At 37.0% G+C, this 56,302-nt stretch carries 67 protein-coding genes; 15 read left to right on the forward strand and 52 right to left on the reverse strand.

The window, feature by feature from the left end; all coding sequences use genetic code 11:
• Positions 1-73: 73 nt before the first annotated feature.
• The 4 genes from J1905_RS18420 to J1905_RS18435 form a co-directional block, all read right to left on the reverse strand.
• Entirely contained in the window at positions 74-406 is a 333-nt protein-coding gene (locus J1905_RS18420) for a hypothetical protein (RefSeq protein ID WP_173091067.1), read from the reverse strand.
• 45 nt (positions 407-451) lie between these two features.
• Positions 452-1,450: an NAD(P)H-dependent glycerol-3-phosphate dehydrogenase gene (locus tag J1905_RS18425; protein WP_214228723.1), complete on the reverse strand. Its 999-nt coding sequence runs from the start codon at positions 1,448-1,450 to the stop codon at positions 452-454.
• Between the two features lie 82 nt (positions 1,451-1,532).
• Positions 1,533-2,873: an efflux RND transporter periplasmic adaptor subunit gene (locus J1905_RS18430; protein ID WP_214228724.1), complete on the reverse strand. Its 1,341-nt coding sequence runs from the start codon at positions 2,871-2,873 to the stop codon at positions 1,533-1,535.
• Between the two features lie 69 nt (positions 2,874-2,942).
• Positions 2,943-4,394 carry a TolC family protein gene (locus tag J1905_RS18435; protein ID WP_214228725.1) on the reverse strand — a complete coding sequence of 484 codons (1,452 nt, stop codon included), beginning with the start codon at positions 4,392-4,394 and terminating at the stop codon, positions 2,943-2,945.
• 202 nt (positions 4,395-4,596) lie between these two features.
• On the opposite strand from J1905_RS18435, the gene J1905_RS18440 reads away from it, so the two are divergent.
• The 3 genes from J1905_RS18440 (at position 4,597) to J1905_RS18450 (ending at position 8,466) form a co-directional block, all read left to right on the forward strand.
• Positions 4,597-5,214: a polysaccharide deacetylase family protein gene (locus J1905_RS18440; protein WP_214228726.1), complete on the forward strand. Its 618-nt coding sequence runs from the start codon at positions 4,597-4,599 to the stop codon at positions 5,212-5,214.
• A 289-nt stretch (positions 5,215-5,503) separates the two neighbouring features.
• The gene (locus J1905_RS18445) at positions 5,504-7,780 is read left to right on the forward strand and encodes an aconitate hydratase (protein WP_214228727.1); all 2,277 of its coding nucleotides are present in this window, start codon (positions 5,504-5,506) and stop codon (positions 7,778-7,780) included.
• A gap of 248 nt (positions 7,781-8,028) precedes the next feature.
• Positions 8,029-8,466: a DoxX family membrane protein gene (locus tag J1905_RS18450; RefSeq protein ID WP_214228728.1), complete on the forward strand. Its 438-nt coding sequence runs from the start codon at positions 8,029-8,031 to the stop codon at positions 8,464-8,466.
• A 23-nt stretch (positions 8,467-8,489) separates the two neighbouring features.
• On the opposite strand, the gene J1905_RS18455 is transcribed toward J1905_RS18450, so the two are convergent.
• Positions 8,490-8,897, reverse strand: coding sequence for a putative signal transducing protein (locus J1905_RS18455; RefSeq protein ID WP_214228729.1), 408 nt, complete (start codon positions 8,895-8,897; stop codon positions 8,490-8,492).
• A gap of 142 nt (positions 8,898-9,039) precedes the next feature.
• Between J1905_RS18455 and J1905_RS18460 the strand changes: the two genes are divergently transcribed.
• Positions 9,040-9,720, forward strand: a complete 681-nt coding sequence (locus J1905_RS18460; protein ID WP_214228730.1) for a tetratricopeptide repeat protein — start codon at positions 9,040-9,042, stop codon at positions 9,718-9,720.
• A gap of 137 nt (positions 9,721-9,857) precedes the next feature.
• On the opposite strand, the gene J1905_RS18465 is transcribed toward J1905_RS18460, so the two are convergent.
• A complete protein-coding gene (locus J1905_RS18465; protein WP_214228731.1) occupies positions 9,858-11,198 on the reverse strand; it encodes a GH1 family beta-glucosidase in 1,341 nt (446 codons plus the stop codon).
• A 36-nt stretch (positions 11,199-11,234) separates the two neighbouring features.
• Positions 11,235-13,076 (reverse strand): MutS-related protein, encoded by a 1,842-nt coding sequence (locus tag J1905_RS18470; protein ID WP_250318139.1) that lies wholly within the window; start codon positions 13,074-13,076, stop codon positions 11,235-11,237.
• Positions 13,077-13,140: 64 nt separating this feature from the next.
• Here J1905_RS18470 and rlmH point away from each other — a divergent pair, with 64 nt between their 5' ends.
• Both rlmH and J1905_RS23755 read left to right on the forward strand, forming a co-directional pair.
• Positions 13,141-13,614, forward strand: coding sequence for a 23S rRNA (pseudouridine(1915)-N(3))-methyltransferase RlmH (gene rlmH / locus J1905_RS18475; RefSeq protein WP_214228732.1), 474 nt, complete (start codon positions 13,141-13,143; stop codon positions 13,612-13,614).
• A 61-nt stretch (positions 13,615-13,675) separates the two neighbouring features.
• Positions 13,676-13,804, forward strand: a complete 129-nt coding sequence (locus tag J1905_RS23755; protein WP_284445127.1) for a hypothetical protein — start codon at positions 13,676-13,678, stop codon at positions 13,802-13,804.
• 56 nt (positions 13,805-13,860) lie between these two features.
• Here the strand turns inward: J1905_RS23755 and J1905_RS18480 are convergent, their stop codons facing one another.
• Both J1905_RS18480 and J1905_RS18485 read right to left on the reverse strand, forming a co-directional pair.
• Positions 13,861-14,400, reverse strand: coding sequence for a DUF5606 family protein (locus J1905_RS18480; protein WP_214228733.1), 540 nt, complete (start codon positions 14,398-14,400; stop codon positions 13,861-13,863).
• 1 nt (position 14,401) lies between these two features.
• The gene (locus J1905_RS18485) at positions 14,402-14,863 is read right to left on the reverse strand and encodes a peptidylprolyl isomerase (protein ID WP_173091081.1); all 462 of its coding nucleotides are present in this window, start codon (positions 14,861-14,863) and stop codon (positions 14,402-14,404) included.
• Between the two features lie 219 nt (positions 14,864-15,082).
• On the opposite strand from J1905_RS18485, the gene J1905_RS18490 reads away from it, so the two are divergent.
• The gene (locus J1905_RS18490) at positions 15,083-16,264 is read left to right on the forward strand and encodes an asparagine synthetase B (protein ID WP_214228774.1); all 1,182 of its coding nucleotides are present in this window, start codon (positions 15,083-15,085) and stop codon (positions 16,262-16,264) included.
• Positions 16,265-16,327: 63 nt separating this feature from the next.
• On the opposite strand, the gene J1905_RS18495 is transcribed toward J1905_RS18490, so the two are convergent.
• Genes J1905_RS18495 through lpxK form a run of 3 tightly spaced genes read right to left on the reverse strand, consistent with a single transcriptional unit; the run spans position 16,328 to position 20,197 of the window.
• The gene (locus J1905_RS18495; RefSeq protein WP_214228734.1) at positions 16,328-18,349 is read right to left on the reverse strand and encodes a putative porin; all 2,022 of its coding nucleotides are present in this window, start codon (positions 18,347-18,349) and stop codon (positions 16,328-16,330) included.
• Positions 18,349-19,164, reverse strand: a complete 816-nt coding sequence (locus tag J1905_RS18500) for a purine-nucleoside phosphorylase (RefSeq protein ID WP_214228735.1) — start codon at positions 19,162-19,164, stop codon at positions 18,349-18,351. The genes J1905_RS18495 and J1905_RS18500 overlap by 1 nt, the downstream gene beginning before the upstream one ends.
• Positions 19,136-20,197, reverse strand: a complete 1,062-nt coding sequence (lpxK, locus tag J1905_RS18505) for a tetraacyldisaccharide 4'-kinase (protein ID WP_214228736.1) — start codon at positions 20,195-20,197, stop codon at positions 19,136-19,138. Before lpxK ends, J1905_RS18500 begins: the two co-directional genes overlap by 29 nt.
• A 113-nt stretch (positions 20,198-20,310) precedes the next feature.
• Here lpxK and pruA point away from each other — a divergent pair, with 113 nt between their 5' ends.
• The gene (pruA, locus tag J1905_RS18510) at positions 20,311-21,939 is read left to right on the forward strand and encodes an L-glutamate gamma-semialdehyde dehydrogenase (protein ID WP_214228737.1); all 1,629 of its coding nucleotides are present in this window, start codon (positions 20,311-20,313) and stop codon (positions 21,937-21,939) included.
• Positions 21,940-22,033: 94 nt separating this feature from the next.
• Here pruA and J1905_RS18515 read toward each other — a convergent pair whose 3' ends face one another.
• The 3 genes from J1905_RS18515 to J1905_RS18525 all read right to left on the reverse strand — a co-directional run bounded on the left by J1905_RS18515 (position 22,034) and on the right by J1905_RS18525 (position 24,731).
• Complete coding sequence (locus J1905_RS18515) at positions 22,034-22,705, reverse strand: carbonic anhydrase (RefSeq protein ID WP_214228738.1); 672 nt, start codon at positions 22,703-22,705, stop codon at positions 22,034-22,036.
• A gap of 6 nt (positions 22,706-22,711) precedes the next feature.
• The gene (locus J1905_RS18520) at positions 22,712-24,316 is read right to left on the reverse strand and encodes a SulP family inorganic anion transporter (protein ID WP_214228739.1); all 1,605 of its coding nucleotides are present in this window, start codon (positions 24,314-24,316) and stop codon (positions 22,712-22,714) included.
• 76 nt (positions 24,317-24,392) lie between these two features.
• On the reverse strand, positions 24,393-24,731 hold the full coding sequence (locus J1905_RS18525) for a hypothetical protein (RefSeq protein WP_214228740.1): 339 nt from the start codon (positions 24,729-24,731) through the stop codon (positions 24,393-24,395).
• 197 nt (positions 24,732-24,928) lie between these two features.
• Between J1905_RS18525 and J1905_RS18530 the strand changes: the two genes are divergently transcribed.
• From J1905_RS18530 to J1905_RS18555, 6 genes are all read left to right on the forward strand, one after another.
• Positions 24,929-26,164 (forward strand): porin, encoded by a 1,236-nt coding sequence (locus J1905_RS18530; protein ID WP_214228741.1) that lies wholly within the window; start codon positions 24,929-24,931, stop codon positions 26,162-26,164.
• 24 nt (positions 26,165-26,188) lie between these two features.
• Positions 26,189-27,730 (forward strand): acyl-CoA carboxylase subunit beta, encoded by a 1,542-nt coding sequence (locus J1905_RS18535; RefSeq protein ID WP_214228742.1) that lies wholly within the window; start codon positions 26,189-26,191, stop codon positions 27,728-27,730.
• Positions 27,731-27,749: 19 nt separating this feature from the next.
• Positions 27,750-28,169 carry a GNAT family N-acetyltransferase gene (locus tag J1905_RS18540; RefSeq protein WP_214228743.1) on the forward strand — a complete coding sequence of 140 codons (420 nt, stop codon included), beginning with the start codon at positions 27,750-27,752 and terminating at the stop codon, positions 28,167-28,169.
• Positions 28,170-28,220: 51 nt separating this feature from the next.
• Positions 28,221-29,336, forward strand: a complete 1,116-nt coding sequence (locus J1905_RS18545; RefSeq protein WP_173091094.1) for a M42 family metallopeptidase — start codon at positions 28,221-28,223, stop codon at positions 29,334-29,336.
• Positions 29,337-29,503: 167 nt separating this feature from the next.
• Complete coding sequence (locus J1905_RS18550) at positions 29,504-31,048, forward strand: helicase HerA-like domain-containing protein (protein WP_214228744.1); 1,545 nt, start codon at positions 29,504-29,506, stop codon at positions 31,046-31,048.
• A gap of 103 nt (positions 31,049-31,151) precedes the next feature.
• Entirely contained in the window at positions 31,152-32,054 is a 903-nt protein-coding gene (locus J1905_RS18555; RefSeq protein ID WP_214228745.1) for a nucleotidyltransferase family protein, read from the forward strand.
• A gap of 69 nt (positions 32,055-32,123) precedes the next feature.
• On the opposite strand, the gene dnaK is transcribed toward J1905_RS18555, so the two are convergent.
• From dnaK to J1905_RS18720, 33 genes are all read right to left on the reverse strand, one after another.
• Positions 32,124-34,031: a molecular chaperone DnaK gene (gene dnaK, locus J1905_RS18560; RefSeq protein WP_173091097.1), complete on the reverse strand. Its 1,908-nt coding sequence runs from the start codon at positions 34,029-34,031 to the stop codon at positions 32,124-32,126.
• Between the two features lie 166 nt (positions 34,032-34,197).
• Complete coding sequence (locus tag J1905_RS18565; protein ID WP_214228746.1) at positions 34,198-35,388, reverse strand: class I SAM-dependent methyltransferase; 1,191 nt, start codon at positions 35,386-35,388, stop codon at positions 34,198-34,200.
• 122 nt (positions 35,389-35,510) lie between these two features.
• A complete protein-coding gene (rplQ, locus tag J1905_RS18570) occupies positions 35,511-36,038 on the reverse strand; it encodes a 50S ribosomal protein L17 (RefSeq protein WP_214228747.1) in 528 nt (175 codons plus the stop codon).
• A gap of 91 nt (positions 36,039-36,129) precedes the next feature.
• Entirely contained in the window at positions 36,130-37,122 is a 993-nt protein-coding gene (locus J1905_RS18575) for a DNA-directed RNA polymerase subunit alpha (RefSeq protein WP_048907425.1), read from the reverse strand.
• Between the two features lie 76 nt (positions 37,123-37,198).
• Positions 37,199-37,807, reverse strand: a complete 609-nt coding sequence (rpsD, locus tag J1905_RS18580) for a 30S ribosomal protein S4 (protein ID WP_069379645.1) — start codon at positions 37,805-37,807, stop codon at positions 37,199-37,201.
• Positions 37,808-37,873: 66 nt separating this feature from the next.
• The gene (rpsK, locus tag J1905_RS18585; RefSeq protein ID WP_048907426.1) at positions 37,874-38,263 is read right to left on the reverse strand and encodes a 30S ribosomal protein S11; all 390 of its coding nucleotides are present in this window, start codon (positions 38,261-38,263) and stop codon (positions 37,874-37,876) included.
• 22 nt (positions 38,264-38,285) lie between these two features.
• Positions 38,286-38,663 carry a 30S ribosomal protein S13 gene (gene rpsM / locus J1905_RS18590; protein WP_048907427.1) on the reverse strand — a complete coding sequence of 126 codons (378 nt, stop codon included), beginning with the start codon at positions 38,661-38,663 and terminating at the stop codon, positions 38,286-38,288.
• 83 nt (positions 38,664-38,746) lie between these two features.
• Entirely contained in the window at positions 38,747-38,863 is a 117-nt protein-coding gene (gene ykgO / locus J1905_RS18595; protein ID WP_008244551.1) for a type B 50S ribosomal protein L36, read from the reverse strand.
• A 1-nt stretch (position 38,864) separates the two neighbouring features.
• Positions 38,865-39,083: a translation initiation factor IF-1 gene (gene infA, locus J1905_RS18600; protein WP_048907428.1), complete on the reverse strand. Its 219-nt coding sequence runs from the start codon at positions 39,081-39,083 to the stop codon at positions 38,865-38,867.
• A 71-nt stretch (positions 39,084-39,154) separates the two neighbouring features.
• Positions 39,155-39,940 (reverse strand): type I methionyl aminopeptidase, encoded by a 786-nt coding sequence (gene map / locus J1905_RS18605; RefSeq protein ID WP_173091100.1) that lies wholly within the window; start codon positions 39,938-39,940, stop codon positions 39,155-39,157.
• A gap of 9 nt (positions 39,941-39,949) precedes the next feature.
• Positions 39,950-41,284, reverse strand: a complete 1,335-nt coding sequence (secY, locus tag J1905_RS18610) for a preprotein translocase subunit SecY (protein ID WP_214228748.1) — start codon at positions 41,282-41,284, stop codon at positions 39,950-39,952.
• 3 nt (positions 41,285-41,287) lie between these two features.
• On the reverse strand, positions 41,288-41,734 hold the full coding sequence (gene rplO, locus J1905_RS18615; RefSeq protein WP_108205147.1) for a 50S ribosomal protein L15: 447 nt from the start codon (positions 41,732-41,734) through the stop codon (positions 41,288-41,290).
• Between the two features lie 111 nt (positions 41,735-41,845).
• Positions 41,846-42,025: a 50S ribosomal protein L30 gene (gene rpmD / locus J1905_RS18620; protein ID WP_173091103.1), complete on the reverse strand. Its 180-nt coding sequence runs from the start codon at positions 42,023-42,025 to the stop codon at positions 41,846-41,848.
• Positions 42,026-42,029: 4 nt separating this feature from the next.
• Entirely contained in the window at positions 42,030-42,548 is a 519-nt protein-coding gene (gene rpsE / locus J1905_RS18625; protein ID WP_008244566.1) for a 30S ribosomal protein S5, read from the reverse strand.
• Between the two features lie 18 nt (positions 42,549-42,566).
• On the reverse strand, positions 42,567-42,920 hold the full coding sequence (gene rplR / locus J1905_RS18630; protein WP_068892467.1) for a 50S ribosomal protein L18: 354 nt from the start codon (positions 42,918-42,920) through the stop codon (positions 42,567-42,569).
• A gap of 5 nt (positions 42,921-42,925) precedes the next feature.
• Positions 42,926-43,483: a 50S ribosomal protein L6 gene (gene rplF, locus J1905_RS18635; protein ID WP_108205145.1), complete on the reverse strand. Its 558-nt coding sequence runs from the start codon at positions 43,481-43,483 to the stop codon at positions 42,926-42,928.
• An 18-nt stretch (positions 43,484-43,501) separates the two neighbouring features.
• Positions 43,502-43,900 (reverse strand): 30S ribosomal protein S8, encoded by a 399-nt coding sequence (gene rpsH / locus J1905_RS18640; protein WP_108205144.1) that lies wholly within the window; start codon positions 43,898-43,900, stop codon positions 43,502-43,504.
• 113 nt (positions 43,901-44,013) lie between these two features.
• Positions 44,014-44,283, reverse strand: a complete 270-nt coding sequence (gene rpsN, locus J1905_RS18645; protein ID WP_055130472.1) for a 30S ribosomal protein S14 — start codon at positions 44,281-44,283, stop codon at positions 44,014-44,016.
• Positions 44,283-44,852, reverse strand: coding sequence for a 50S ribosomal protein L5 (gene rplE / locus J1905_RS18650; RefSeq protein ID WP_108205143.1), 570 nt, complete (start codon positions 44,850-44,852; stop codon positions 44,283-44,285). Before rplE ends, rpsN begins: the two co-directional genes overlap by 1 nt.
• On the reverse strand, positions 44,852-45,190 hold the full coding sequence (gene rplX / locus J1905_RS18655) for a 50S ribosomal protein L24 (protein WP_068892465.1): 339 nt from the start codon (positions 45,188-45,190) through the stop codon (positions 44,852-44,854). The genes rplE and rplX overlap by 1 nt, the downstream gene beginning before the upstream one ends.
• Position 45,191: 1 nt before the next feature.
• A complete protein-coding gene (gene rplN / locus J1905_RS18660) occupies positions 45,192-45,560 on the reverse strand; it encodes a 50S ribosomal protein L14 (RefSeq protein ID WP_008244575.1) in 369 nt (122 codons plus the stop codon).
• Between the two features lies 1 nt (position 45,561).
• The gene (gene rpsQ / locus J1905_RS18665) at positions 45,562-45,816 is read right to left on the reverse strand and encodes a 30S ribosomal protein S17 (RefSeq protein WP_048907439.1); all 255 of its coding nucleotides are present in this window, start codon (positions 45,814-45,816) and stop codon (positions 45,562-45,564) included.
• A 13-nt stretch (positions 45,817-45,829) separates the two neighbouring features.
• Complete coding sequence (rpmC, locus tag J1905_RS18670; RefSeq protein ID WP_048907440.1) at positions 45,830-46,039, reverse strand: 50S ribosomal protein L29; 210 nt, start codon at positions 46,037-46,039, stop codon at positions 45,830-45,832.
• A gap of 75 nt (positions 46,040-46,114) precedes the next feature.
• Entirely contained in the window at positions 46,115-46,537 is a 423-nt protein-coding gene (gene rplP, locus J1905_RS18675; RefSeq protein WP_008244578.1) for a 50S ribosomal protein L16, read from the reverse strand.
• A 38-nt stretch (positions 46,538-46,575) separates the two neighbouring features.
• Positions 46,576-47,424, reverse strand: coding sequence for a 30S ribosomal protein S3 (gene rpsC / locus J1905_RS18680; RefSeq protein WP_108205142.1), 849 nt, complete (start codon positions 47,422-47,424; stop codon positions 46,576-46,578).
• A 5-nt stretch (positions 47,425-47,429) separates the two neighbouring features.
• On the reverse strand, positions 47,430-47,792 hold the full coding sequence (gene rplV, locus J1905_RS18685) for a 50S ribosomal protein L22 (RefSeq protein ID WP_037442604.1): 363 nt from the start codon (positions 47,790-47,792) through the stop codon (positions 47,430-47,432).
• A gap of 7 nt (positions 47,793-47,799) precedes the next feature.
• On the reverse strand, positions 47,800-48,066 hold the full coding sequence (gene rpsS / locus J1905_RS18690) for a 30S ribosomal protein S19 (protein ID WP_008244581.1): 267 nt from the start codon (positions 48,064-48,066) through the stop codon (positions 47,800-47,802).
• Positions 48,066-48,890, reverse strand: a complete 825-nt coding sequence (gene rplB, locus J1905_RS18695; protein ID WP_173091106.1) for a 50S ribosomal protein L2 — start codon at positions 48,888-48,890, stop codon at positions 48,066-48,068. Before rplB ends, rpsS begins: the two co-directional genes overlap by 1 nt.
• Before the next feature lie 23 nt (positions 48,891-48,913).
• A complete protein-coding gene (gene rplW / locus J1905_RS18700) occupies positions 48,914-49,204 on the reverse strand; it encodes a 50S ribosomal protein L23 (protein ID WP_173091107.1) in 291 nt (96 codons plus the stop codon).
• Between the two features lies 1 nt (position 49,205).
• Positions 49,206-49,835, reverse strand: coding sequence for a 50S ribosomal protein L4 (rplD, locus tag J1905_RS18705; protein WP_173091108.1), 630 nt, complete (start codon positions 49,833-49,835; stop codon positions 49,206-49,208).
• 4 nt (positions 49,836-49,839) lie between these two features.
• Entirely contained in the window at positions 49,840-50,457 is a 618-nt protein-coding gene (gene rplC / locus J1905_RS18710; RefSeq protein ID WP_048907446.1) for a 50S ribosomal protein L3, read from the reverse strand.
• A gap of 180 nt (positions 50,458-50,637) precedes the next feature.
• A complete protein-coding gene (locus tag J1905_RS18715) occupies positions 50,638-51,033 on the reverse strand; it encodes a DUF1634 domain-containing protein (protein WP_214228749.1) in 396 nt (131 codons plus the stop codon).
• Entirely contained in the window at positions 51,030-51,866 is an 837-nt protein-coding gene (locus J1905_RS18720) for a sulfite exporter TauE/SafE family protein (RefSeq protein ID WP_214228750.1), read from the reverse strand. The genes J1905_RS18715 and J1905_RS18720 overlap by 4 nt, the downstream gene beginning before the upstream one ends.
• Before the next feature lie 129 nt (positions 51,867-51,995).
• Between J1905_RS18720 and J1905_RS18725 the strand changes: the two genes are divergently transcribed.
• Positions 51,996-52,604 (forward strand): hypothetical protein, encoded by a 609-nt coding sequence (locus J1905_RS18725; RefSeq protein ID WP_214228751.1) that lies wholly within the window; start codon positions 51,996-51,998, stop codon positions 52,602-52,604.
• Positions 52,605-52,689: 85 nt separating this feature from the next.
• Here J1905_RS18725 and rpsJ read toward each other — a convergent pair whose 3' ends face one another.
• The 4 genes from rpsJ to rpsL are packed head-to-tail and all read right to left on the reverse strand — an operon-like array spanning position 52,690 to position 56,084.
• Positions 52,690-52,995: a 30S ribosomal protein S10 gene (gene rpsJ, locus J1905_RS18730; RefSeq protein ID WP_008244591.1), complete on the reverse strand. Its 306-nt coding sequence runs from the start codon at positions 52,993-52,995 to the stop codon at positions 52,690-52,692.
• Between the two features lie 59 nt (positions 52,996-53,054).
• Positions 53,055-55,169 carry an elongation factor G gene (gene fusA, locus J1905_RS18735; RefSeq protein WP_214228752.1) on the reverse strand — a complete coding sequence of 705 codons (2,115 nt, stop codon included), beginning with the start codon at positions 55,167-55,169 and terminating at the stop codon, positions 53,055-53,057.
• Between the two features lie 17 nt (positions 55,170-55,186).
• The gene (gene rpsG, locus J1905_RS18740) at positions 55,187-55,654 is read right to left on the reverse strand and encodes a 30S ribosomal protein S7 (RefSeq protein ID WP_108205134.1); all 468 of its coding nucleotides are present in this window, start codon (positions 55,652-55,654) and stop codon (positions 55,187-55,189) included.
• Between the two features lie 16 nt (positions 55,655-55,670).
• On the reverse strand, positions 55,671-56,084 hold the full coding sequence (gene rpsL, locus J1905_RS18745) for a 30S ribosomal protein S12 (protein ID WP_008244597.1): 414 nt from the start codon (positions 56,082-56,084) through the stop codon (positions 55,671-55,673).
• Positions 56,085-56,302 lie beyond the last annotated feature (218 nt).

A 56,302-nucleotide genomic window follows, 5' to 3' on the forward strand; every position in this document is an offset into this window, starting at 1 on the left:
TTACAGATCTTCTTAATATAAAAATGCCCTTCAGAAATTCTGAAGGGCATTTTTATTGCTTTAATATCTTTTCTTATGGTTTTACAGGTCTTTCTTTAATCTGAGAAGCTTTAAGATAAATCTTAGCCCCTTTTTTATTGATATAGTATTTTTTGTTTTTACCGTCAATATATACATCTGTTCCATCCGGAGCCATTTTTCCTTTATAAACCTTATCAACCACTTTAGAACTACCCTTTACAGCAACCTCTGCAGTTTTATTACCAACTTTAGTCGCTGTTTTACCAATGGCTTTGCCTGTTTTATCAAGCACCGATTCCTTCTTCTTATCTTGTGCGTTACTACTAAAAGAAACTGCTGCACATAGAGCGAGTGCTAATAAGCCTGTTGCAAATTTTGTTTTCATAATTACATGTTTCTATAAAAACAACTACAGCCACAATTTGTTTTTCTAGTTCAACTGCTCAGTAAGCAAACGCATTTCAATATGAGGAGAATGCTTTTCGTACAAAATAGCATAAACTGCCCTGCAAATAGGCATATCAACCTTATACTTTTTATTTACATGGTGCATAGAATTTACCGCATAATAACCCTCAGCAACCATATTCATCTCTAATTGTGCAGATTTCACGGTATACCCTTTGCCTATCATATTTCCAAAGGTACGGTTACGACTAAATTGAGAATACGCCGTTACCAGCAGATCTCCTAGATAGGCTGATTCTTTAATATCTCTCGAAATAGGATGAACAGCATCTACAAATCTCTTAATCTCTCTAATCGCATTCGATATTAAAACAGCCTGAAAATTATCCCCATAGCCTATACCATGGCAGATTCCGCTGGCTACAGCATAAATATTTTTCAGAACAGCAGCATACTCAGTACCAAAAATATCATCTGAGATATTAGTTTTAATATATCTTGTGCTTAAAAGTCTTGCAAAAGTTACTGCAAGATCCAGATTAGTAGAGGCTATTGTTAGATAAGACAATTTCTCTAAAGCCACCTCTTCAGCGTGACAAGGTCCGCTTATTACTACGATATCCTCATAGGAGACATTATATTTCTGATTTAGGAATTCGCCAATAATTAGATTCTCATCAGGCACTATCCCCTTAATGGCAGAAATGATCTTTTTGTCCTTTAATTGCTCAGGGGTTATCCCATCTAAAGTTGCTTTTAAAAAAGCTGCAGGCACATTTAAAATGATGTATTCGGCCTTTTCAATAATATCCGCAATATTATCTGAGATATTATCTTCAGGAATCCTGATTTCAACAGAACTCAGATAATTTGGATTATGCTTATATTTCTGTAAGTGAACTATTGAATCCTGATTCCTCATCCACCAATAAATTTCCTTTGCAGTGAAATTATCTGAAAGCATTTTTATGATTGCAGTAGCCCAACTACCGCCACCAATCATTGCAACTTTAGGTATCATAATTTATAAATAAAAAGCCCCGGCTTATTGTTTTAAACCGGGGGCAATTTACTTATTTTAAATGACTGATATTGCTTACTTTCTATTTAGGAGCGGCAAACAATTGATCCTTAGTGGTTTTTTCTACTTTCATACCATCCTTTAATCTGTTTTGAATTGCAGAGTATGGACCTGTTACCACTTCCTGATTCGCTTTAAGTCCAGATTTGATAATGATATATTGATCATTTTGAATCCCTGTAGTAACCTCAGTACGTTTTACTGTGCCATTATTAAACACATAAACATATTGTTTAACGGTTTTATCAGAAAGTTTAGATTTCTGCTTATCTGCATTTTCATCATTGTCAGCAGGCTTATCAGATTTAGTCTTATCTTCTGTGAATACAGATTGAATTGGAATAGCCAAGCCCTTTACCGACTCACTTTCGATATCAACAGTTGCCGACATACCTGGTCTGAATGGAGAAGGAAGATCTTTGGCTCCAGTTTTAATATTACTGTACGATTCGGCCAGAATGCGAACCTTAACATTAAAATTTGTTACCTGATCAACAGAACTTGTTGCAGCACCAACATCTTTAGATGAGCTTGCTATTTCAGTTACAATACCTTTAAATTTAGTATCTCCAAATGCATCTACCTCTATAATCGAGCTATCTCCAACATTAACCCTATTAATATCATTCTCATTCACATCAACGTTTACTTCCATTGATGACAAATTAGAAATACGCATAATCTCAGTACCGGCCATTTGAGCTGTACCAAGAATACGATCTCCCAATTCAACAGATAATTTAGAGATTACCCCATCAACAGGGGCATAGATAGTCGCTTTAGCAAGATTTGCGCCTGCTTCTTTAACATTAGCACCACCTTCAGCTAAACTATATTTAGCACCAGTAACCATAGCTTTCAATCTTGCAATATCAGCTAAGGCAGAGAAATATTGTGCTTTAGCAGCATCAAATTCCGAGGCCGAGATCACTTTTCTGGTATAGAGCTCCTGACTTCTTTTATAAGAAGCCTCAGTATTATCAAAGTTCGCATTCGCTTGTTTCAATTGTTGCTCTGCAGCCACAACCTGAGCTTTTTGAGTGTTGTTTGAAGCAACAGCTCTTTCAAATCCAGATTGAAGTACATCTGGTCTAACTTTGATCAACAATTGGCCTTTTTTAACCACATCGCCTTCTTTAACCAAAAGCTCAGTAACCTCACCCGACACTTCAGAGCTTAGTTTCACTTCGGTTTCAGGCTGTACCTTACCACTGGCAGTAACAGTTTCAATAACTTTCCTATCAGCAGCCTTTTCAATCGTCACCTTCTCGGTCTTATCACCTCCTATTAAGCCGGTAAATTTTGCTCCAGCCAGCAGGACAATGATTACGCCTATTACAATTAGTATCGGTTTTAGTTTCATTTCAATTTATTTATTTTTCATTATTTATGGTCCAGACTCAGTAAATCGTGCGAATTTATGATGCTGCTTCTAGAAAACTATTTGCTGACCTAAGTAATAATCAATAACTTTTGCTTTGAAAAGTAAATCATACTTAGCCCTAATCATATCTATTTCTGCTTTATTCTTATTTGTTAATGAGGTGTTGTAATCTAAAGAGTTAACTAAACCAACATTATAGCGTTGCTCTATTACTGAAAATGCCTCTTTTCTGGCAGTAAAAGTATTGGTTGTCGATTCGAACGTACCACTTGCAGCTTTCAAATCAGCAACGGCCTGATAAATAATTTTATTCAAATTATTCTTAACCAACTGTTCTTCAGTCTGATTCTGCATATAAGCTATTTTCGCTTTTCTTACTGTTGATCTTGCAGAGAAACCATTAAAAATCGGAATCTGTAAGCTCAACCCAACATACTGACCAAAGTTATCTTGAATCTGATTCTTAAATTTGTAATTTTCTGTAAGGGTAGTAAAGTCTGGAGCTACTACTCTTGTTGTAGTGCCCTCTACTACTCCAATCACTTTGTCTTCCTTAGGTATAACACCAACTATTGATTTTCTACCGCTTGAATAATTAGTACTCAATCCGGCTCCAAATGATAAACTCGGGTAATAATTACCTTTTGCTATGTCCATTCCTCTTTTGGAAGCTTCAGTTTTTAAAGCCGCCAATTTAATATCAGGAAAAACACTTAGTGCCGAGCTATATACTTCATCGGGATTAACACTAGTTAATGGCTTGCTAAAACTTTCCAATAGAGGAGCCTTAACATCATACTTTGTCGCCGAAGGAATATCCATTAACTGAGCCAACGTAAGGTAAGAAATTGACAAAGAATTTTCAGCAGTAACCACATCAAGATCAGCGGTAGCGACCTGCGCCTTAGCCTCAGCAAGATCAGCAAGGGTCTTATTACCTACATCCAAAAGCTCTTGCTGTTGCTTAAGCTGCTGTTGAGCAACCGACAACTGTTGTTTTGCAGCTACCAAAAAATCCTTATTGTATAGAATGTCTAAATAAGAGGTAATCACCTTTAAAATCAAGTCATTCTTAACTTTAGCGGTATTGGTTTTATCAGCATCCAATAAAATTTTGTTTTGTTTTATTTGATTTAACTTTTGAAACCCTTGAAAAACATTAATACTGGTTGACACCCCTCCATTAAAAGAAGAAAACTGCTGACTGTTGAACTGATTTGTTGAAGGATCGACACTTCGTCCGTAATTTATATTATAGCTCCCATTACTATTTAACGTTGGTAAAAGAGCATTTTTTGATTGCTTAAAATTCTCATCAGACAAACTTTCGCTTAATTGAGATTGTTTAACCTGAAGGTTATTATGTAAAGTTTCATCTATTGCTTGTTGTATCGTAATGATTTCCTGAGCGTTAGTTTTTTGCACAAAACCCGTAATAAACATAAAGGATAGTGCCAATGTAACTTTAGGTAATGTACTATAAGGGATAATTTTTTTCATAATTTAATTTTCACTGAGATTCGATTCTCTTTTTAGTTGTGAAACTAATTGAGCATTCTCAAACGGTTTCACAATATTAATATAAACAACTTATTCATTTTGTAAATTTTCGGGTACAACAACCTTATTTTCTCATCCTCCATTTTTCTTCTATTTGACTTAAAAGAAGCCAATAAAATTAAAATTTTCTCTAAGTTTGGGCATGTACCTGATAAAATCCCCGCTTTTATTAAAATGGTATTACCCATCATTAACCTGGCACAAGAGCCGGGATCAAAAAGTTATTTATTTAACCTTTGACGATGGACCTATACCAGATGTTACAGACTTTGCATTAAAAACTTTAAAAAGCTTTAATGCAAAAGCAACATTCTTTTGCATCGGAGATAATATTCACAAACATCCTGATATTTTTGAGAAGATAAAGAACGACGGCCACCGCATCGGCAACCATACTTTTAACCATTTAAAAGGATGGAAAACGCCGGATGAAATATACACCAAAAACTTCCAAAAGTGTCAGGAAATAACTAACACAAATTTATTTCGTCCGCCTTACGGCAGAATTAAAAAATCTCAGGTCACCAGCATCAGAGCACTAAACCCTGAAACCCAGATCATCATGTGGGATGTACTAAGCGGTGATTTTGACATCAACCTTGCCCCTCACAAGTGCTACAACAATGTGATAAAACATACTGCCAACGGATCAATTGTAGTTTTTCATGACAGTCTGAAAGCCTACGACCGAATGAAATATGCATTACCCAGAGTGTTGAAACATTTTTCTGATCTTGGTTATCGTTTCGATTCTCTTTAATTTTTCATGATCGGAACAGCTAAGCTTAGGCCAAAACGCAAATCCACCACAACACACTAAAAAACAACACATTATAGCAAACACAAAACACAAAGGTGTTCAAAAACGAACAACACTGTTCAAAAATGACCGCCTCTATTTTGTAAAGATTTAAACGAATAATCAGCCAACATTATTTAGAATAGGTATAAATAATATAATGATAAGCAGATGATGTCCTACCCCTATTTTTTTTTGTAAATTCGCTACAAATAATAAGAATAACTTACCCTTTTAACACATATTATCAATGGCTTTTGATATAGAAATGATCAAAAAGGTGTATGCAAACTTTGGCCCCCGCGTTGAGGCGGCTCGTAAATTAGTAGGCAGACCTTTAACACTCTCAGAAAAAATTCTTTACACCCACCTTTGGGATGGAAATACAAATACCGCTTACACAAGAGGTACTGATTACGTAGACTTTGCTCCTGACCGTGTGGCCATGCAAGATGCTACTGCACAAATGGCTTTATTGCAATTTATGCAGGCAGGCAGACCAAGGGTTGCTGTTCCTTCTACCGTTCATTGCGATCACTTGATCACGGCAAAGAATGGTGCTGAAATTGACTTACCAGCTGCAAACACTGAAAGCAAGGAAGTATTTGACTTTTTAGCTTCAGTTTCTAACAAATATGGTATTGGTTTCTGGAAACCAGGTGCAGGTATTATTCACCAGGTTGTTTTAGAAAACTATGCTTTCCCAGGTGGAATGATGATAGGTACCGACTCTCACACTGTAAACGCAGGTGGTTTAGGTATGGTTGCAATAGGTGTTGGTGGTGCTGATGCTTGCGATGTAATGGCAGGATTACCATGGGAACTAAAATTCCCTAAACTAATTGGTATTAAACTTACCGGAAAATTAAGTGGATGGGTATCTGCAAAAGATGTTATTCTTAAAGTTGCAGGCATTCTTACCGTAAAAGGTGGAACAGGTGCAATTGTTGAATATTTCGGCGAAGGCGCAACAAGCATGAGCTGTACTGGTAAAGGAACCATTTGTAATATGGGTGCTGAAATTGGTGCAACTACTTCAACATTTGGTTACGACGAGAGCATGGAGCGTTACTTACGTGCTACCGACAGAGCTGAAGTTGCCGATGCTGCAAATGCAATTAAAGAACACTTAACCGGCGATGCTGAAGTATATGCAGAGCCTGAAAAATACTTCGATCAAATCATCGAAATTAACTTATCTGAACTTGAGCCTTATTTGAATGGTCCATTCACTCCAGATTTAGCAACTCCTATCTCTAAAATGAAAGAAGTTGCTGCTGCTAACGGATGGCCAATGAAAATCGATGTAGGATTGATCGGTTCATGTACCAACTCATCGTACGAAGATATTTCTCGTGCAATCAGTATTGCAAAACAAGTGTCAGAAAAAGGTTTAACTGCTAAATCTGAATACTGTATCAATCCTGGTTCTGAGCAAATCCGTTACACGATTCAACGTGATGGATTCTTAGACGTATTCAAAAGCATCGGAGCTAAAGTATTTACAAACGCTTGTGGACCATGTATTGGTATGTGGGACAGAGTTGGTGCTGAAAAGCAAGAGAAAAACACTATCGTACACTCGTTTAACCGCAACTTCGCAAAACGTGCTGACGGTAACCCTAATACTTTTGCTTTTGTTGGTTCTCCGGAATTAGTAACAGCATTAGCTATCGCAGGTGATTTAAGCTTTAACCCATTAACAGATACTTTAACTAACGATAAAGGCGAACAAGTAAAACTTGATGCTCCAACTGGATTTGAATTACCTACTCAAGGTTTTGCAGTTGAGGATGCAGGTTATCAGAAACCAGCTGAAGACGGAAGTAAAGTAGAAGTACTTGTTTCTCCAACCTCACACAGGTTACAATTACTTGATCCATTTACCCCATGGGAAGGCACAGACCTTAAAGGCCTTAAGTTGTTAATTAAAGCAAAAGGAAAATGTACTACTGACCATATCTCAATGGCTGGTCCATGGTTAAAATTCCGCGGTCACTTAGATAACATTTCGAACAACATGTTAATCGGTGCTGTAAACTACTTTAACGAGAAAACTGACTCAGTTAAAAATGAACTTACTGGTGAGTATGGTCCTGTACCGGCAACCCAAAGAGATTATAAAGCTGCAGGTTTAGGTTCTATCGTTGTTGGTGATGAAAACTATGGTGAAGGATCAAGCCGCGAGCATGCAGCTATGGAGCCTCGTCACTTAGGTGTACGTGCTGTATTGGTAAAATCATTTGCCCGTATCCACGAAACAAACCTTAAGAAACAAGGTATGCTTGGCTTAACCTTTGTTAACAAAGAAGATTACGATAAAATATTAGAAGGTGATGTTATCGATATCATTGGATTAACAACATTCACTCCTGATGTTCCGCTTACTTTAGTATTAAACCACGCTGATGGAACTAAAGAAGAAATATCTGTTAATCACAGTTATAACGAACAACAAATCGAATGGTTCAAAGCAGGTGGTGCATTGAATATCATTCGTAGAGAAGCAGCAGCAAAAAACACTTAGTATTTTAATACTAAGTAGCCGAAATACTACGTTGCTGATATCTCAGTAAAATATACCAAATACAGAAAAGGCCTGAATTAGGATTCAGGCCTTTTCTGTATTTGGTTCAGTTTTGTACTACTAAGGTAATGATTCTACTAGCTAAAACCATTTACTCAACTCCGTTTGATGGTAAAGTCTTTGTTTCAGCATTAAAGGTGGAAATGATTAATTTTTTTAGTAAATTCATTTAACTAAATACTAAGATTATGAATGTACTCACTAAAGTTCAAAACTGGGGTAATCATCATCACCCAAAATGGCTCGACTATTTTAGGATTCTTTTAGGCCTTGTACTTATCTGGAAAGGCATTGCATTTGCATCAAATTTACAAGCCTTTACCAACATGATGAAAGACGCCATGCTAGGGGTAGCAGTATCAATTAGCCTAATGGCGCACATCATTATTGTGCTCCACATCATCGGCGGAATACTGATTGCAATAGGCTCGCAAACGCGCTTATTTTGTGCACTCAACTTACCTATACTTATCGTGGCTGTTTTCTTTGTTAACCTAAGAGCAGACATATTTAGACCATATGCTGAGTTTTGGGTATCATGTGTTGTCCTAATCGGCTTAGTTTGCTTTTTAATTGAAGGAAACGGAGTATTGTCTGTAGAACGCGAAAAAAAGACGGTTGTTTAATTGATATTGGCTTTTAATTGAAGCTAAAACTCATGTCCGCAATCAAAGCAATGATAAGTTTTCTTAACATGAAAAGGATAAACCATCAGTGCAAAGGAAACTATCATTGTTAGCAGGCCAAATCTCTTTTTAGTAGCCTGTACAAAGCCTACATGATTTGAACCACAGTTAGGACAAACCTCAACTCCTGGCTCAGTTTCCTCCTGTGGTAACTGAACATTTTCGTCTTGCAGAATGCATTTTGCCATAGGGATGTCCTTTTCAAAAACATGCAACCTAACCCCTCCATAAGCCTGAGTATACAAAGGATTTAATGTGATTGAATTCTCATCAGATAAAAAACATTGAACACCACTATCCAACAATCGTGCTTTCACAATATTGGCCTCAATTGGATTGTAAAAAGTTGTTAATACTATAATTTTATCCACTTAATCTCCTTTGGCAATAAATATACTGAAAAGTAGCTAAATTGGACTATTTTGGACAAACCGACAAGAAAACTAGCTGTAATAATTTAGTGATTTCCTATATTAGCTCAGCTTTTAAAAGCAAAGCCAAATATATCCAATCATGAACACAACCATTAAACCTTACCTGTTAGCAGCTTTATTTCTTACCAGTGCATTCGTATCCTGCAATCAATCAGAAAAAACAGGAGATCAGCGATTCGACCAAAAAGCGGTTGTACTTAATGATAGCGCAGTTAAGATACAGATGAATTTTATTAGCCGAAACATATCTAAAGATTCAGTTTTAAAAGTAGCTAGCCTCTGGAAACAGGCCATAAAAATTGATCCTACTTATCAAATTGCATACTTGAACCTGTGGAATTTCAATAACTCCATGCAACTGTTTAATGAAAATATCCCCCTATCTTCTGATTGGTTAAAAAACCAGCCAAACAATCCGGATATTTTAATAAAACGAGGATTAATATACGAACAGCTAGGCAAAACCGACCTATCAAATAAGGATTATGAGGCAGCACTACAGATTATTTCGGCCAAACCTGCACCTGCAATAAACAAAGACATGACCCAGGAACAAATTGCTGAAGCAATTTCAAGAGCCTTCAATATTTTTATAATTAAAAAAGATAGTAAAGAACCATTGGAAGTGCTAAGTAAATTACAAGCACTCTTCCCAAAAGACACTAAAGTTGAATCGGGATATGAAGCGCTTAAAAGTAGCACAAGAGCGGAGTATATAAATACGGTTTTAGGTCAGGATGGCTTACTTGCTCATACGTAAAATAGTTCGTAGTAAGTCCATGTTGAGTCCATGGTAAGTCCATGTCTAGTCCATGTTTTCCCTGAAAAAAGGTGGACTTACCATGGATCCAACCTTTGATCAATCTGGAGCAACACAAACTCTCATCTAGCACTTGGTTAAGTTGTTTTTAAAAATTGTTGAAACCAATAACCGGAATCTTTAATGGTTCTGTGTTGAGTTTTAAAATCTGTATGAACCAGTCCAAAACGTGCATTGAAACCCTCTGCCCATTCAAAATTATCCATCAATGTCCAGGCCATGTATCCTGAAATATTTAACCCTTCATTTTTAGCCTTTAGCAAGGCAGCTAAATAAAGCTCAAAATAAGCTATCCGTTCCGGATCGTGAACATGACCACCGGAAAGCTTATCATGATATGCTGCCCCATTTTCGGTAATCATTAACTTCTTAATACCTGGATAGGAAGCAAATTGTTTGATTATATTATAAAAACTATCGGCGTTTATTTCCCATCCCATTGCGGTATGAGGTTTCTTTCGGCTTTTTGCCTTTACTTCCCATGCTTGTAAAACAGGAATAAACGCATTGTATTTTATAGTTAGCGGGAAATAGTTTTGCAAACCAATAAAATCGAAGTCAAAAGTTAGGCGTTCGGTATGTCGCCAGGTAGAATGCTGAATAGAAAACTTCTCCATCAAATCCCAATCCGCTCCTGGATAGCCCATTCCGAGTGTTGGTTCAATAAACAACCTGTTCATTAAACAGTCTATCCTTTTAGCGGCTGTTACATCGGCATCGCTTTGCGTATAAGGCATAACCTCTGAGCAAGAGAAGCTGGTACCAAGATTAGCATTCTGAACTTCAGCCCTTAATATTCGTCCGCCATCGGCTTGTGCTATTGCGGTATGATGAACGGCTGAAAAGAAATTGGTTAAACCTGTTTTTCCGGGGGCATGTATGCCCAGCATGTAGCCAAGCGAGGTAAACCCGAAAGGTTCATTTAAAACTATCCAGTTCTTAACCTTATCACCATATTCCTTGGCGCAGATAGATACAAAGTTATTAAAGGAATCGTTGACGCTGTAAGCGGTCCACCCTCCTTCTTCTTCCAATGCATCTGGTAAATCCCAATGGTAAAGAGTTACATAAGGGATTATGCCATTAACGAGGCACTCATCAATCACATTGTGATAAAATAAGATACCTTCTTTATTTATTTCGCCTTTACCGTAAGGAAGGATTCTGGGCCAGGAGATTGAAAACCTAAAAACGGAGAAACCAAGTGTTTTAACAAGCGCAATATCCTCTTTGTACTTATGATAAAAATCGCAAGTCTGTGTAGGCTGATGTCCTCTTTTTATTTTGCCTGATCTTTTAGAGAAGGTATCCCATATTGATGGGCCTTTACCATAACCGTCTGCAGCACCTTCAATTTGCGCCGCAGCCGCTGCTACACCCCATAAAAAATCGGCTCCAAAATCAGACGCTTTAATCATACTTATAGTTATTAAAGGCAATATGGCATTATGGTATTAACTTAATGTTAAGCCTATCTGTTTGAGTAACAGGGCGGCATTAAATGTTTTGCAAGGGCCATGCTTCAATTTATAATCAAACTTCATTTCGTCTTCTGCAATCTGAATATCAAAATGATAGTTTCTAACTTCGTGGCTATGGTCGGCTTCCATTTCTGAAAGCTGTAGGTCGTGAGTGGCAAACAGCGCAGGTGTTTTTTGTGCAATTAGCCTTTCAATGAACACTTTTGAACCCAGGTATTTATCCTTGCTATTGGTTCCTCTAAGCATTTCATCAATCAGCACAAATGAATTTTCGGAAATACTGATCGCATCGAGGATCATTTTAAGTCTGTTTAGCTCTGCTTTAAAAGTTGATGTTTGATCGTTCAGCGAATCCTTGATACGCATATATGAAAGCACTTTAAATATGGAAAGCGACATTTCTTTAGCGCAAACCGGAGCGCCTGAAAAGGCAAGCACCATGTTAATACCTACTGTACGTAGGAATGTGCTTTTTCCGGCCATATTAGAGCCCGTAACGATGTCAACCGTCGGATGTCCCTCCAAACCAAAATCGTTCGCTACGCGCGCGCTTTCGTGAATTAGCGGATGTCCTAATTCAGTACCATGTAAGGTAAAGGTATCTGCAATTGTTGGAAAGTTCCAATCAGGCTGATTATGATTAAGTGTTGCAAAGGAAATGAGCTCTTCGAACTGGCTGATCCTATACAGGCCTCCTACCAAATTAGCTGAAGATTTTGCATACCATTTAATTAAATCGAAAGAGCATTTTAAATCTAAGAGTAAAAACAGGTTTAAAAGAAAACCTAAAAATGGGTTAAGTCTCACATCAAATGCCTTTATGATGGAAGCTAGTTGTTTGATTTGTTTACTTACGGGATCGTTTGTTTTATTTTTCTCGTCATTACCCTTAAAAAAGTCCTTAATATAAGGGCTCCGCCACGCTATATCTTCTGTCCACTTTACTGTGCCAGAAAAGGAGTCTAGTAAATTTGAGCTTCCTGTAAACCCATAATAAATCTGATTAATGTATTTAAGGTTGAAAAAGATGATCCCCATATTAAATATGGCTACAAAGCCAAATATTTTCCATACATAGCCGCCAAATATAGCACCAAGTATAAGCAGACCTATGGTAATATAAGGCCCTATTTTTACGTATAACTGAAGTACTTTACTTTTAGTAAATGTTAGGTGATTGGGTAGCTGATGCTCCAGCTTATCCTTAATAACATCAAGTTGGCCTGGTTTATGGTTTTGTAATTCGGCCCTGAAGTGAAAGGTTTTATCTATATGCTCAGTTAATTCGGCAATAGCTTCTTGTCGCTTTAAAATAACTTCCTTTTCATTTGGCCTCCCAAGATTTTCTGCAAGGATATTTAAGCCATTATTGGTATTGCATCTATTGATGTGAGCAAACAAAGTCCCTTGTCCGTAAATATCCAAATCAGATGAATATGGATGGTATTCGTCGGCATAGTTTTCGCCATTGCTATATCCATTAATGTTTGAAGTAATGTGATTTACTTCATTTTGGTAAACCCACAAAAGCTGTTCTGCATAGGTTAGCTCCTGTTGCACCTCACTTTGCTTTTTAACCAAAATCATAAAAAGGATTACCGGGATAGCGGTTAGTGCTATTAATATCCAAGAAAACCCCATATTTATGATGAGGGTAACTATTAATATCTCGGCAATAAAAAGACCTAAGCGGGAGAATGATATTTTATTGAGTTTACTTTTGAGGCCATCAATTTGGGCTTGCTGACTCTCTACATTATTTCTGTAATCGTTTAAAATGCTATCTTTTGTTCTTATCATTGTATTTTTCTCCATTGAACTGTTTTGCTTCGGCTCGGTTTGTTAAATATAGGGAATTGATTATTACTCCGCTAATTAGATGAAAATTACACTACTTGTTACAGGAAAAACTGAAGAAAAATACCTTATTGAGGGTATTGAAAAGTATTTAAATCGATTAAAACATTACATCGTCTTTAATATGATTGTTATTCCTGATGTGAAAAACACTAAAAACTTAAGTGAAGCACAGCAAAAAAGCAAAGAGGCTGAGATGATGTTAAAGCATATCAGTAATCCGGATACTGTGATTTTACTTGATGAGAAAGGCAAAAAGTATACTTCTGTTCTTTTTTCTAATTATTTAAACAAACAGATGATTGGAAGTGTTCAGCATTTGGTATTTGTAATAGGCGGGCCTTATGGCTTTGATGAGTCTGTTTATAAACGGGCTAACGGAAGCATATCGCTTTCTGATATGACTTTCTCTCACCAAATGGTACGTTTATTCTTTGTAGAACAGCTATACAGAGCTTTTAGCATTTTAAAAGGTGAGCCATATCACCACGAATAATCTGTGTTAATTTTATGGAAATTTAAAACGGCTTTCATCATTATATAAAAGGAGATTTACTATGCGCTTACCATCAGATTATAAAAGAAATTATAGGTTTAAAAGCGACAAGAGAAAGGATCGTTTAAGCTATATTATTGCTATTGTTGTTTCGGCAATAGCATTTTTGCTGATCTGGTATCTGGCTTAAAACAACGAAGCCGAATTATAAATAACCCGGCTTCGTTTAATATTGTAATTAGCTAACTACACGCCTTTTTTACTGGTCATGCTTGCTTTTTTAGCTGGTTGTGATGTTTTAGCCGGCGCTTTTGCATTTGATGGCTTTGGCGTACCTTTTGGCTTTTTATCGCTTTTCTCTTCTGCTTTTAAAGCTTCTTGCTCTGGCGTTACTGAAGGTGCTTCCTCTGAAAACAAAGGCAACTCTTTTAGTAAATGATACCAGGTAATGATCTTTTTCATGTCAGAGGTATATACTTTCTCTTCATCATGAGCTGGAGCTACTTCTTTAAAGAATGCTTTTAAAGCCGTTATGTCTGATTTTGCATCAGGAACGTTTCCTTTAGCGGCAGCAATGTTAGCCAAAACATCTACAAGTTTCAGATCTTCATCTTCACCGTAAATGGTAATGTCTTCTAATGATGCAAGTTTGGTTGTAGTAATATTGGCTACAATTTTAACTTTCTGAGCATCAAGGCTCTCAAGAACATATCCGCCTTTATTTTGCCCTACTAGTTTAAATAGGCCTGGTCTCCCAGATACTGCTACTATTCCTCTTAAATTCATATTAATCCTCTATTACTTCTATTCCTAAAATCTTGTCACCTTGTTTAATATCATCAACAATATCGACATTTTCTACTACTTTACCGAATACAGTATGATTTCTATCTAAGTGAGCAGTATTGTCTCTGCTGTGGCAGATAAAAAACTGTGATCCTCCAGTGTTTCTTCCGGCGTGTGCCATCGATAAAACACCACGGTCATGATATTGGTTCTCACCAGAAAGCTCACAATCAATTTTATAACCTGGGCCACCAGTACCTGCTAAGTGTGCTTTTGCAGGATCTTTAGAGTTTGGACATCCAGCCTGAACCACAAAGTTTGGTATTACTCTGTGAAATGTAATCCCATCATAAAATCCTTCGTTAGCTAATTTTTTAAAGTTAGCAACTGTATTTGGTGCATCCTGATCATAAAACTGAACAGTCATGTTCCCTTTCTCTGTTTTAATTATTGCTTTACTCATGTTATTTTTTGTAAACGCCAAACTTAGATAAAATAGTTTTTATATGCAATTTATACTAAAAGCGTTATATGTACATTATAATTTTATATTGGTATACAAAAAATATACATTCGTACTCATTGATACAAACGCATGATTTTAAGCTTTAAAAAATTTGGCATTCTATTTTTCTTACTTGTAGTTACAATAGCTGCCAAGGCATCGTCTATTCTTATCTACATGGATGAGGATCAAAAGAATCATTTAAAGGCTTATGGCATTGCCTATTGGAGCATAAAGCAGAAAGCGGATGTTAGCTGGCTTTTGAATTATAGAGGTGGCAGCTTTTTAATCGGCTACAATAAAGCCATTGAAGATGAATGCAAAACAAGAGGCGTTTCTTATCAGATACTTGCAGATGGAAAGGTAACGGGTATTTTAAATGAGATCAGCGATCCGCAGGTAAATATGGAAATGGTGAAGCTCGAAAAAGCTCCCAAAATAGCTGTTTACTCGCCCAAAAGTAAATTACCATGGGATGATGCCGTGACAATGGTACTTACCTATGCTGAAATCCCTTACGACGTAGTATATGATGATGACGTTTTGAAGGATAAGCTGTCGGCCTATGACTGGCTACACCTTCATCATGAGGATTTTACCGGTCAGTACGGTCGTTTTTGGAGTTCATTTAGAAATGCGACATGGTATCGTGAGGACGTTAAAAATCAAGAAGCTACAGCTAAAAGAAATGGCTTTACTAAGGTATCTCAATTAAAACTTGCCGTGGCAAAACGAATAAAGGAATTCTGTACAGGTGGAGGCTTCCTTTTTGCCATGTGCTCAGGTACTGATAGTTTTGACATTGCATTGAGCGCTGAAGGCGTCGATATTTGCGAAAGTATGTTTGATGGTGATGCTGCTGATCCGCAGGCTCAGAGTAAACTTAATTACAATAACACCTTTGCTTTTAAAGATTTTAAGCTTGATGAAAACCCTAATAATTACGAGTTTTCTGATATTGATGCTACCCAGACAAGAACACTGGTACAGTCGAATGATTTTTTCACTTTGTTTGATTTCTCTGCAAAATGGGATCTTGTGCCAACTATGCTAACTCAAAATCATGATAAGGTTATTAAAGGGTTTATGGGGCAAACTACCGCATTTAAAAAACGTGTTGTAAAACCAAGTGTAACTGTTCTTGGAGAAAACAAAGGTGCTGAAGAAGTGCGCTATTTAAATGGGGAGATTGGCAAAGGTCAGTTTACTTTCTATGGTGGTCATGATCCTGAAGATTATCAGCATGCTGTAGGAGATCCTCCAACAGACTTAAACCTGCACCCTAATTCGCCAGGCTACAGGTTGATATTGAACAATGTTTTGTTTCCCGCTGCTAAAAAAAAGCCTCAAAAGACTTAGCAATGAAAATATGTTCGCTCACTTCGTCATCTCGACGATAGCTTTAATCTGCTCATTCGTAGTTTAATCGTAGAAATTCCAGCTTACACCAAATTTGAACAGTAATCGATCCGGCATTGGATAACGGTTAACAGAATAGTACCCTTTGTAAATTAAACCTTGGTTTACGTAATCGCATTTCACAAAAAGATTAGCTCTTCTTAAGCTTGCTTTAACCCATACATCGACAATTGGTGTCGTATCAAAGGTTACATCTTTACCAACATAAAACTGACCTGTGGCTGTTGAATAAGAGTATGCCTTATATGGAGTGTTATAGCGCACGTCAAAACCGACATTTGTTTTTAACACCTTAAAGAAGGTTTGATCCAGATAAAAACTATTGAAAGTATAAATTTCCGGAGTACGCAACTTATCAGGATTATCTGTTTTTTGGTAAACCACATAACTTTCCAGATTAAACTTACCAAACCTGAACTTTTTACCTGCAGTTATTTTAAGGAGATTTATAGAAGAACCTAATTGAAACGGCTTAATACCCCCTAAATCATCCTGACCAAAATACAGGTAATTGTCTATTAAATAATATTGTGCACCCGCATCAAAACCGAACTTGTCGTTAATAAAATTAAAAGATAGATTGATGGTTTTAGTACGATCGAAATTATTTTCCCAACGGTAATGGTTCCCAAAATAATTGACATAAGTTTCATCAGGCGACTTGTTTTGGAAATAAGCACCAAGCGCAATACGCCCCACAGATTTACTTAACTTAACATTACTTTTGGCTTCGTATAGAAAATCACCGATGTTACGTCCCTGAAAGATTTGTTGCAAATCAACATTAAAATCTATTTTATCACTTAAACGATAACCGGCGTTACCCAACAAGGTAATGTTTTGGAAGGTTGATGAGTAATCATAAAATCTTGTCCTGTCCCTGTACAGCACCATTTGATTATACTTATAAAAGTCGTGCTTTATACCTACGTCTAATTTCAGTTCATTTTTGATAATTGAACTTCCTTTTGACCTTAAGAAAAAGCTGTATATAAATTCATTTTGTATATGGCTGTATCTGGTACTGTCATTAGTAAAAGTACTATCTGCAATACCAATCCCATGTGGAAAGACAGCATTCCTAACACTTGTGTCAGGAATATCTTCATCCTTTTGAAATGCATAAGAGTTTGCATCGTACTTTAAGGTATAGGATATCTTATTTGTAGGTAGAATTTTTTTTGTTATTTCCTGGGCAACGCTGTCTATCCGGCCTACAAAATAAGTTTGCTTAAGCATAAATCCGGTTTGACGATAGATTCGCTTTCCTGTTTGTAACCTAACTGGCTCCGTAAGCTTATCTACAGATGTTTGTGCAGCACCTGTAACAAAAATGGAATCGTTAGTAATTGAACCATTTTCCTGAGTTTTAAGGGTATTAAATACAACACTCGTCCACAGGTTATACCTTTTGTTTGGCGACTGGTACCAACTAAAGAGAGCTCCATTGAGGTCATCTCCCCTTTGCCTTCTATAATATCCGTTTGCCCCTATTCTATTAAAATTAAGCCCAATATTAAAATTTGGCTTAATATTTTGGGAGTGTACAACTTTAAAAACCTGTTCCGCTTCGCCAGCACTAACGTAATAAAGACTGGTAAATGGTGTTCTGGCCTGATAATACTTAATATCGTCATGCGTCATCGCATAATAATCCAAATTGTGTATTCCTATATCAAAACCTATGGTTTTTACGGGTTCAAAAAGCATTGGTCTGGCTGATAGACCTAAGTTACCAACTCCAACAGTTGGTGTTCTTGGTTGTACTAACACATTAAAATTCTGAAAACCGGTTAGGGTTGTATCCAGAGCTATAGTTTGTATGCTATCTTTTGTTAGCCTCAGCGTAGTATACCTAATGTATTTTGAGGTAAATATTACAGAGTCTCGCCCTTCCTCTTCCTTTTTCCTTAAGGAATCCATCTCTTTATTCTCTCTAACGGAAGTTTTTAAATCCTGCGCAAACAATTGTGCACCACCGAAGATGACAAAGCAAAAAACAAGAAAGGCAATGTTTTTATACATTATAAAGTTGAAATTAACTGGCTCAATATTTTTGTCATTTTAGGCTCGGCTATCTTTGCTGTCTCTATTATTTCTTCGAGACTTACGGGTTCTAACACTTCGGTAAATCCTTCATCTGTTAATACAGAAATTGCAAACACCGGAACACCCATATGATTGGCAACAATAACCTCCGGCACAGTACTCATCCCTACGGCATCACCTCCAATAATTCTTAAATAGTTGTACTCTGCTTTTGTTTCTAAATTAGGCCCCGTTACGGCAATGTAAACGCCTTGGTGGCAAGTAATGTTGTTGTCGTTAGCAATATTAATTGCTTGCTTTATTAACGATCTGTTATAAGGCTGGCTCATATCAGGGAAACGAGGGCCCATATCTGAATCATTACTGCCACGTAAAGGACTCTCAGGTTGCAAATTGATGTGATCATTGATCACCATTAAGTCGCCTTTTTTAAATTCCGGATTTAATGACCCCGCAGCATTTGAAACAAATAGATGAGCAATTCCTAAAACTTTCATCACCCTTATTGGGAATGTGATTTGCTGCATGGAGTAGCCTTCGTAATAATGAAGACGGCCTTGCATTGCTACTACTTTCTTACCATTAAGTTTCCCGAATATTAGCTTTCCGGTATGAAACTCTAACGTTGAGATTGGGAAATTAGGAATATTGGAATACATTAACTGGTACTCTACCTCAATATCATTAACAAGACCACCTAGTCCAGTTCCTAAAACAATGCCAATTTCCGGAAGGAAATTATCAGTTTTTCGCTTTATATATTCAACGGTTTCGTGTAGTGCTTGAAACATAATCTAAAATCTTTTGATCAAATGTAGCTTTATCTTCTTCTTGCAATGTAATTTTAACTGGCAAATAAAAGACAGGCAAATTTAAAAGTAATTCTTTTAATACACCATCTAATAAACGCTGTGCATCTTTTTCTGTTGTTATTATTATTTTTTCTTCAGAAGGATTGTTATTAAAGGCATTTACCAGCTGTTGAATGTTTTGGGTGGCAAACCGATAATGGTCGGGATAATCATGATGATCTATCTGTGAGGTATATTTCTGCAACTCAGTTAACAAAGGTAAAGGATTGGCTATACCTGTTATCAAAAACACAGCTGTAGTATTTGAAATTGAAGTCAAAGGCTTTTGCTCTTTACTAATAAGATGTGTAAGGTTACCATAAGTTAGAAACGAGAATGATAGGTTTTCTTTTGCTTTAGCATCAAATTTATTTAAACAGGCTTGCTTTTGGTGGATATCTATTTTAACTGGCCCTTTGGTAACCAATAATGCCTGTGCACGATGATAGCCTGTAAATGGTTCTCTTAAATTCCCCGCAGGAAGCAAAAATTGTGGTCTTAATAGCTTTTGATATTCAAAAAGAAGAATGCTAAAACCTGGCTTTACACTTCTATGCTGAAAGGCATCGTCGAGTATTATAATGTCGTGATTGCTTTTTAAATGGTTAATACCTGTTACCCTATCTTCGCAAACAGCCACGGTTACATTAGAAAACTTATTATAAAACTGCATAGGCTCATCGCCTATTGTCTCGGCGGTAGCGGTTTTATCTGCGAGGATATATCCCTTGGTTTTGCGGCCGTACCCCCTACTTAAAATGGCAATCCGCTTCTCAGAAAGAAGATTTACCAGGTATTCTGTTACTGGGCTCTTACCTGAACCGCCAACAACAAGATTACCTACACAGATAATCGGTAGGTTGAAGCTCGTTTGCTTAAACATACCTGTATCAAATAGCTTGTTCCTGATAAGAATCACTAAGCCATACAGGGCAGAAAACGGAAGTAACAACAGTCGGAGGTATTTAATCATTTGAGCTTTCAAAAATAAGAATTATTACCGCTCATTTTATCACGTTTATGAGGATTACCCTTTACCAGTGTAATAAATAAAAGTTTACCTTTGTAAAAATAACTTATTATAACATGCTTAAAGGATTTTTTAACGTACCAGCTCCTGTAAATGAACCCATTTTGGGTTATGCACCAGGAAGTAAAGAACGTGAACTTTTGATGGCTGCTTTAGCCGATGCCCGTTCCAAACAGATTGAAATACCTATGTATATTGGTGTTGAGGAAGTGCATACAGAAGTTAAAGGAAAGGTTACCCCTCCGCACGATCACCAACATGTATTGGGCAAATATAGTATTGGAAATAAACACCATGTAAAGCAAGCTATTGATGCTGCTTTGGCAGCTAAGGCTGACTGGGAGAATTTAGCATGGGAACATCGTGCTGCAATTTTCCTGAAGGCTGCTGACCTAATTGCTGGCCCTTATCGTTATAAATTAAATGCGGCTACAATGCTTGGGCAGTCAAAAAATGCTTACCAGGCAGAGATTGATGCAGCATGTGAGTTGATCGATTTTCTTCGTTTCAACGTTAGCTATATGGCTGAAATCTATAAGCAACAACCTCCTGTTTCTCCTAAAGGATCGTGGAACAGAGTGGAACAACGCCCATTAGAAGGTTTTGTGTTTGCTTTAACTCCTTTTAACTTTACTGCCATTGCTGGAAATCTTCCTACATCAGCTGCCATGATGGGTAATGTTGTAGTATGGAAGCCGGCAGATACTCAAATTTTTGCTGCCAATGTTTTAATGCAGATTTTTAGAGAAGCCGGATTACCAGATGGAGTTATCAACCTTGTTTATGTTGATGGACCTGAGGCTGGCGAAGTGATCTTTAGTCACCCTGATTTTGCAGGAATTCACTTTACAGGTTCTACCGCTGTTTTCCAAAACATCTGGAAAACTATTGGTAATAACATTCATAAATTTAAAACTTATCCTCGTATTGTTGGAGAAACCGGCGGTAAGGATTTTATCCTTGTTCATGGTTCTGCAGAGCCTGAAATTTCGAGCACGGCAATTATTCGTGGTGCTTTTGAATACCAAGGTCAGAAATGTTCTGCTGCTTCACGTGTGTATATTTCAAAAACAGTATGGCCAGAGATTAAGCAACTAATGCTTCGCGATCTGGCTACCTTTAAAATGGGTGGAACTGAAGATTTCAGCAATTTTATTAACGCGGTTATCGACGAAAAGTCTTTTAATAAATTAGCTAAATATATTGATGCAGCTAAAGCAGATAAATCTGTAGAGATTATTGCCGGTGGAAATTACGATAAGTCTAAAGGTTACTTTATTGAACCGACAGTGCTTGTTGTTAAAGATCCGAAATATACTACAATGTGTGAAGAGCTTTTCGGTCCTGTTTTAACTATTTATGTTTACGAGGATAAAGATTTCGATAAGGTTTTAGACATCATAGATACCACTTCTATTTATGCTTTAACAGGAGCTATTATTGCTCAGGATCGTTACGCTATAGAAAAAGCTACTCATCGTTTAAGAAATGCTGCAGGTAATTTCTATATCAATGATAAATGTACTGGTGCAGTTGTTGGTCAACAACCTTTTGGCGGCGCCAGAGGATCAGGCACAAATGATAAAGCCGGATCAATGATCAACTTGTTACGTTGGGTTTCTCCACGTACTATTAAGGAAACATTTGATCCGCCAAAGGATTATCGTTACCCATTTTTAGGATAATAAAAAACTCCCGGCTCATCGCCGGGAGTTTTTTATTTATTGATTAAATCAGCATTCTGCTTAATCGGGAAATTACCTTCTCAATGAAGAATAATTATTTTCCTGTATTCATTTTAAACACTGGAGAAATATCATCCGCCGCTGATGCACTTACCTGCAAATCCTTAATCAATCCGGTTTCGAGACTATACACCCAAGCGTGAACAGAAAGTTCCTGCCCTGAAGCCCATGCATTTTGCACAATAGAAGTACTCATAACATTTGCAGCACCTTCTATTGCATTGAGTTCAACCAAACGATTAGATCTCTTTTTAGGATCCTTAATTGTTTGCATCTCACGTTCGTGCATTCGGATAACGTCTTTGATATTCCTTAACCAATTGTCAATCAAACCGACCTGTTTATCACCCAAAGCAGCATTTACACCACCGCAACCATAATGGCCGCACACAATAACATGCTTTACTTTTAATACATTAACAGAATAATCCAGTACACTCAGCATATTCATATCTGTATGCGCAACCACATTTGCAATGTTACGGTGTACAAAGATATCACCAGGCATGGTATTGGTAATTTGATTAGCTGGCACACGGCTGTCAGAACATCCAATCCAAAGAACAGGAGGAGCCTGTCCCGCAGAAAGTCTGTCGAAAAATGTTGGATCCTCCTTAAGCGTATCCGCTACCCAATCCTTATTCCCCTGTAATAATCCTTCGTATGTTATTTCTTTTGAATCTTGTTTTTCTAATTTCGCGCACATAATAATTTAATTATTAATTTCTTCAATTACTTTATTGTTTAATTTAGGTACGGTATATTGTTGTTTGATATTTTCCAAAACTACAATAATACCTTTAGTATAAGCATTGTGCTTATAATTAAAAATGGTTTCCAATACATCTGGATCTATGTACCTTGAATTAGATCCATCAATGATTACATTGGTTTCTTTAGGGATTTTATTTAATACTACCTGGATGGCTGCCTTATTTAAGAAAGACACTTCTTCGGCTAATTTTATTCTTAAATTCTTTTTATTACCCTCTTCCTGTATTTTATAGAAATATGGATTCCGCATATTGGTACGCAATAAATAGAATATTGAGAATAACATACCTATAGCAACACCTTTTAGTAAATCTGTTAACAAAACAGCTACAATAGTAATTACAAATGGTACGAACTGATCCCAACCTTTATGGTACATGTGCTTAAATAATGCTATACGCGCCAATTTATAACCTGTTACTAATAGGATTGCAGCCAAACACGCCAAAGGGATCATATTTATAATACCCGGTATAAAAAGCAATGACAAAAGTAACCACACACCATGAAAAATAGCGGACATTTTGGTTCTTCCACCAGCATTTACGTTGGCAGAGCTTCTTACAATTACAGATGTTAAAGGCAATCCACCTAGCAAACCACTAACCATGTTTCCTGTACCTTGGGCAACTAACTCTCTATTTGTTGGCGACACGCGTTTAATCGGGTCTATTTTATCTATAGCTTCAATGCTTAAAAGAGTTTCAAGACTTGCAACTACAGCAATTGTGGCAGCAACAACCCAAACTTTTCCATTCAATATCTGTGAAAAATCTGGTGCGGCAAATAAACCTGTAAATTCAGACCAACTGTTTACAACAGGTATCTCCACCATTTGTTTTGCTGTCAAAGCATATTGACCGCCTTGAAACACAATAGTAAGCACAACTCCTATTACCACTACCACCAAAGGAGCAGGAACAACACTTAACTTTTTAAATTTTGGCCATAAAATTAATACGGCTATCGACAATCCACTGATTATAATGGCAGCCAAACTGAAATGACTTAATGCTCCACCAATGGCAGAAAAAGTATTTTCATTGTCTTTCTGAAAAAAGCTTTCATCACCAAAAAAATCTGAATCCACGCCGAGCGCATGGGGAAGCTGTTTTAGTATCAGCGTTAATCCGATTGCTGCCAGCATCCCTTCAATTACGCTTGATGGAAAATAATTACCGATAGTTCCTCCTTTTAACAATCCAAGTATAACTTGCATTGCACCTGCCAGAACTACAGCAAGTAAAAATATCTCATAACCACCTAGCTGACCAATTGCTCCCAGAACTATTGCAGTTAACCCGGCAGCTGGACCGCTAACGCTTAATTGCGACCCACTTAAGGAAGCAACCACAACACCACCGACTATACCTGTTATAAGACCCGCAAACAGAGGTGCGCCAGAAGCTAAAGCGATCCCTAAACATAAGGGAAGGGCCACGAGAAAGACCACAACACTGGATGGCAAATCACGCTTTAAATTCTTTTTTAATATATATTTCTTCACTTCCAATCTTGAAAAGACTGAGTTTCCACTTTGCATAAAACTATGTTTTAATCTATTAAACTAATTATAAAAATTGCGCAACAACCCACTAAAGATAGTTGCACCTGATAATTTAGCTCAAGTTAGGAGGCGGTGTAGGAACCGACGGATGGAATGGATCGAAATACCTTTTGAAATGATCTATAAAACTATTTTTGATTCCATAAAAATGGAGTACTGACGATGATACATAGTCATGCTGAAAGTCTACCTTATAATCGAAGAATTTCACTTTGGCTTTACCAGCATCTCCATCAGTGCTGTGCTCGGCTTCAATTTGCATAATTACAGAAATCATTATGTTCTTGTCAATATGACTGAAAAATACCGGTGCACCCGAAATAATCATCTTCGCAGAGAAGATACTTAAGAAGGTAACAACAATTAATAAACGGTATTTTCTTATAAACATTTGGCTTTACGCTTTTCCGTAACTGTTCAAAAATAGCTCCAAACATCCCTTAATTACAAATTATCATGTAAAAAAAATGTAATTTAGTTGTTGCCGTTCCATGTTTTCTCCTCTTATTTTTTAAAAAATAGACTCATTTTAAAGAAAAATGCTTCATTTACCGTAATTTAGGCGATCAAAAATTCTTTTACTTATTCATGAAAAAAATACTGTTAAGCCTGATTTTTCTTTATCCGGTTATCCTTTTTGCCCAAAGCAATAATGCTCCATCGACTTATGACCCTCATGAGATTGCGATTACAGGATATCTGCAAACACAATTTCAGAAAGCTCAGTCTCCGGGGATTTCTTCTTTTTCGGGTGGAGACTTCTCTAAGAACTCTGACAATCGTTTTATGATTCGTCGAGGTCGTTTAAAGATTGACAGGGCTGACAAGTATTCAAGCATTGTCTTTCAAATTGATGCGACGCAAAATGGGATTCAGTTGATGGATGCTTTCATACAGCTACACCAACCCGATTCCAAAGTATTATTACTAACTGCAGGTTTGTTCAACCGTCCTTTTGGCCATTCAATTGTTTATTCTTCGGGATATAGAGATTTCCCTGAGAGAGCTAGAGTTTTCCAAACCCTTATGCCCAGGGAGCGTGATATTGGCGCAATGGTTACCTATCATCCAAAGGGTCCATTTAAGTTTATAACTGCTGAGTTAGCGGTAGTAAATGGAAGTGGTTATAATGCTAGAGACTATGACTCAAGAAAGGATATAATTGGAAACCTGGGCTTTAAGTTTGATAGCCTGGCAAATAAAAAGCTTCATCTAGGTTTTGGCGGATCTATCTATGAAGGGTCCGTGCGCAGCGATACAGAAAGTTATTACTCTCCTGATGGGGTAGGATTCAAAAAAAACACCAGTTCTGATAATGTTGGTTACTTTGGTAAACGCGAATACTATGGCGCAAATTTACAGCTTCAATATGACAATACTTTTGGCAGAACCATCTTTAAAGCTGAATACATCCAAGGTACTCAACCAGGTGTAGCTGCATCTACCGGTGTGCTTGGCCCTGTAGCCAGTACTAGTTTCTCTACACAGCCTGCTACAGATTTATACCTTCGCGAGTTTTCGGGTAGTTATTTGTGGTTAACCCAACAAATTGCCAATAGTAACTTTACTGCACTATTGTCTTATGACATCTATGATCCGAACAGGAAGGTAAGTGCGATGGAAATTGGTACTGCAGGTAATAATACTACTGCAGGCGATATTAAATATAGTACTCTTGGTTATGGCCTTACTTATCTAATAAATTCAAGATTTAAACTTACATTGTACAACGAGCATGTTGTAAACGAAGCTACTACATTGACAGGTTATACTGCCGATTTAAAAGATGATGTATTTACTACCCGATTGCAATATCGCTGGTAAAAATTAAAATTATTTGCGTTTAAAATGAAGAATAAAATAGATGTACTTCAGGACAAAATAAAGGAAGCGAATGAAGGTGGTGGAGCAGCAAGAATTCAAAGCCAACATAAAAAAGGTAAATTAACTGCCAGAGAACGTATTCATTTTTTATTGGACGAAAATTCTTTTGAGGAAATTGGCATGATGGTTACCCATAGAAGTGTCGATTTTGGAATGGAACGCGAAAAATATTTAGGCGATGGTGTAGTAACTGGCTATGGCAACATCAATGGCAGGCTAGTTTATGTATTTTCTCAGGATTTCACGGTTTTTGGAGGTTCTCTTTCTGAAACTCATGCTGAAAAGATCTGTAAGATAATGGACATGGCCATGAAAAATGGAGCTCCTGTAATTGGCCTAAATGATAGCGGAGGCGCAAGGATACAGGAAGGCGTAGTTTCATTAGGCGGTTATGCTGATATATTTTATAGAAACGTTCAAGCATCGGGGGTTGTTCCCCAGCTTTCGGCTATAATGGGCCCATGTGCAGGCGGAGCCGTTTATTCGCCAGCTATTACAGACTTTATCCTGATGGTAGAGAACACCTCTTATATGTTTGTTACAGGACCAAATGTAGTAAAGACTGTAACCCATGAAGAAGTAAGTTCTGAAGAACTTGGTGGTGCATCTACTCATGCTACAAAATCGGGCGTTACTCATTTTGCTTGTTCAAATGAACTCGATGCCATCAATCATGTTAAGAGGTTATTAAGTTATATGCCACAAAATTGCGAGGAAATCCCTACGCAATTGCCATACACTTTAAGTGATGAAAATCGCCTATCTCTTAATACAATTATGCCTGAGAATTCAAATCAGCCATATGATGTAAGATCTGTAATAGGTGAAGTAACAGATGCAGATAGCTTCCTTGAAGTACATAAAGATTATGCTGAAAACATTGTAGTAGGCTTTGCTCGTCTGGCTGGAAGAAGTATAGGAATTGTAGCTAATCAACCAGCTTATCTTGCCGGGGTATTGGACAATCATGCTTCAACTAAGGCAGCTAGATTCGTCCGCTTTTGTGACTGTTTTAACATCCCATTGCTCGTTTTTGAGGATGTCCCTGGTTTTTTACCTGGCACAGATCAAGAGTGGAATGGAATCATTACCAATGGTGCTAAATTATTATATGCTTTTAGTGAAGCAACAGTACCTAGAATTACTGTAATTACCAGAAAAGCCTACGGAGGTGCATATGATGTAATGAACTCTAAACATATTGGAGCCGACTTAAATTATGCATGGCCTACTGCTGAAATTGCTGTTATGGGTGCTAAAGGAGCTGCCGAAATCATCTTTAAAAAAGAAATTATCTCTGCAGAGCACCCTGAAGAAAAATGGTTGGAAAAAGAAAAATTATATTCGGACATTTTCGCAAATCCTTATAGGGCTGCAGAACGTGGTTTTGTGGATGAAGTGATTGAACCGGCACAAACCAGAGCTAAGCTAATAAAGGCTTTTAAGATGCTGGAGAATAAAGTAGTTAATACACCTCGTAAAAAACACGGAAATATCCCTTTATAAATAAAGCTTAGTTGTAGTGATGCAAGAAATTCAAATTGAGCAAATTAGGCCGGATTTAACATGGAGGATAAGGCATGAGGTAATGTACCCAGGCTTACCATTTGATACCATAAAATTAGCTAATGATGATGAAGGAATCCATTTTGGATTGTTTGCCGGCAATAAATTAACTTCTGTAGTTTCTTTATTTAATAAAGGTAACATTTATCAATTCAGAAAATTTGCAACTCTTGCTGAATCACAAGGAAAAGGCTATGGTTCGTTGCTATTGGATCACATCATCAACTACGTTAAAACTTTTGATGCGGTAAAACTATGGTGTAATGCACGGGTTTCGGCTATCCCCTTTTATAACAAATTCGGTTTCATTGAAACTGATAAAGTTTCTACCAACAATGGCATTGACTTTGTCATTATGGAGTTAGAACTCAATAATTAACTTGGTGCTTAGGCAGTAGTTTATATATTTGTTTAGAATAAATTTAATACAATGGCAAAGAAAAAAGAAGACAAAAAGAAGCACGTAAGTGTAGTAAATAAAAAATCGCTTCAATTTTTTGAAAAATATATCAATAACCCATCTCCAACAGGTTTCGAATACCCTGGTCAAAAATTATGGCTGGATTATTTAAAACCATACATAGATGAAAGTTTTATCGATAATTACGGAACTGCAGTTGGTGTGATTAACCCAAAAGCAGATTTCAAAGTAGTTATTGAAGCTCATGCTGATGAAATCTCCTGGTTTGTAAACTATATAACTCCAGATGGCCTGATTTATGTGATCCGGAATGGAGGTTCAGATCATCAAATAGCTCCCTCTAAGCGAGTAAATATCCATACTGACAAAGGAATGGTTAAAGCTGTTTTTGGATGGCCTGCTATTCACACCCGTAATGGTGGTGAAAAAGAGGAGGCTCCTGCATTAAAGAATATTTTCCTTGACTGCGGGTGTACAACCAAAGAGGAAGTGGAGAAACTTGGAGTTCATGTAGGTTGTGTAATTACCTATGAGGATGAATTTATGATTTTAAACGACCGCTATTATGTTGGTCGTGCGCTTGATAACAGAGCCGGTGGATTTATGATTGCTGAGGTTGCTAGACTACTTCAAGAAAATAAAAAGAAATTACCTTTTGGGCTTTACATCGTAAACTCTGTACAAGAAGAAATTGGGCTTAGAGGTGCTGAAATGATAGCTCACAGAATTAAGCCTAATGTGGCTATTATTACTGATGTTACCCATGACACCACTACTCCAATGATCAGTAAAATTACTCAGGGGGATTTAGCATGTGGTAAAGGTCCGGTTGTTTCTTATGCCCCTGCTGTTCAAACAAACTTAAACAAGTTACTTATTGAAACTGCTGAGAAAAACGACATTCCTTTTCAACGTCAGGCTTCATCTCGTTCAACCGGTACTGATACTGATGCTTTTGCTTATTCTAACGGAGGAGTACCTTCTGCATTGATTTCTCTTCCTTTAAGATATATGCATACCACAGTTGAAATGATTCATAAAGATGATGTTGATAATGTTATTAATTTAATTTATCATTCATTATTGAACATTAAAAAAGATCACGATTTTACTTATTCCAAGTAAATTTCAATAACTTATTCTTTAAGCGTGCCCGGTAATTCCAGGCACGCTTTTCTTTTGTTTGTATTTCGGTGGCTTTTCTTACTTTTATAAAACATGACACCAATTGTGGCAAGATTATGGTAAGTCAAATGCAGAAATAAAATACTAAAAGAAAACTATCCTTTCCTATGGGCGATCAATCAGCAAAATTTATAGAAAAAATTAAGGCCTCTTATACACCAACTGGTTCATACATTTATCTGGGGGCAGGTATTCTGGGTGGACAAGTGATGGCCGAGGCGGAAGTAAATTTGTCTTTAAAAATGATGAATAGGCATGGCCTTGTAGCAGGCGCAACTGGTACAGGAAAAACCAGAACATTGCAGTTACTTGCCGAACAACTGTCTGACGCAGGTGTACCTGTGTTTATGCTTGATGTTAAAGGTGATTTATCAGGCCTTAATCAACCTGGACCTATCAACCCTAAAATAGAAGAAAGAGCCGGCCAATTAAAGAGACCTTTTAATCCTTCCGGATTTCCTGTAGAGATTTTTTCTTTATCCGGAAAATTAGGTGCTCAAATGCGGGCTACCGTTCTTGAATTCGGCCCCACTTTACTATCCAAAATTCTCGACTTAAATGATACTCAAGCAGGTGTTCTGGCTGTGATTTTTAAATATGCAGACGATAACAAGCTCCCGATTATTGATCTTAATGATCTTAAAAAGCTAGTTTCATACCTAGCAGAAGGACAAGGTGCCGAAGAGATTAAAAGTTCTTATGGTAAAATATCTACATCTACCTCAGGGACAATTTTAAGAAAAATTGTTACCATTGAACAGCAAGGCTTAAGTGCTATGTTCGGCGAGACCTCATTTGACATTGAAGATCTTTTCACCAAAACTGATGGCAAAGGGGTGATTAGCTTGCTAAATATATCTGATGTACAAAACCAGCCAGTACTTTATTCTACCTATCTGCTGAGCTTACTGGCGGAGATTTTTTATAATATGCCGGAAGTTGGGGATCTTGACAAACCTAAACTTGTGTTCTTTTTTGATGAAGCACATTTATTGTTTAAAAACTCTTCGAAAGCTTTTCTTGAGCAAATAGAAACCATTATCAGATTAATCAGATCAAAGGGTATCGGTGTATTTTTCTGTACTCAAGCCCCTAGCGATGTTCCTGAGAGTGTATTATCTCAGCTAGGGAATCGTGTTCAACATGCTTTGCGGGCATTTACTCCTAATGATGTTGATGCGCTTAAAAAGACTGTAAATACTTATCCAAGATCTGAATTTTACGAAATTGATAAAATGCTGACCTCCTTAGGAACCGGTCAGGCGCTGATAACTGTTTTAAATGAAAAAGGGATTCCTACGGAAGTAGCTGCAACAATGCTTACACCACCGAGGGCAATCATGGGGCCACTAAGTACAGCTGACTACAATAACCTTATACAATCGAGTGACCTCACAGCCAAATATCAGGAATCAATTGATCCTGAGAGTGCATATGAGATGTTAACGAAGCGCGTAAATGAGAAGTTAGCAGAAGAAGAGGAAACAAAACAAGAAGAAGCTCCTAAAAAAAATGAGAAAAGTTTAGTTGAACAGGTCATGGGTGCAACTATAACCAGGCAAATAGGAAAAGAAATTGTCCGTGGCCTATTTGGTATGCTTACAGGCAAAAAACCTCGCAGTAGCGGCGGAAAGGGAATATTTGGTTTTTAACTCCCTCAATATCCATATGATACATTGAAAATCATTATCAAACCAATGAAAAAACTATCTTACTTTTTACACTGAATATAAATTGAATCATTATTTTCGCTGAATGAAAAAACCTACCTTATTAATACTAGCAGCTGGTATGGCAAGTCGCTATGGCAGTATGAAACAAATTGATGGCTTTGGCCCTAATGGAGAAACAATCATTGACTATTCTATATATGATGCGATTAAAGCTGGATTCGGCAAAGTGGTATTTATTATCAAAGAAGAGTTCGTAGAAAACTTTAAGGCGATATTCGAACCTAAGCTTAGCGGAAAAATTGAAACCGACTATGTGTTTCAAAACTTCGATTTAAAACAATTTGGTATCGAAGAGGAAATTTATCGTGAAAAACCATGGGGAACAGCACATGCAATTCTATCTGGAAGAAATGTGATAAATGAGCCTTTTTGCGTAATAAATGCTGATGACTATTATGGTTTTGACTCATTTAAAAAAATGGTAGGTTTCTTAACTAACGAGGCTACCGACAGTAACTACTCTATTGTTGGTTACCAAATTGGAAAAACTTTATCTGATTTCGGTTCTGTATCTCGTGGCGTTTGCAAAACTAATGAAGCTGGATATTTGGAAGAAATTACTGAACGTACTCAGGTTTATAAAAAAGATGGCGGAATTGTTTATGAAGAAAATGGTGTTGAATATCCATTAGAATATAACACACCAGTTTCTATGAACTTCTGGGGCTTTACTCCTGCCGTGTTCAAGTTAACTGAGGACTTGTTTAGAGTATTTGCTTTAGAAAATAAAGAAAAACCAAAAGCTGAATTCTTTATTCCTTTGATAGGTGAAAACCTTGTAAAAAATGGCACTGCATCTTTCAAAGTTATACCTACAGATAGCCAGTGGTTTGGAGTAACATATAAAGAAGACAAGCCTTTTGTACAAGAGTGCATTGATCAACTAGTGAAAAATGGAACTTATCCTGAAAATCTTTGGAACTAGACAGATAAATTAAGGCATAAAAAAAGCTCCCTGGCAAATTACCAGGGAGCTTTTTTTATGCCTTAAAGACTATTTTTTATCGTCTTTAACTTCTTCAAAGTCAACATCAGTAACGTTGTCGCTACCATCAGCTGGCTGAGCTGTATCTTGAGCCTGAGCACCGCCTTCTGGTTGTGCACCATCCTTATACATCTCTTCTGAAGCTGCATTCCATGCATTTTGCAATTCTGCTTGTGCTGTATCAATATCAGCAAAGTTTCTTGCAGCATGTGCATCTTTAAGTTTTTTCAAACCTTCTTCAATAGGCGCTTTTTTATCAGCAGATAGTTTATCTCCGAATTCTTTTAATTGTTTCTCAGTAGAGAAAATTAAAGCATCAGCACCGTTGATTTTTTCAGCTTCTTCTTTAGCAGCTTTATCAGCTTCAGCATTTTGCTCAGCTTCTTCTTTCATCCTTTTGATCTCTTCGTCAGTTAAACCTGATGAAGCTTCAATACGGATTTTTTGCTCTTTACCAGTTGCTTTATCTTTAGCACTTACGTGTAAGATACCGTTGGCATCAATATCAAATGCTACTTCAACTTGAGGAACCCCACGAGGTGCTGGTGGAATACCATCTAATATGAAACGACCAATTGTACGGTTTTGAGCCGCCATAGGACGCTCTCCTTGCAAGATGTGAATCTCTACCGAAGGTTGATTATCAGCTGCTGTAGAGAAAGTCTCTGCTTTTTTAGAAGGTATGGTTGTGTTAGCTTCAATTAATTTAGTCATTACACCACCCATAGTTTCGATACCTAGAGAAAGAGGTGTTACATCTAATAACAATACATCTTTAACTTCTCCAGTTAATACACCACCTTGGATTGCAGCACCAATAGCTACTACCTCATCAGGGTTTACACCTTTAGAAGGTTCTTTACCAAAGAAAGCTTTAACCGCTTCCTGAATAGCAGGAATACGCGTAGAACCACCTACTAATATGATCTCATCAATATCGCTTGTTTTCAAACCTGCATTTTTCAAAGCTGATTTACAAGGATCAATTGTGCGTTTAATTAAATCAGCAGCCAATTGCTCAAATTTAGCACGGCTTAATGTTCTTACTAAGTGTTTAGGTCCTGTTGCATCAGCAGTGATGTAAGGTAAGTTAATCTCAGTTGAAGTTGTGCTTGAAAGCTCAATTTTAGCTTTCTCAGCAGCTTCTTTAAGACGTTGTAACGCCATTGGATCTTTGTTAAGGTCCATACCGTTTTCATTCTTAAATTCATCAGCTAACCACTCAATAATGATATGATCAAAGTCATCACCACCTAAGTGAGTATCACCGTCAGTTGATTTAACTTCAAATACACCATCACCTAGTTCCAACACTGAAACGTCATGAGTACCACCACCGCAGTCAAACACAACAATTTTCATATCCTTGTGTGCTTTATCTAATCCATAAGCTAAAGCAGCTGCAGTTGGTTCGTTAATGATACGTTTAACAGTTAAACCTGCAATTTCGCCAGCTTCTTTCGTTGCTTGACGTTGAGCGTCATTAAAATAAGCAGGAACAGTAATAACTGCTTCAGTTACTTCATGACCTAAGAAATCTTCTGCAGTTTTTTTCATTTTCTGCAAAACCATCGCAGAAATTTCTTGTGGTGTATATTTACGGTCGTCAATCTCAACCCTTGGTGTATTGTTGTCACCTTTAACTACCTTATAAGGTACTCTTGATGATTCTTTAGAAACTTCAGCAAAGCTGCTTCCCATAAAGCGCTTAATTGAAGAAATCGTTTTTGTTGGGTTAGTGATCGCCTGACGCTTTGCCGGCTCACCTACTTTACGCTCTCCATTTTCTGCAAACGCAACAATGGAAGGTGTAGTACGTTTACCCTCGCTGTTGGCTATAACTACAGGTTCGTTACCTTCCATTACGGCTACGCAAGAGTTTGTTGTTCCTAAGTCTATACCAATAATTTTTGACATGTTATTTTATCTATGTTATTATTTATGAAATCTTGTTTATTTACATCTGTTCAACAAGCAATGTGCCAATAGAGATTTGGCAGAAAAAATAGTTTTTCTATAAGATTTTCAATATAAAATTGTCCGAATTGTACCACAAAAATGTGACAGTATGACAGAAAACCTATTACATTTCGTCCTTCAAAAGTCTTTCGAGATGATGATAACCTATTCCAAAATAGGTCTTAGTATCATTTAATTGAGAAAGGATTTCAGCTTTCCTTTGTTGACTGACTTCTCCTTTTATTCCGACTACTAACACATTCTTAGGAGTATGAACATCTGATATAAATTCAAATATCTTTGTCTTATAACCAAAATATTCTAATAACAAAGCCCTCATTCCATCAGTTATCATTTCGGCTTGTCGCTCCAAAAAAATACCATGCTTAGTTAAAAAAGAAACATCATTCCTAACTTTCCCTTTTTCAATTTCTTTTCTGATTTGCTTATGACAACAAGGTGCCACAACAATTAATTCAGCATTTGCCTTTATACCTTTGTAAATGGCATCGTCAGTAGCAGTATCGCAAGCATGTAGCGCAATTAACAAGTCAATTGAATCCGTATTGTAGCTATCTATACTGCCCTGTTTAAATCGCAATTGATTAAAGGCAGACTTTTCGGCAATACCATTGCACAATTGAACCATATCCTCCCTAAACTCTACCCCTACCATATCTGCTTTCACACCCAGAACATTATGTAAATAATCATAAAGAGCAAAAGTAAGGTAACCTTTCCCAGAGCCCATATCTACTACTTTTCGAAGTTTAGCATTTGGCAGTTCTTTAATTAAGGAGCTCAAGATTTCAACATATTGATTAATTTGTCTGTATTTATCCTGAGAATTCTTAAATACATTCCCTTCCTGATCTGTAACCTTCAACTCTTGCAAATAGGCCTTACCCTCTGGCTTTATTATTCTTTTCTTCTCTTTATCATGAGCCAAACTCGGCTTACTAGTCGAAACTGTCTCTCTTTCTCTTAAAGAAATAAGCCCTTTCTTTCCATGCTCTATAATCACTTCCTTCTTTGTGGTAAATAGGGTACAAATTTTAAAATCATTACTGATCAAATTTTTGATTAAATCTGTCCCATCAGCTATGCTTAAATTCTTGAATATATCTCGGGTTTTATAACGATAATTAAAAGAAAGCATATCAACCCTCTTAATTTTCACTCTTCTTACATATATATTTTTAAGCTCCTTTTCATTGCCCTGATAATTACCTAAAGACGCTTTAAGAAATAGATTTGAAGAGATACTCTCTGACAATTGCTCAAGAAATAGCTGGATGTTAAGTTGATTCGACATGAAATAAGATTACTGTGCAAAGATAGCATTTGAAAACAATGCCTGTTGAGTTAACTTTCTTTAATGGGCAAAAAAAAAGTCGGTTCAAATTGAACCGACTCTAATATTTTGATTGGGAAAAACTATTCTCCTTTATCTTCTTTTGCTTCTTCAGCAGCTGGAGCTTCTTCTACAGCCTCTTCAACCTTCACTGCTTCTTCTTTAGCAGCTGGAGCATCAGATTTTTTTGCTTTGCTTCTACCACGACGAGTAGTTTTCTTCTCAGCTGAATCTGCTTCTTTACCGTAAACTTCGTTATAGTCAACTAATTCGATTAATGCCATTTCAGCATTATCACCTAAACGATTGTTTAACTTAATGATTCTAGTGTAACCACCTGGACGATTAGCAACTTTCGCTGCGATATCACGGAATAATTCAGTAACAGTTTCTTTATCTTGTAAATAACCAAAAACAATACGACGAGAATGCGTAGTATCAGTTTTTGATTTAGTGATAAGCGGCTCAACATACATACGCAAAGCTTTTGCTTTTGCTAAAGTTGTTGAAATTCTCTTATGTTTAATTAACGATGAAGCCATGTTAGCCAACATCGCTTTACGATGTGAATCTGTTCTTCCTAGGTGATTTACTTTTCTACCGTGTCTCATTTTTAAATTTATTCAGTGTATACCGTCTCTATGAAATTAATCTGAGGGAATTACACACTATTAACAATATATAATTTATGCTTGTAGCTTATTATTCTTCGTCTAATTTGAACTTAGACAAATTCATTCCAAAAGATAAACTCTTAGATTTAACAAGCTCTTGTATCTCTGTTAAAGATTTTTTACCGAAGTTTCTGAATTTTAACATATCAGCAACATCATAAGAAACCAAATCAGCTAAAGTACGGATATCAGCTGCTTTCAAGCAATTTAATGCACGAACTGATAAGTCTAAATCTACTAATTCAGTTTTTAAGATCTTACGCATATGTAAGATTTCCTCGTCAACTTCTTTAGTTTCTTCTTTAGCTTGAGATTCTAATACTAAATTCTCATCTGAGAACAACATAAAGTGCTGGATTAAAATCTTAGCAGCTTCTTTTAATGCCTCTTCAGGATGGATAGATCCATCAGTAGATATATCTAATATTAGTTTTTCGTAATCTGTTTTTTGTTCAACACGATAGTTTTCTATCGTATATTTCACATTTTTCATTGGAGTGAAAATCGAATCGATTGCAATAACTCCAACTACAGCATCATTAATTTTATTCTCTTCTGCAGGTACATAACCACGTCCTTTATTAATGGTCAATTCCACCTCTAAAGTAACAGATTTCTCCATGTTACAGATAACGAAATCTGGATTAAGAACCTCAAAGTTATTAGAGAATTTAGTAATGTCTCCTGCGGCAAATTGCTCTTGGCCATTTACTACAATAAAAACCTTCTCAGAATCACCTGAATCTCCTACTTTTTTAAAACGTACTTGTTTTAAGTTAAGTATGATTTCAGTTAAATCCTCTACAACACCTTTCATTGTAGAAAACTCATGAGATACGCCAGAAAAACGAATACTTGTAATGGCATAACCTTCTAAAGAAGAAAGTAATATTCTTCTTAAGGCATTACCAATTGTTACACCGAAACCGGGCTCTAAAGGACGAAATTCAAATATACCATCGAAATCAGTAGATTTCTGCATGATTACCTTATCGGGTTTCTGAAATGCTAAAATTGCCATTTATAATGTTTTTAGATCGTTATTAAAATTATGTAACGTAAAAAATTAATTGCCCGTAGGCAATTAATTAAATATATTACTTAGAGTATAACTCTACTATAAGGTTTTCTTTGATGTTTTCTGGTATCTCATCACGATTAGGATAAGTTAAAAATTTACCAGTTAACTCACTCGCATTCCAATCTAACCAATTGAATTTATTGATTACTCTTCCTGCTACAGAATTAGTGATTGCTTCTAATGTTTTTGATTTCTCGCGAACTGCAACAACATCTCCAGCTTTTAATTGATATGATGGAATATTTACTACTTCACCGTTAACTGTTACGTGTTTATGGCTAACTAACTGACGAGCAGCTGAACGTGTAGTAGCAATACCTAATCTATAAACTGTATTATCTAAACGAGCTTCTAATAATTGCAATAAGTTATCACCTGTAATTCCTTCACGTGAAGACGCTTTGGTAAACAAGTTACGGAACTGACGCTCCAATACACCGTAAGTATATTTAACTTTTTGCTTTTCCATTAATTGAACTGCGTACTCAGATTGTTTTCCTCTTCTTTTTGAGGCTCCATGTTGTCCAGGAGGATAGTTTTTTCTATCTAATACCTTGTCAGGGCCGAAAATTGGCTCTCTGAACTTACGCGCGATTTTGGACTTTGGTCCTGTATATCTTGCCATTGTTTCTTGTTTTAAAGTATCATGCAACCTTAAGCTGCAGACTCTTAGCTTTAAAAATTAATAAATTTAAACTCTTCTCTTTTTAGGAGGACGACATCCATTGTGTGGAAGCGGTGTAATATCTTTGATTGAGGTTACTTCAATACCTGAAACCTGCAATGTTCTAATTGCAGACTCACGACCTGAACCTGGACCTTTAACAAAAACTTCTACTTTACGTAGACCTAAATCAAATGCTACCTTACCGCAGTCAGATGCTGCTTGACCTGCTGCATAAGGAGTGTTCTTTTTAGAACCCTTGAATCCCATTTTACCTGCAGAAGACCATGAAATAGTTTGACCGTTGTTATTTGTTAGGGTAACAATGATATTGTTAAAAGTAGCATTGATGTGCGCCTGACCAACAGGCTCAATAACAACAATACGCTTTTTGGTAACTTTTTTACTCTTAGCCATAATTATTATTCAGTACTAATTTTTATTTAGTAGCTTTTTTCTTGTTAGCAACTGTTTTTCTCTTGCCTTTACGTGTACGAGAGTTGTTTTTAGTACGCTGACCACGCACAGGTAAACCTTTCCTGTGACGTAAACCGCGGTAACAACCAATGTCCATTAGACGTTTAATGTTCAATTGAACTTCTGAACGTAAAGCACCTTCAACTTTTACGCCATCGTTAATGATGGTACGGATTGCTGATAACTCATCATCAGACCAGTCCTGTACTTTTTTGCTTAAATCGATACCTGCTTCAGTTAATATACGTTGTGCAGTTGATCTACCTATTCCGAAGATATAAGTTAATCCAATTTCGCCTCTTTTGTTTCTTGGTAAATCAATACCTGATATCCTTGCCATATTTGTACTAAATGTTTGATTATTTGATTAAACGACAGATTGAGTAACCTGTACATTCAATCCAATCATACTTCAATAATTTCTTAACCTTGACGTTGCTTAAACTTAGGGTTTTTCTTGTTTATAACGTAAAGTTTACCTTTACGACGAATAACCTTGCAATCAGCACTACGTTTTTTAATTGATGACCTAACTTTCATTTTATTTATATCTATAAGTAATCCTGCCTTTTGATAAATCGTAAGGCGACATCTCTAATTTTACTTTATCTCCGGGTAAAATTTTGATGTAGTGCATCCTCATTTTCCCAGAAATATGCGCTATTATCTCGTGTCCATTCTCTAGTTCAACTCTGAACATGGCATTTGATAATGCTTCTTTTATTACACCGTCTTGTTCAATTGAGGCTTGTTTAGCCATATAATATTGATTTTTACTTAATTAGCTGCTATTAAACAGGGTTGCAAAATTAAATAAAAAATTTTAATTATTTACTTTTTTTCTATTAAAACTTCTTCAATTAAAGAAAAGGTAGATAAAACATCTGCTTTTCCCTTTTTTACAGCCACTGTATGTTCAAAATGTGCAGAGGGTCTGTTGTCATTACTGGTTACTGTCCAGCCATCAGACCAAAACTTCACTCCGGCTGTGCCGGCATTAATCATTGGTTCTATTGCTATAACCATCCCCTCTTCCAGTTTAATCCCACTACCACGCTTACCGTAGTTAGGAACCTCTGGCTTTTCATGCAATTTAACCCCTACTCCGTGTCCTACCAGCTCTCTTACTACACCAAATCCATTTCTCTCTGCCAGATCTTGAACAGCGAAACCAATATCTCCAATCCTAGATCCTACAACAGCCTTTTCTACAGCTAATCGCAAACACTCTTGAGTTACTTCTACCAATTTCTTCTTTTCTGCATCTACTTCTCCTATTGAGAATGTATAAGCGGAATCACCGAAGTAGTTGTTTTTAATAACTCCACAATCCACTGAGATAAGGTCACCCTCCTGAATAACATAGTCACTTGGAAACCCGTGGACTACTTGCTCATTAGGTGATATACAAAGCGAATAAGGAAAGCCGTTATAATTTAAAAAAGCTGGTATCGCACCATGATCTTTAATAAAAGTCTCAGCCAGCTGATCTAACTTTTTGGTTGTAACACCTGGCTGAATAACTTTTGCTACTTCTGCTAGTGTCTTTGACACTAATAAAGAGCTTTCTCTTATTAATTCTATCTCCTCAAGGGATTTATAATAGATCTTTGACATCTGTCTTTACTATATCACTGCATTGCTTCCACTAGCAGCAGGAATTCCTGTTCTGCCAGTAACTCTACCTGTCTTCATTAAGCCGTCATAATGACGCATTAACAAATAACTTTCGATCTGCTGCAATGTATCTAAAACAACACCAACAAGAATTAACAAAGAAGTACCGCCATAGAAATGAGCGAACTCTGACTTAATTCCAACCTTAACAGCAATTGAAGGAAGAATAGCGATGATAGCTAAAAAGACAGCACCTGGAAAGGTAATCTTTGAAATCACATCATCTATAAAAGAAGAAGTAGATAATCCTGGCTTAATACCTGGAATGAATCCACCATTCTTTTTCATATCATCCGACATCTGAGTAGGGTTAACTGTTATAGCTGTATAGAAAAATGTAAATGCGATAATTAAAAAAGCAAATGTTAAACTATACGCTAATGATGTATAATCACTAAACTGAATTAACCATGTGTTTTGCAACGATGGGAAAAACTGTGTTAAAGTTGCTGGAATAAACATCAATGCTTGAGCAAAAATGATTGGCATTACACCTGCAGCATTCACCTTTAATGGAATGTACTGTCTTACGCCTCCAAATTGTCTATTACCAACAATCCTTTTAGCGTACTGAACAGGCACTTTACGTACCCCTTGTACTATCATAATAGTGAACATTACTACTGCAAAAAGCGCAACGATTTCAATAACCAAAGCAACTGGCCCACCCTCTCCACCAAATCTTGAAGCAATTTCTTGCTGCAAAGCAATAGGTAAACGGGCAATAATACCAACCATGATAATTAAAGAGATACCATTACCAATACCTTTATCAGTAATCTTCTCTCCTAGCCACATTACAAACAATGTACCTGCCGCCAGTACAAAAGTAGCTAGCACAAAGAACAATGTATGATTAATGATAATCGCTTCCGGAGGAACCTGAGTTTTTACATAACCAACTGCTTGAACAGCTGTAATAGCAACAGTTAGATAGCGTGTAATTTGATTCAGTTTGTTTCTTCCACTCTCACCTTCCTTTTGCATTTTCTGAAACGAAGGTACAGCGATACCTAATAGCTGAACTACAATTGATGCAGAAATATAAGGCATAACTCCTAAAGCAAGAATAGATACTCTGGAGAATGACCCTCCAGCGAACATATCCAAAAGACCTAAAAGGCCAGACTTCTCATTATCGCCTAAAAGAGTCGCATCAACACCTGGCAAAACCACATGTGATACAAATCTATATACCAAAAGAATCATGAGCGTAAATACTATACGCTCTTTTAATTCTTGAATTTTCCAAATATTACTTAAAGTAGTAAACAGCTTCTTCATTAATTACAATTTTTCGATTGAGCCTCCAACAGCCTCAATAGCTTTTTGTGCGGTAGCAGAAAAAGCGTGAGCTTTAACTTCTAATTTAGATTTAACTTCACCACGACCTAATACTTTTACTAGATCATTTTTCGATGCTAATCCGTGTTCTTGCAAGATAGCAAAATCAATGCTTGTTAAGTTAAATCTTTCAGCTAAACCTTGCAAAACATCTAAGTTTACACCTACATATTCAACACGATTAATTGGCTTGAAACCTACCTTAGGCACACGACGTTGCAATGGCATTTGACCACCTTCAAATCCAATTTTAGTTGAATGTCCTGAACGCGATCCAGCACCTTTATGTCCACGAGTCGAAGTACCACCACGACCAGAACCAGTACCACGACCTATCCTTTTATTATTCTTAACAGAACCTGCTGCAGGTTTTAAATTACTTAAGTTCATTTTTAAAACTTATTGTGTTGCCCTTCGCTTTCACTAATCAGGGACAACGGTTAAACAATATACAAAGGTTGCAAATGTAGTCATATAACTCACATTTGCAACCTTAAATAATTATATACTCTCGATAGCTATTAAGTGATTAACTTTTCTTACCATTCCAATAATGGCAGGAGTAGCTTCAACTTCTACGCTTTGGTTCATTTTAGTTAAACCTAAAGCTTGCATCGTTCTTTTTTGGCGTTCGCTTCTATCGATAATGCTTTTTACCTGGGTTATTTTGATCTTCGCCATAATATTATCCGTTAAAAACTTTATTTAAATCTACACCACGTTGCTGAGCTACAGTATAAGCATCACGCATCTTAGTCAAAGCATCAACAGTTGCTTTTACCACGTTATGTGGGTTAGATGAACCTTTTGATTTTGCTAATACGTTGTGTACACCAGCACTCTCTAATACAGCACGCATTGCACCACCAGCAATAACTCCGGTACCTACTGCAGCTGGCTTGATTAAAACAAAACCACCTGAGAATTTACCAATTTGCTCATGAGGAACAGTACCATTTAACAAAGGAACTTTTACTAAGTTCTTTTTAGCATCATCGATGCCTTTTGCAATTGCTTCTGTTACCTCTTTAGCTTTACCCAATCCGTAACCTACGATTCCGTTTTCATCTCCAACAACTACGATTGCTGAGAAGCTGAAAGTACGACCACCTTTGGTTACTTTGGCTACACGCTGTATGCTAACTAAACGATCTTTCAATTCGATTTCGCTAGTCTTAACTCTTTTTATATTGATAGTTGACATTCTTATCCTATTTTCAGATTAAAATACTAAACCAGCTTCGCGAGCACCTTCTGCCAACGATTTTACACGTCCGTGGTATAAATAGCCGTTTCTATCGAAAACAACTTCTTTAACACCCGCTGCGATTGCTTTCTCTGCAACTAATTTACCTACAGCTACAGATTGCTCCGATTTGTTTCCAGTACCTGAAAAATCTTTAGATAAAGATGAAGCTGATACAATTGTACTACCGGTTACGTCGTTAATGATTTGAGCATAAATTCCTTTATTGCTTCTATAAACCGATAAACGTGGACGGCTTTCAGAACCTGTTAATCTTTTTCTGATTCCTTTTTTTATACGATCTCTACGAGATAATTTTTTCCCTGCCATGATGATTATTTTTTAGAAGCTGATTTACCTGCTTTTCTTCTTAACACTTCTCCAACAAACTTGATACCTTTACCTTTATATGGCTCTGGCGCACGTAACGAACGGATTTTCGCTGCTACCTGTCCTATCAGTTGTTTATCAATACTTTCCAAAATGATTTTTGGAGTCTGACCTTTTTCTGAAGTTGTCGTTACCTTAATTTCTTCCGGCAATTGGAAAACATAGTGGTGAGAATAACCTAAAACAAGATCCAAAGTATTTCCTTGGTTAGTAGCACGGTAACCCACACCTACTAATTCTTGTTGAATTTTATAACCTTCTGTTACACCAACAACCATATTGTTTAACAAAGAACGGTACAAACCATGTAACGCTTTGTGTCTTTTTTGTTCTGAAGGACGTTGTACAGTTAATACACCATCTTCCTGACTTACAGTGATATCTGAATCTACTGCTTGAGTTAATTCACCTTTAGGACCTTTTACACTTACTACGTTATCTTTAGATACAGTAATTGTAACACCTGCAGGGATATTAATTGGGGCTTTTCCTATTCTTGACATTTTGCTATCCTCCTTTAATTAATAAACGTGACACAAAACTTCGCCACCAATGTTTAGTTTGGCAGCTTCTTTATCAGTCATAACACCCTTAGATGTAGATAAGATCGCGATACCTAAACCATTTAATACTCTTGGCATATTCTCTACGCCAGCATATTGCCTTAAACCTGGTTTACTGATACGTACTAATGTACGAATTGCAGGTATTTTAGTAATAGCATTATATTTTAACGCTATCTTGATAGTACCTTGCACAGTAGTATCCTCAAATTTGTAATTGGCAATGTAACCTTTATCAAAAAGTACTTTAGTAATTTCCTTTTTAAGGTTTGATGCAGGAATCTCTACAATTCTGTGATTTGCCTTGATGGCATTTCTTACCCTTGTAAGATAATCTGCTATTGGATCTGTATTCATTTTTTATATAATTGTGATAGTGGTTTCCTTCCTGACCTATTCGGGACGACCTGCCATCGGTTAATATTTGTTTTACTACTTAAGGAACAAACCTTAAGCACAAAGAAGCTGTATTACCAGCTTGCTTTTCTAACTCCAGGTATTTTACCTGCTAAAGCCATATCGCGGAAAAGTACCCTTGATATACCGAAAGTACGCATGTAACCACGAGGACGTCCAGTTAATTTACAACGATTGTGTAAACGTACTGCAGATGAGTTTTTTGGTAACTTATCTAATCCTTCATAATCACCAGCAGCTTTAAGTTCAGCACGTTTGTCTGCATACTTAGCTACTAATTTCTGGCGCTTAATTTCGCGAGCTTTTACTCCTTCTTTTGCCATTATAGATTTGTATTATTTTGATTTTTAAACGGTAATCCAAATTGTTTTAAAAGTTCCAATGCTTCAACATCAGTAGTAGCAGTAGTTACAAAAGTAATGTCCATACCTAAAATCTTACTGATTTTATCGATGTTGATCTCTGGGAAGATGATTTGCTCGGTAATACCTAAAGTATAGTTACCTTTTCCATCAAAACCTTTATCATTGATACCTTTGAAATCACGGATACGTGGCAAAGCTACGGAAATTAAACGATCTAAAAACTCATACATGTTATTATCACGCAAAGTAACACGTACACCAACCGGCATACCTTTACGTAATTTAAAGTTTGAGATATCTTTTTTAGATTTTGCTCCAACTGCTTGCTGACCTGAAATAGTAGTCATCTCTAAAATAGAGCTGTCCATTATTTTCTTATCAGTTACAGAGAAACGCCCAACACCTTGGTTAATAGCGATTTTCTCTAACTTAGGAACTTGCATAACGCTCTTATAATTGAACTTATCTTTAAGTGCAGTTACAATTTCCTCTTTATATTTACTTTTTAATCTTGGTACGTAAGCCATTATTTGATCTCCTCTCCTGATTTTTTACTAACCCTAACTAATTTCCCATCAGCATTAAGCTTTCTGCCAACGCGTGTTATATCACCTGTTTTAGGATCAATTAACGCAACGTTAGAAATATGAAGAGCAGCTTCTTTTTTAATGATACCACCGTTTGGTGTAGCAGCATTTGGTTTTGTATGTTTTGATACAAGGTTAACACCTTCTACAAGGATTCTGCTTTTAGTAATTAATACTGAAAGAACTTTACCTTGTTGGCCTTTTGAATCGCCAGCTATAACCTTTACTAAATCTCCTTTACGGATTTTTACTTTTGGTGTAGTTACTTTATTTTTCATTTTATAATACCTCCGGTGCTAATGATACAATTTTCATGAATTGTTTTTCACGCAGTTCTCTTGCTACCGGGCCAAAAATACGTGTACCACGCGGCTCATCTTGTGCATTTAATAATACTGCTGCATTGTCGTCGAAACGGATGTAAGAACCATCTTTACGTCTGATCTCTTTCTTTGTTCTTACAACAACTGCTTTAGAAACTGTTCCTTTCTTGATGTTTCCAGAAGGCAATGCACTTTTAACGGTAACAACGATTTTGTCACCAATAGAAGCATATCTCTTTCCAGTACCACCAAGTACACGGATAACCAATACTTCTTTTGCGCCGCTATTGTCGGCTACGTTTAATCTTGATTCCTGTTGTACCATGTTATTTAGCCCTTTCTAAAATTTCCACTAATCTCCAGTTCTTGTTTTTACTCAGCGGACGAGTCTCCATGATCAGTACTGTATCACCAATACCGCAATCGTTTTTCTCGTCATGAGCCATAAATTTGGTAGTTTTTTTAACAAACTTACCATAGATCGGGTGTTTCACTTTACGCTCTACCGCTACAACAATAGATTTATCCATCTTGTTGCTTACTACCAACCCGGTTCTTGTTTTTCTTAATTGTCTTTCCATTTCGACTCTAAAGTTATTTTGTTTCAGTAGCTGACTGAGCTTTACGCTTAGTCACTTCAGTGTTTAATCGGGCGATATCTCTTCTTACCTTTTTAATGCGGGTAGGATTCTCTATAGCCGAAATTGTATGAGCAAATTTTAACTTTACTAAGTTTTCCTTTTCTTCTGCAATCCTGACTACTAGTTCTTCTTGTGAAAGCCCTGTGATTTCTGAGTTCTTCATTTTATTAATTTTTATGTTGTGGGTCTAGCGGTTGTAATAACAAGTTACTTACAACATTCAACCCATAACTTTTTCTTATGCCTCTACGTAATCTCTACGTACTACAAATTTTGTTTGGATCGGTAATTTTTGAGCGGCCAATCTCATAGCTTCTTTAGCAATTTCTAAAGGAACTCCTTCGGCTTCAAAAATAATACGTCCGGGTCTAACTACGGCTACCCAGTATTCTGGAGCACCCTTACCTTTACCCATACGTACCTCGGCTGGTTTCTTAGTTACCGGTTTATCCGGGAATATTCTAATCCAAACCTGACCTTCACGTTTCATGAAACGAGTCACGGCAATACGGGCTGCCTCTATCTGACGACTGGTAATCCAAGTCGACTCTAAAGATTTAATCCCGAAAGATCCGAATGATAATTCAGCACCACGTGTTGCTAAACCTTTCATTCTGCCCTTTTGCATCTTTCTGAACTTCGTTCTTTTTGGCTGTAACATTTTATTCTAATATTATCGTTAAACGATCTGTTAACTAATTATTTACGAGGACCTCTATTCTGAGTATTTCCGCCTCTATTATCTCTTCCTGCACCAGGACCGCCTTGACCAGGACCTCTTCCGCCACGACCTTTGTCGTTTCTTCTGTCTCCACCGCCACGGTTATCTCTGTCTCTACCACCACCTGCAAAAGCACCTTCTGGTCTTCCACCTTTACCAGGAGCATTGCTCGCAGCACCGATGTTTGGAGAAAGATCACGTTTACCGTAAACTTCACCTTTACAGATCCATACTTTAACACCTATTTTACCATAAGTAGTCAAAGCTTCTGCTAATGCATAATCAATGTCAGCACGGAAAGTATGCAAAGGAATTCTTCCTTCTTTATACTGTTCGCTACGAGCCATCTCAGCACCACCTAAACGACCAGAGGTCATAATTTTGATACCTTCAGCACCCATACGCATTGTTGATGCGATAGTAGATTTCATTGCTCTACGGAATGAAATCCTTGCTTCTAATTGTTTTGCAACACCTTCTGCAACTAATTGTGCATCAAGCTCAGGACGTTTAATTTCAAAGATGTTGATCTGAATTTCCTTTTTAGTCAATTTTTTCAACTCTTCTTTGATCTTGTCAACTTCCTGACCTGCTTTACCTATCACAATACCCGGACGAGCTGTGTGAATGGTAACAGTGATACGTTTTAACGTACGCTCGATTACTACTTTAGCTACACCGCCTTTTGCGATACGTGCAGAAAGGTATTTTCTTATTTTTTCGTCCTCAACTAATTTATCAGCATAGTTGTTGCCACCGAACCAGTTAGAATCCCAACCTTTGATGATTCCTAACCTGTTACCTATTGGATGTGCTTTTTGTCCCATTTCTGTTAATTAGTTTGAGTTTCAACGTTTTTACTATCTACTATCAAAGTTACGTGGTTTGAACGTTTACGTATTCTGTAACCGCGTCCTTGAGGTGCTGGTCTTAATCTCTTTAATTGACGACCACCGCCTACCATTATCGTTTTCACGTATAATTGGTTTTCTTCAGGGCGAGAACCTTCATTCTTAGTTTCCCAGTTTTTGATAGCCGATAATAATAGTTTCTCAACTCTTATTGCTGCTTCTTTATTGGTAAACTTTAAAATATGTAAAGCTTTCTCAACACGCTCACCTCTGATAAGATCTACAACCAAACGCATTTTACGTGGTGAGGTTGGACAATTGTTTAATTTCGCTACTGCTTCCATCTCTTAATTATTTTTTCTTTTCAGAGTGACCCCTAAATGTTCTGGTTGGAGCAAACTCTCCCAGCTTATGACCAACCATGTTTTCTGTTACGTATACCGGTATAAATTTATTACCGTTGTGTACTGCAAATGTATGACCCACAAAATCTGGTGAGATCATTGATCTGCGTGACCAAGTTTTAATTACAGACTTCTTGCCTGAATCATTCATAGATACTACTTTCTTCTCTACGTTATGGTCAATATAAGGTCCTTTTTTAATCGAACGAGCCATTATTTCTTCCTTTTCTCTATGATGAAACGATTTGAGTATTTTTTAAGTGAACGGGTTTTGAAGCCTTTAGCATACATACCGTTTCTTGAGCGAGGCTGACCTCCTGATGAGCGACCCTCACCACCACCCATAGGGTGATCTACTGGGTTCATCGCTACCGGACGTGTTCTAGGACGACGTCCTAACCAACGTTTACGACCTGCTTTACCTAATACCTCATTTGCATGATCTGAATTGGAAACAGCTCCTATTGTAGCCAAACATGCAGTCAAGATTAATCTTGTCTCGCCTGAAGGCATTTTCAATGTAGCATATTTACCATCACGAGCTGCTAATTGTGCATAAGCACCTGCACTACGTGCTAACTGAGCTCCACGGCCTGGGTGAATCTCTACGTTATGTACAATAGATCCCAAAGGAATATTGGCCAATTTTAGAGTATTTCCTACCTCTGGAGTAGCTGTTTCTCCCGAAACTACTGTTTGTCCCACTTGCAACCCTTCAGGTGCAATAATGTAACGCTTCTCACCATCAGCATAATGTAACAATGCGATGCGTGCTGTACGGTTAGGATCGTATTCAACAGTAGCTACTGTTGCAGGAATATCAAATTTCTCACGTTTAAAATCAATTAAGCGATAAGATTTTTTGTGACCACCACCCATGTAGCGCATAGTCATCTTTCCTGTATTGTTACGTCCTCCCGACTTCTTAGAAGATACAACCAATGATTTTTCGGGCTTGGTTGCTGTAATCTCCGTAAAACTGGCACCAACTCTAAAGCGGGTACCCGGAGTAACTGGTTTAAATTTTCTTAAGCCCATAGTTATAAATTATTCAATTCTTATTAAATATTCGCGTAATAATCTATTGTCTCACCTGCTTTCAAGGTTACAATAGCTTTTTTATATTTCGGGGTACGACCAGTAACTAATCCACCTTTAGTATTTCTAGATTTAAGTTTACCATTTACTATCATAGTGTTGATAGCTAAAATGTTAACACCATACATCTTTTCAATAACTTGCTTAATTTGCAATTTATTGGCTTTGTGATCTACTTGAAAAGTAAAGCGGTTAGATTTCTCTGTTAATGCCGAAGCTTTTTCTGTTAATATTGGTTTTCTTAAAAGTTCCATATTACTTGGCAAATGCCTCCTCCAATGTTTTAAGAGAATCAGTAGTCAACAAAATTTTACCACAGTTCAATACATCATAAGTATTCAATTGATCTGCTGTAATTACTTTTGCTTTCTTAATGTTTCTGCTTGATAAATAGATATTGTTATTTTGTGAAGGTAAAACTAACAATGTCTTTTCGCTAGCTAAGTTTAAAGCGCTAACTAAATCCAAGTAGTTTTTAGTTTTGATTGAATCAAAAGTGAAACCTTCTAAAACCACAACACTTTGATCTTGTGCTTTGTATGATAATGCAGACTTACGAGCCAACACTTTCAGTTTCTTGTTCAATTTAAAACTATAATCACGTGGCTGAGGACCGAATACACGACCACCACCGTTAAACAATGGCGATTTAATACTTCCGGCACGAGCACCACCAGTACCTTTTTGTTTATATAATTTACGGGTTGAACCAGCAATCTCATTACGTTGTTTAGACTTGTGAGTACCCTGACGTTGATTAGCCAAATACTGTTTAACATCTAAATAAATTGCGTGGTCAACAGGCGTAATGCCAAATACCGACTCAGGAAGCTGCACCTTGGCACCTGTCTCTTTTCCTGAAATGTTTAATACTTTAACTTCCATCTGCTTACTTATCTAAGATTACGTAAGAACCCTTAGCTCCTGGTACGGAACCACTAACTACAACTAGATTTTGATCAGCATAAACTTTCAAAACTTGTAAGTTTTGAACTTTTACTCTGTCTCCACCCATTCTTCCCGCCATACGCATGCCTTTAAATACACGTGAAGGATAAGAAGCAGCACCTAATGAACCTGGCGCACGCATTCTGTTATGCTGTCCGTGAGTTTGACCACCAACACCACCGAAACCATGGCGTTTTACAACACCTTGGAAACCTTTACCTTTTGATGTACCAACTACATCCACAAAATCACCTTCGTTAAAGATGTTTACCGTAACGGTATCACCTAAATTTAACGACTCTTCAAATGGCTCAAATTCAACCAATTTACGTTTTGGAGTGGTGTTTGCTTTTGCAAAGTGCCCTTTTAGAGGCTGAGTGGTGTTTTTCTCTTTAGCTTCGTCGAAACTCAACTGAACTGAAACGTAACCGTCTTTTTCTTCGGTCTTTACCTGTGTAACTACACAAGGCCCAGCTTCGATCACCGTACAAGGAATATTCTTCCCTTCGGCGTCGAAAATGCTGGTCATTCCTACTTTTTTTCCAATAATACCTGACATTTTCTATTTTAATTTAACACCCATCGAAGCAGTAGGGCTTCGTTCAAGGTGGATACACATCCCTATTAAGGGAGGGCAAAAATAAGAAAGAAATCTTAATTTTCAAATAGTTAGCTCATTATTTTTTCAAATAACTGCAAAAAAATATTTACACAGGGTAACGTGCGATTAAAACAACATTTACCCAACCAACTTATTACTCAAACTAAATAGAATAACACACAAAACGAATGCGCCAATTAAAACGTACAAATAATCACGTTCAATTAAGAAGCTAAAAATTGAAAAAACTACACGCATTATAGGTGTAAATATCAGTAACAGAATACCAAATTGAATCATGGCACTCCCTTTTAAATCACCCAATTCAATGAAAATTTCAGAGATTGTAGAGAATCCGGTCTTAGCAGAATCAAATTGGCTATAGTTTACTATTTCAGAATGATTGAACGTAAGATACACCAAACCTCCAATAAAAACCACTGACATAGAAGCAATTACGCCAACCCTAAGCAACGTCCCCAGGATAATCTGAATATCCCGATCAGCGAAGAAATTCTTATTTTCTTTACTCATAATTTACCTGTTACTCCATTATAAATCATTTGTAACGCTAAAAAAGCTACAACAACAGCAAAAATAACTTTAAGCTTATCTGTTTTTGTTTTCACTAAAATCTTAGAACCAACTGTAGCCCCAGTTAGAACACCTAATGCGACAGGCATCGCTATCCCCGGGTCAATCTGCCCTCTATGTAAATATACAACAGCACTGGCCGCGGCAGTAACCCCCATCATGAAATTACTTGTTGTAGTAGATACCTTAAATGGTATCCGCATGATGTTGTCCATTGCTATCACCTTTAATGCTCCAGAACCAATCCCTAGCAATCCAGATATAATACCCGCAACAAACATCATTAAAAAGCCGCCTATTACATTATGCACAGCATAATTCTTCATTCCATTTTCAGTTGGATAAGCACCATTGAGTTTTAAAAAAACAGCGAGCTTCCCAGAGGTATCATTATCAGAATGATCAACCTTCTTTCTAACCATCATAGCGGCTGAGAATAAAAGAATTATACCAAAGATTACAGCAATGTAACTTGGGTTAATAAACACAGTGATAACGGCTCCTATAATTGCACTTATTGTTGTAGCAATCTCTAAGAACATTCCAATGCGGATATTTGTAATCCCCTCCTTCACATACGCAGCAGCAGATCCTGAAGAGGTGGCTATAACAGAAATAATTGAAGCACCTATTGCATAATGAATATCAACACCTAACACCAGAGTTAATAATGGTATAATTATTACCCCGCCACCCAAGCCGGTTAAAGACCCAACTAATCCTGCAACGAAAGCTCCAAGCAAGACAATAATTGTAAATAGTAATACCGACATTGGTACAAATATACTATCTCCGAACAAAACACAATAAAATTAAAATATGAATGTTAAATTAGACGTGATTCAGTTCTGAAATACTGAAACTGAATAAACCACTTCTATTGTTAAAACAAAATATCACCAATGAAAAAAATCTTACTACCAATCATCGCCATTCTATTAATGAGTATTTCTGTCCAAGCGCAAATAAAGGCAGACTCAACTAAAATTGATCCTACTTTAACAGGTCAATACCAACTAATGCTTTCTAAGTCTAAAACTCTAAATGGATATAAACTGGTAAATCCAAGCAGGTTATCTTTATTCTGGAAAAATGTTAGAGATAGCTTAGCTGTAAATCAAAAACAATTAGTAGTAACCAGAAAAAAAATCCAGGACCAGGGCAAAGAGATCTCTGAACTTAATAAACAAATTACAGGAACAGAATCATCACTTGCCAACTCCAATGCCAAACTCAATGAAATCAACTTTTTGGGAATAGGTTTTACTAAAGGCAACTATAATCTTTTTGTGTGGGGCCTAATAATTACGCTAGCCATTGCCTTAGCCTTCATCATCCTAAGATCAGCAAAGCATATCCACGAAGCAAAGTACAGAAGCACCTTGTATGAAGAAATATCTCAGGAATATCAAAACTATAAGACCAAGGCTAATGAAAAAGAAAAGAAGTTAGCCAGAGAATTGCAGGATGAACGCAACAAATTAGACGAGTTTAAAAATCGCGGGAAATAACAGTAGATAAACAAAAAGCTATAATACAAAAAGGCTCCTTGAAAATTAATTTTCAAGGAGCCTTTTCTTTACCGTTAAAGTATAGTTAAACTTTAATTTCTACTTCAACACCGCTAGGTAATTCAAGTTTCATTAAAGCATCAACTGTTTTAGAGTTAGAGCTATAAATATCTAACAAACGTTTGTATGCGCATAATTGAAACTGCTCACGTGCTTTTTTGTTCACGTGTGGTGAACGTAAAACTGTGAAGATTTTCTTTTCTGTAGGCAACGGAATTGGTCCGCTAACCACTGCACCCGTAGGTTTAACAGTTTTTACGATTTTCTCAGCAGATTTATCTACTAAGTTGTAATCGTAAGATTTCAATTTAATTCTGATTCTTTGGCTCATGGTATTTATTTAATTAAGGCGCCGGTTAGAGCTATTAATAACCGGCAGCCAATTTATTTTTAATCTACAGATTTAATTCTGCCTTTTGATTTAGCAATTACTTCATCCTGAACGTTTTTCGGAGCTGGTTCGTAATGATCAAACTCCATTGTAGAGGTTGCACGACCAGAAGTAATGGTACGTAACTGAGTTACATAACCAAACATCTCAGAAAGAGGTACAGTTGCTTTAATTACTTGAGAACCATTACGTGTATCCATACCTAAAAGTTGACCACGACGACGGTTCATGTCACCGATTACATCTCCCATGTTTTCTTCAGGAGTAAGGATCTCGATTTTCATGATTGGCTCCATCAATACTGGATTACACTTAGGTAATGCCTCACGATATGCCATTTTAGCTGCAAGTTCAAAAGATAAAGCATCTGAATCGACTGCGTGGAATGAACCATCAATTAAGCGAACTTTCATGTCTGGTAGTGGGTAACCAGCCAATACTCCATTAGCCATAGATGCTGCAAATCCTTTTTCTACAGAAGGGATAAATTCACGAGGGATTGATCCACCAGTGATTTCGTTAACGAACTGCAATCCACCTTTTTCAAAATCAGCATCGATAGGAGAAATAACAACTTGGATATCCGCGAATTTACCACGACCACCAGATTGTTTTTTGTAAGTCTCACGATGTTGAACTGATCCATGAATTGCTTCTTTGTAAGCAACTTGTGGCGCTCCTTGGTTAACTTCTACTTTAAACTCACGTCTTAAACGATCGATCAAAATATCCAAGTGAAGCTCACCCATACCTGAGATTACAGTTTGGCCAGTTTCCTGATCAGTTTGAACTCTAAAGGTAGGATCCTCTTCAGCTAATTTACCTAAACCAATACCCAATTTATCAACGTCAGCCTGAGTTTTAGGCTCAATTGCTAAACCGATAACTGGCTCAGGGAAGTCCATTGACTCAAGAATGATTGGGTTTTTCTCATCACAAAGTGTATCACCCGTTTTGATATCTTTAAATCCTACTACAGCAGCAATATCACCAGCACCTACATTAGGAATTGGGTTTTGCTTGTTAGCGTGCATTTGGAAGATACGAGAGATACGTTCTTTATTTTCAGAACGTGCATTATATACGTATGAACCAGCATCTAAGTTACCTGAATAAACACGGATAAAGCACAAACGACCTACGAAAGGATCTGTTGCAATTTTAAATGCTAAAGCTGCAAAAGGCTCATTAACATCCGGTTGACGAGTTACTTCTAATCCAGTTTCTGGGTTAGTACCTGTGATACCATCCACATCCATTGGCGAAGGCAATAATTCCATTACCAAATCAAGCATGGTTTGAACACCTTTGTTTTTGAAAGATGAACCACAAACCATAGGAACGATTTTTGCATCTAAAGTAGCTTTACGTAATGCATCAAGAATTTCGCGCTCAGTGATTGAGTTAGGGTCTTCGAAGAATTTCTCCATCAACGACTCATCATAATCAGCAACAGCTTCTAATAAATTCTCTCTCCATTGAGCAACTTCTTCAACCATATCAGCAGGAATTGGAACCTCAGTAAAGGTCATTCCTTTATCGTGCTCATTCCAAACAATACCACGGTTATTGATCAAATCAACAACACCGGTAAAGTTATCTTCAGAACCGATTGGTAATTGCAATGGTACAGCATGACTGCCCAACATATCTTTAACCTGCTTAACAACTTTTAAGAAGTCAGCTCCAGAACGGTCCATTTTATTAACGAAACCAATACGAGGAACTGCATAGTTGTTAGCTAAACGCCAGTTAGTTTCAGATTGAGGCTCAACACCATCAACAGCTGAAAATAAAAACACCAATCCGTCAAGTACACGTAATGAACGGTTTACCTCTACGGTAAAATCCACGTGTCCTGGAGTATCGATAACGTTTACCTGATATTTATTACCGCGGTAAGGCCAGAAAACAGTAGTAGCAGCAGACGTGATTGTTATCCCACGTTCAGCTTCCTGTACCATCCAGTCCATGGTAGATGCACCTTCGTGTACCTCACCAATCTTGTGGTTTACCCCAGCATAATAAAGGATACGCTCAGTAGTTGTGGTTTTACCCGCATCAATGTGAGCCGCGATCCCGATATTTCTAGTAAATTTTAAATCTCTTGACATTATAATAATTTCAAATATTAGAAACGGAAGTGAGAGAACGCTTTGTTAGCTTCAGCCATTTTATGCGTGTCTTCTTTTTTCTTAACTGCTGCACCTTCACCTTTAGCTGCTGAAACGATTTCACCTGCTAATTTTTCTTTCATGGTTTTTTCACCACGTTTACGTGCATAAGAGATTAACCATTTCATGCCTAAAGCAATCTTACGGTCTGGTCTTACTTCTGTAGGAACCTGGAAGTTAGCACCACCAACACGGCGTGACTTAACCTCTACTGCAGGCATTACATTAGCTAAAGCACGTTTCCATACTTCTAAACCGTTCTCACCAGCTTTTTTCTCAGCTAATTCAACAGCATCGTAAAAAATTGAATATGCGATAGATTTTTTTCCATCGTACATCATATTGTTTACAAAACGGGTCACCTGAACATCGTTAAATTTTGGATCAGGAAGGATAATTCTCTTTTTTGGTTTTGACTTTCTCATTTTTCTTTCCTCCTAATTATTTCTTTTTACCTTTTGTTGGTGCCGCTGCTACTTGTCCTGGCTTAGGACGTTTAGTACCATATTTTGAACGACGTTGGTTACGACCAGCAACTCCTGAAGTATCTAAAGCTCCACGGATGATGTGATAACGTACACCTGGTAAATCTTTAACACGTCCACCACGGATCAATACGATTGAGTGCTCCTGTAGGTTGTGACCTTCTCCAGGGATGTAAGCATTAACCTCTTTACCATTGGTTAAACGTACACGCGCTACTTTACGCATTGCTGAGTTTGGTTTTTTAGGGGTAGTGGTATATACACGTGTACATACACCTCTTCGCTGTGGACAGCTGTCCAACGCTGGAGACTTACTCTTGAACTCCAGTGCTACTCTACCTTTTCTAACTAATTGTTGAATGGTTGGCATTGTTCTTTTTTGTTTTTCTTATTTTATTATTTAAAAACTTTACCCCTCAATAAGGGACTGCAAAGGTAAGACAATACATTTTATAAATCAAGGGGTTAACACAAAATTATTACAGCTCTGCAATTAATCCTCATCTAAGCTACCTATTGGCAACCACGGCATTACAGATGTATTTCTTCATTTAAACATCCAGACAAAGACATAAAGCTGCCAGACAT

Source organism: Pedobacter sp. B4-66 (assembly GCF_018492665.1).
Taxonomy (GTDB): Bacteria; Bacteroidota; Bacteroidia; order Sphingobacteriales; family Sphingobacteriaceae; genus Pedobacter.

Bases quoted from the DNA above. Each gene is read 5' to 3' on its own strand.
- rplC (WP_048907446.1), bottom strand. From the start codon at position 50,457: ATGTCAGGTATTATTGGAAAAAAAGTAGGAATGACCAGCATTTTCGAC.
- rplR (WP_068892467.1), bottom strand. From the start codon at position 42,920: ATGGCAGGGAAAAAATTATCTCGTAGAGATCGTATAAAAAAAGGAATC.
- rpsL (WP_008244597.1), bottom strand. From the start codon at position 56,084: ATGCCAACCATTCAACAATTAGTTAGAAAAGGTAGAGTAGCACTGGAG.
- J1905_RS18420 (WP_173091067.1), bottom strand. From the start codon at position 406: ATGAAAACAAAATTTGCAACAGGCTTATTAGCACTCGCTCTATGTGCA.
- rpsD (WP_069379645.1), bottom strand. From the start codon at position 37,807: ATGGCAAGATATACAGGACCAAAGTCCAAAATCGCGCGTAAGTTCAGA.
- rpsC (WP_108205142.1), bottom strand. From the start codon at position 47,424: ATGGGACAAAAAGCACATCCAATAGGTAACAGGTTAGGAATCATCAAA.
- rplV (WP_037442604.1), bottom strand. From the start codon at position 47,792: ATGGAAGCAGTAGCGAAATTAAACAATTGTCCAACCTCACCACGTAAA.
- fusA (WP_214228752.1), bottom strand. From the start codon at position 55,169: ATGTCAAGAGATTTAAAATTTACTAGAAATATCGGGATCGCGGCTCAC.
- J1905_RS18720 (WP_214228750.1), bottom strand. From the start codon at position 51,866: ATGTCGGTATTACTATTTACAATTATTGTCTTGCTTGGAGCTTTCGTT.
- rpmC (WP_048907440.1), bottom strand. From the start codon at position 46,039: ATGAAGAACTCAGAAATCACAGGGCTTTCACAAGAAGAACTAGTAGTC.
- rplN (WP_008244575.1), bottom strand. From the start codon at position 45,560: ATGGTACAACAGGAATCAAGATTAAACGTAGCCGACAATAGCGGCGCA.
- rpsK (WP_048907426.1), bottom strand. From the start codon at position 38,263: ATGGCTAAGAGTAAAAAAGTTACCAAAAAGCGTATTGTTGTTATTGAG.
- J1905_RS18480 (WP_214228733.1), bottom strand. From the start codon at position 14,400: ATGAATTTAAGAGGAATAGTAGCAGTATCTGGGAGACCAGGCCTATTT.
- J1905_RS18435 (WP_214228725.1), bottom strand. From the start codon at position 4,394: ATGAAAAAAATTATCCCTTATAGTACATTACCTAAAGTTACATTGGCA.
- map (WP_173091100.1), bottom strand. From the start codon at position 39,940: ATGTCAAAGATCTATTATAAATCCCTTGAGGAGATAGAATTAATAAGA.
- lpxK (WP_214228736.1), bottom strand. From the start codon at position 20,197: ATGATTAAATACCTCCGACTGTTGTTACTTCCGTTTTCTGCCCTGTAT.
- secY (WP_214228748.1), bottom strand. From the start codon at position 41,284: ATGAAGAAGCTGTTTACTACTTTAAGTAATATTTGGAAAATTCAAGAA.
- rpsM (WP_048907427.1), bottom strand. From the start codon at position 38,663: ATGGCAAGGATATCAGGTATTGATTTACCAAGAAACAAAAGAGGCGAA.
- rplP (WP_008244578.1), bottom strand. From the start codon at position 46,537: ATGTTACAGCCAAAAAGAACGAAGTTCAGAAAGATGCAAAAGGGCAGA.
- rpsH (WP_108205144.1), bottom strand. From the start codon at position 43,900: ATGAATACAGATCCAATAGCAGATTATCTTACAAGGGTAAGAAATGCC.
- J1905_RS18545 (WP_173091094.1), top strand. From the start codon at position 28,221: ATGGCAAAGAAAAAAGAAGACAAAAAGAAGCACGTAAGTGTAGTAAAT.
- J1905_RS18575 (WP_048907425.1), bottom strand. From the start codon at position 37,122: ATGGCAATTTTAGCATTTCAGAAACCCGATAAGGTAATCATGCAGAAA.
- rpsS (WP_008244581.1), bottom strand. From the start codon at position 48,066: ATGGCTCGTTCGATTAAAAAAGGACCTTATATTGACCATAACGTAGAG.
- J1905_RS18520 (WP_214228739.1), bottom strand. From the start codon at position 24,316: ATGCAAAGTGGAAACTCAGTCTTTTCAAGATTGGAAGTGAAGAAATAT.
- J1905_RS18515 (WP_214228738.1), bottom strand. From the start codon at position 22,705: ATGTGCGCGAAATTAGAAAAACAAGATTCAAAAGAAATAACATACGAA.
- J1905_RS18490 (WP_214228774.1), top strand. From the start codon at position 15,083: ATGGATGAGGATCAAAAGAATCATTTAAAGGCTTATGGCATTGCCTAT.
- J1905_RS18450 (WP_214228728.1), top strand. From the start codon at position 8,029: ATGAATGTACTCACTAAAGTTCAAAACTGGGGTAATCATCATCACCCA.
- rplW (WP_173091107.1), bottom strand. From the start codon at position 49,204: ATGGAACTTTTAAGAAAACCAATATTAACAGAAAAAGCTTCGGCATTA.
- J1905_RS18445 (WP_214228727.1), top strand. From the start codon at position 5,504: ATGGCTTTTGATATAGAAATGATCAAAAAGGTGTATGCAAACTTTGGC.
- ykgO (WP_008244551.1), bottom strand. From the start codon at position 38,863: ATGAAAGTTAGGTCATCAATTAAAAAACGTAGTGCTGATTGCAAGGTT.
- J1905_RS18425 (WP_214228723.1), bottom strand. From the start codon at position 1,450: ATGATACCTAAAGTTGCAATGATTGGTGGCGGTAGTTGGGCTACTGCA.
- rplD (WP_173091108.1), bottom strand. From the start codon at position 49,835: ATGGAAGTTAAAGTATTAAACATTTCAGGAAAAGAGACAGGTGCCAAG.
- rplX (WP_068892465.1), bottom strand. From the start codon at position 45,190: ATGAAAAATAAAGTAACTACACCAAAAGTAAAAATCCGTAAAGGAGAT.
- J1905_RS18440 (WP_214228726.1), top strand. From the start codon at position 4,597: ATGTACCTGATAAAATCCCCGCTTTTATTAAAATGGTATTACCCATCA.
- rpsJ (WP_008244591.1), bottom strand. From the start codon at position 52,995: ATGAGCCAAAGAATCAGAATTAAATTGAAATCTTACGATTACAACTTA.
- J1905_RS18535 (WP_214228742.1), top strand. From the start codon at position 26,189: ATGAAGAATAAAATAGATGTACTTCAGGACAAAATAAAGGAAGCGAAT.
- J1905_RS23755 (WP_284445127.1), top strand. From the start codon at position 13,676: ATGCGCTTACCATCAGATTATAAAAGAAATTATAGGTTTAAAAGCGAC.
- rpsN (WP_055130472.1), bottom strand. From the start codon at position 44,283: ATGGCAAAAGAAGGAGTAAAAGCTCGCGAAATTAAGCGCCAGAAATTA.
- J1905_RS18565 (WP_214228746.1), bottom strand. From the start codon at position 35,388: ATGTCGAATCAACTTAACATCCAGCTATTTCTTGAGCAATTGTCAGAG.
- rpmD (WP_173091103.1), bottom strand. From the start codon at position 42,025: ATGGCGAAGATCAAAATAACCCAGGTAAAAAGCATTATCGATAGAAGC.
- J1905_RS18725 (WP_214228751.1), top strand. From the start codon at position 51,996: ATGAAAAAAATCTTACTACCAATCATCGCCATTCTATTAATGAGTATT.
- J1905_RS18460 (WP_214228730.1), top strand. From the start codon at position 9,040: ATGAACACAACCATTAAACCTTACCTGTTAGCAGCTTTATTTCTTACC.
- J1905_RS18495 (WP_214228734.1), bottom strand. From the start codon at position 18,349: ATGTATAAAAACATTGCCTTTCTTGTTTTTTGCTTTGTCATCTTCGGT.
- rplB (WP_173091106.1), bottom strand. From the start codon at position 48,890: ATGGGCTTAAGAAAATTTAAACCAGTTACTCCGGGTACCCGCTTTAGA.
- J1905_RS18550 (WP_214228744.1), top strand. From the start codon at position 29,504: ATGGGCGATCAATCAGCAAAATTTATAGAAAAAATTAAGGCCTCTTAT.
- rplF (WP_108205145.1), bottom strand. From the start codon at position 43,483: ATGTCAAGAATAGGAAAAGCCCCAATTAATATCCCTGCAGGTGTTACA.
- J1905_RS18465 (WP_214228731.1), bottom strand. From the start codon at position 11,198: ATGATTAAAGCGTCTGATTTTGGAGCCGATTTTTTATGGGGTGTAGCA.
- J1905_RS18540 (WP_214228743.1), top strand. From the start codon at position 27,750: ATGCAAGAAATTCAAATTGAGCAAATTAGGCCGGATTTAACATGGAGG.
- J1905_RS18715 (WP_214228749.1), bottom strand. From the start codon at position 51,033: ATGAGTAAAGAAAATAAGAATTTCTTCGCTGATCGGGATATTCAGATT.
- J1905_RS18500 (WP_214228735.1), bottom strand. From the start codon at position 19,164: ATGTTTCAAGCACTACACGAAACCGTTGAATATATAAAGCGAAAAACT.
- infA (WP_048907428.1), bottom strand. From the start codon at position 39,083: ATGGCTAAACAAGCCTCAATTGAACAAGACGGTGTAATAAAAGAAGCA.
- J1905_RS18530 (WP_214228741.1), top strand. From the start codon at position 24,929: ATGAAAAAAATACTGTTAAGCCTGATTTTTCTTTATCCGGTTATCCTT.
- rpsQ (WP_048907439.1), bottom strand. From the start codon at position 45,816: ATGGAAAGACAATTAAGAAAAACAAGAACCGGGTTGGTAGTAAGCAAC.
- J1905_RS18555 (WP_214228745.1), top strand. From the start codon at position 31,152: ATGAAAAAACCTACCTTATTAATACTAGCAGCTGGTATGGCAAGTCGC.
- pruA (WP_214228737.1), top strand. From the start codon at position 20,311: ATGCTTAAAGGATTTTTTAACGTACCAGCTCCTGTAAATGAACCCATT.
- rplQ (WP_214228747.1), bottom strand. From the start codon at position 36,038: ATGAGACACGGTAGAAAAGTAAATCACCTAGGAAGAACAGATTCACAT.
- dnaK (WP_173091097.1), bottom strand. From the start codon at position 34,031: ATGTCAAAAATTATTGGTATAGACTTAGGAACAACAAACTCTTGCGTA.
- rlmH (WP_214228732.1), top strand. From the start codon at position 13,141: ATGAAAATTACACTACTTGTTACAGGAAAAACTGAAGAAAAATACCTT.
- rpsE (WP_008244566.1), bottom strand. From the start codon at position 42,548: ATGTCAACTATCAATATAAAAAGAGTTAAGACTAGCGAAATCGAATTG.
- J1905_RS18485 (WP_173091081.1), bottom strand. From the start codon at position 14,863: ATGAGTAAAGCAATAATTAAAACAGAGAAAGGGAACATGACTGTTCAG.
- J1905_RS18525 (WP_214228740.1), bottom strand. From the start codon at position 24,731: ATGTTTATAAGAAAATACCGTTTATTAATTGTTGTTACCTTCTTAAGT.
- rplE (WP_108205143.1), bottom strand. From the start codon at position 44,852: ATGGCTTACGTACCAAGATTAAAAAGTAAATATAAAGAGGAAATTGTA.
- rpsG (WP_108205134.1), bottom strand. From the start codon at position 55,654: ATGAGAAAGTCAAAACCAAAAAAGAGAATTATCCTTCCTGATCCAAAA.
- J1905_RS18470 (WP_250318139.1), bottom strand. From the start codon at position 13,076: ATGGAGAAAAATACAATGATAAGAACAAAAGATAGCATTTTAAACGAT.
- rplO (WP_108205147.1), bottom strand. From the start codon at position 41,734: ATGAACTTAAGTAATTTAAAACCTGCAGCAGGTTCTGTTAAGAATAAT.
- J1905_RS18430 (WP_214228724.1), bottom strand. From the start codon at position 2,873: ATGAAACTAAAACCGATACTAATTGTAATAGGCGTAATCATTGTCCTG.